The sequence below is a fragment of the Streptomyces colonosanans genome, from assembly GCF_001866645.1.
In the GTDB taxonomy this organism is placed as follows: Bacteria; Actinomycetota; Actinomycetes; order Streptomycetales; family Streptomycetaceae; genus Streptomyces; species Streptomyces colonosanans.
Window position 1 is genome coordinate 1 of record NZ_MLYP01000102.1, and the last position, 45386, is coordinate 45386.

Genomic DNA, 45386 nt, shown 5'->3' on the forward strand with positions numbered 1-45386 from the left:
ACGGCATCCTGCGCGAGTACATGACGGACGCCTTCGGCCAGACGACGGCGACGGAGTTGACCCGCCCGGACTACGCGGCCCTGGCGGAGTCCTTCGGCGTGCCGGGCATCCGTACGACCCCCGAGACGCTGGAGAGCGACCTGGCGAAGGCGTTGGCCGAGCCCGGACCTTCGGTGGTCGTCCTCCCGGCGCTCCTGCGGATGTTCGCGCCGACGCACCTGGGCTGACGCGACGGCCCGTCCTTCCCCCCGAGGACGGGCCGCCGCACCGGCCGACGACGGCGCGCGGCACGGACGGCGGAGGCGAGTCCTCGCCGTCGCGTCGGCGGCCGCCGTGACCGTTGTGGCCCTGGTCGCGTTGGTATGGGCAGCGCATGGGGACGGCGGCGGGGCACGGGACGGCCGAGGCGTCCCGGCACAGGCTTCCGCAACGAAGCCGAAGAAGGGGGCGTTCGTGGCGAAAGCCGGCGAGGACCACGCCTGCCAGGTGCACCGCGACACGGACGGCCTGCCGTACGCGGGATACAGGTATGTACCCATGGTCGCCGCCGGCCGCGGCGACCTGGACGGCGTGCGCGCCTGCCTCGTACGGGGCGGCGAGCGGCGCTGCTTCGGTGCGGGCGGGTAGGGCCGCGGCCCTCGGCCCGAGTGGTCGGGAGCCGCGACACACCAGGGGACTGTCGGCCGGGGGCCGGCGCCTGGCGAGACTCATCGCCCGGTGGGGGCTGCCGGTCCGCCTGGGGTGGGCCGGCCGTGGGTGATCCGCTCTCGGGCGTGTGTCCTGGCGCGCCGTACAACTTTCGGTCATCCCCGCGAGTCAACAGAGCACGAGCGTGCCTGGGGCGCGCTTCTGTTCGACCCAAGGGGGAATCTCCATGACTGACCGAATGGCCGGAATGTCCCGGACGTCCCGGCGTGCCCGTGTGCTCGCGGCCGGGCTCGGCGCCGGGATGCTCATACCGCTCGTCGCCGCCGCCACGCCCGCCGCTGCCGCCACGACACCGACCGTCAGCTGTACGTCGGGCAAGGCGGGCCTGGCCGCCAAACTGAAGAAGGACATCACCGCGGCCCTCGCCACCCGCAAGGGGACCATCGCGGTCGGCCTCTACGACCGCAGCACCAACACCACCTGCTCGCTGCGCAGCACCAGCGCCTTCGACTCGGCGAGCGTGGTCAAGGTCACCGTGCTCGCCACCCTGCTGTGGGACGCCAAGAAGCACAACCGCTATCTGACGAGCCGTGAGGACAGCCTGGCCACGGCCATGATCACCAAGTCGGACAACGACCCCACCAGTGCGCTGTGGAAGCAGTTGGGCCTGACGAAGATCAAGGGCTTCCTCGCGGCCGCGGGCATGACCCAGACCAGGCCGGGCGCGAACGGCTACTGGGGGCTGACCCAGATCACCGTGCAGGACGAGCAGAAGCTACTCAAGCTCATCACGGCCAAGAACTCCGTGCTGAGCGACAACTCCCGCGCGTACATCCAGAAGCTGATGGGGAAGGTCATCTCCTCGCAGCGCTGGGGAACTCCGGCCGGTGCGCCCGCCGGCGTTTCCGTGCACGTCAAGAACGGCTGGCTGCCCCGCACCACGCACGGCTGGCGCGTGCACAGTGTCGGCACGTTCAAGGGCGCCGGGCACGACTACATGATCACCGTGCTCACCCACGGCAACAGCACCATGAACTACGGCGTCACCACCATCCAGAACGTGGCCAAGGTCATCCACAAGGACCTGGTGGCGACGACCTCCGCCGCGACCGCGTACGTGCCCACGAGCACGCCGCAGGAGGTGGTGCCGGCGGTGCCCGCCGGCTGACGCGGCCGGGCTCCCCGTGATCCGCGGGGAGCCCACCCGCGGCCCCTTCCGCCCCGCCCCGCCGGAGAACGTCACCGAGGGATGAAATCCGCTCCCGTCCGTGTTGGTGAAGTGGTGACGGGAAGATCGGTACGGCAGGAAGGGACCGGCGTGGCAGCGCACGAGGAGGAGCGGCCCGGCTGGGCGCGCAGGCTCACGGGGTACGCGTGGCGGTACCCGAAGGACGTCGTCCTCGCGCTCGGATCCTCCCTCGGCGGCATGGCCGTCATGGCGCTCGTCCCGCTGATCACCAAGGTGATCATCGACGATGTCATCGGGAACCACAGCCGTTCCATGGCGCCCTGGGCCGGCGCCCTCGTCGGCGCGGCCGTCCTCGTCTACGTCCTCACCTACATCCGGCGCTACTACGGAGGCCGGCTCGCCCTCGACGTCCAGCACGACCTGCGTACGGAGATGTACGGGACGATCACGCGGCTCGACGGGCGACGTCAGGACCAGTTGTCCACCGGGCAGGTCGTCGGCCGGGCCACCAGCGACCTCCAGCTGATCCAGGGCCTGCTCTTCATGCTCCCGATGACCATCGGGAACGTCCTGCTGTTCCTGGTCTCCCTGGTCGTCATGGCGTGGCTGTCGCTACCGCTGACGCTGGTCACGCTGGCCGTCGCGCCCGCCCTGTGGTTCATCGCCAAACGCAGCCGCTCCCGGCTGCACCCGGCCACCTGGTACGCCCAGGCCCAGGCCGCCGCCGTGGCGGGCGTGGTCGACGGAGCCGTCAGCGGCGTCCGCGTGGTGAAGGGCTTCGGGCAGGAGGAACAGGAGACCGGGAAGCTCCGCGAGGTCGGGCGCCGGCTCTTCGCCGGACGGCTGCGCACCATCCGGATGAACGCCCGCTTCACCCCCGCCCTCCAGGCCGTGCCCGCCCTCGGCCAGGTCGCCATGCTCGCGGTCGGCGGCTGGCTGGCGGTGCGTGGGCACATCACGCTCGGCACGTTCGTCGCCTTCTCCTCCTACCTCGCCCAGCTCGTCGGACCGGTGCGCATGCTCGCCGTGGTCCTCACCGTCGGCCAGCAGGCCCGCGCGGGCGCCGAGCGCGTCCTGGAGCTGATCGACACCGAGCCGTCGCTCCAGGGCGGCACCAAGGACCTGCCCGCCGACGCTCCCGCGACCGTCGAGTTCGACGACGTCTCCTTCGCCTACGAGGGCACCTCGAAGAAGAGGACCCCGGTCCTCGACGGACTCTCCTTCGAGATCCGCCCCGGCGAGACCCTGGCCGTCGTCGGCTCCTCCGGCTCCGGGAAGTCGACGGTTTCGCTCCTGCTGCCCCGCTTCTACGACGTCACGCACGGCGCCGTCCTCGTCGGCGGCCACGACGTGCGCGAGCTGACCCTCCCGTCGCTGCGCGCCGCGATCGGACTGGTCCCCGAGGACTCCTTCCTCTTCTCCGACACGGTCCGCGAGAACATCGCCTACGGCCGCCCCGACGCGAGTGACGAGCAGATCGAACGGGCCGCCCGCGCCGCGCAGGCCGACCGCTTCATCGCGGAACTGCCCGACGGGTACGCCACCAAGGTCGGCGAGCACGGCCTCACCCTCTCCGGCGGCCAGCGCCAGCGCATCGCCCTCGCCCGCGCGATCCTCACCGACCCGCGGCTGCTGGTCCTCGACGACGCCACCTCGGCGGTGGACGCCCAGGTCGAGCACGAGATCCACGAGGCGCTGAAGCAGGTCATGGAGGGCCGCACGACACTGCTGATAGCCCACCGGCGCTCGACGCTCAACCTCGCCGACCGCATCGCCGTCCTCGACGCCGGCCGCCTCGCCGACATCGGCACCCACGAGGAACTCCAGGAGCGGTCCCCTCTCTACCGGCGCCTGCTCACCGACCCCGACGAACTCGGCGGTGTCTCCCCCGGCCACGCCCAGCCTTCCGCCCCCCAGGAGGACACGACCGTCCGGGAGGAACTGGACGCCGAGTTCGACGCCGAGCGCGGGGTGACCCCGCACCTGTGGACCGGCGACCGCGAGCCCAAGGACCACGCGCTGACCGGGACCCCGGCGACCCCCGAGCTGCTCGCCCAGGTCGAGCAGCTGCCCCCCGCCACCGACACCCCCGACATCGACGAGGCGCGCGCGGTCCGGCCGGAGGAGTCCTACGGCCTCGCCCGGCTGCTGCGCGGCTTCGGCCTGCCCCTGCTGGCCAGCCTCGCCCTCGTCGCCGTCGACGCGGGCATGGGCCTGCTGCTGCCGATCCTGGTGCGGCACGGCATCGACCAGGGCGTCTCCCGGATGGCCCTCGGCGCGGTCTGGGCCGCGTCCCTGCTCGCGCTGCTCACCGTCCTCGTCCAGTGGGCGGCACAGTTCGGCGAGACACGGATGACGGGACGGACCGGCGAACGCGTCCTCTACTCCCTGAGGCTGAAGATCTTCGCCCAGCTCCAGCGGCTCGGACTCGACTACTACGAGCGGGAACTGACCGGCCGGATCATGACGCGGATGACGACCGACGTCGACGCGCTGTCGACGTTCCTGCAGACCGGTCTCGTCACCGCCTTCGTCTCCGTCGTCACCTTCTTCGGCATCATGGCCGTCCTGCTGGTGATCGACGTACAGCTCGCGCTCGTCGTCTTCTGCACGCTGCCACCGCTGATCGTGGCGACCTTCTTCTTCCGCAGGGCGAGCGTGAAGGCGTACGAACTCGCCCGTGAGCGGGTCTCGGGGGTCAACGCGGACCTCCAGGAGTCGGTGGCCGGGCTGCGGATCCTGCAGGCCTTCCGGCGCGAGCGGGACGGCGGGCGCAAGTTCGCGGCGGGCAGTGACGGCTATCGCCAGGCGCGGATCCGCGGACAGCGGCTGATCTCCGTGTACTTCCCCTTCGTCCAGCTGCTGTCCTCGGTGGCCGCGGCCGCCGTCCTGGTCGTGGGCGCGCACCGGGTGGAGGCCGGGACGCTGACGACCGGCGCGCTGGTCGCCTACCTGCTGTACATCGACCTGTTCTTCGCGCCGGTGCAGCAGCTCTCGCAGGTCTTCGACGGGTACCAGCAGGCCACGGTGTCGCTGGGCCGCATTCAGGAACTGCTCCGGGAGCCGACCACCACGAAGGCGGCCGACGAGCCGGTCGAGGTGCCGTCGCTGCGCGGTGAGATCACCTTCGAGGGCGTCGGCTTCGCGTACGGCGACGACGAGGAGGCCATCGGCGGAGTCGACCTGAAGATCCCCGCCGGGCAGACCGTCGCCTTCGTCGGCGAGACGGGGGCGGGCAAGTCGACGCTGGTGAAGCTGGTCGCCCGGTTCTACGACCCCACGCGCGGCCGGGTGCTGGTCGACGGCGCCGATCTGCGGTCCCTCGACCTCACCTCGTACCGGCACCGGCTCGGTGTCGTCCCGCAGGAGGCGTATCTGTTCCCGGGTACCGTCCGGGACGCCATCGCCTACGGGCGCCCGGACGCGACGGATGCCGAGGTGGAGAGGGCGGCGCGGGCGGTCGGCGCGCACGAGATGATCGCCGGGTTGGAGGGCGGCTATCTGCACGAGGTCGCCGAGCGCGGACGCAATCTGTCCGCCGGGCAGCGGCAGCTGATCGCCCTGGCCCGCGCGGAACTGGTCGACCCCGACGTCCTGCTGCTCGACGAGGCGACCGCCGCGCTGGACCTGGCCACCGAGGCGCAGGTCAACCAGGCGACGGACCGCCTCGCCGGCCGCCGTACCTCGCTCGTCGTCGCCCACCGCCTGACGACGGCCGCCCGTGCGGACCGGGTCGTGGTCATGGACCACGGCCGGGTCGCGGAGGACGGTACGCACGAGGAACTGCTGGCACGGGGCGGCAGGTACGCGCGGCTGTGGCGGACCTTCGTGGGCGCGCCGGAGCCGGAGGAACCCGTCGGCTCTTCGGTGTGAGGGCGCGGATCCTCCTCGTCGCCCCCGGGGCTTCGCCGGGGTTCGTCATGCAACCGTCCGCCGTACGCCAGGCGTCCGTACATCAGTACGGTTGGGGTCTGCGGTCTGGGAGGGGTGACAGTGGACAGCCGTGGGATATGCCGGCGCCTGGCGACGGGCCTGGCCGTGCTGACGGTGTCCGGGCTGCTCGCGGTGGCGAGCCCGGGGCACGCCGAGGCGGCCGGCTCCTGCCCCGGACGGAAGGTCCGTACGCTCTCGTTCTCCACCGGCTCCGTGTGGGTCTACAAGCGCAACGGCTATGTGTGCGCGATGACTGTGGCGAAGAGGGCGTCCGCCCCGAAGCCGATGACGGTCAGCGTGCAGGCGCGCGGCAGCCGCGCCGTGGCCGACAGGGGGCGCTACGGGCATCACGCCGGACCGGTGACCGCGCACGTCGGCCATCGCTGCGTACGGGTCCGAGGATCGGTGGGGCCGGCGTCGGTCGACTCGGGCTGGATTTTGTGCTGATGGGGCACCGGAAGCGGGCGCCCGTGACTCCTACGTCTTCACGGCGCCGGGGATGAACCACGGTGCGAACGTCGCGGGCCTGGTGCCCCGGGAGAAGGCCCTGGCCACGGCCCGCATCCTGGACTGGGCGGGCGTGGCGTCCCCGACCGTCCAGTCGAACCCGTCGGCGGCGAAGCCGCTGGCGGCGTACGACGCGAAGCTGGACCGCCGGGACGTGGAACGCGAGCCCGCGCTGCGTCCGTGACCTACGGGCTGTGCCCGGCCGGTGAGCGCACCGGCCGGGCACAGCCCGTAGGTTTCCCGTCCAGCGTGGACCGCGGTCACGATCCACGCCAGACATACGGGGTGCTTTGCCGTATTTGGGTGCGGTGTGTCCGACTCCGTTCGTACCGCTAGTACGACAGCCCGTACCCGAGGGGATACAGCGTCTGCTCCGGGTCGTCCGCCCGTTGCACCGGCACCGGCAGCTTGCCGCGCGGCTTCACCTGCCCCGCGATCACCCGTGCCGCCGCGCGCAGTTCGACGTCCGTCCAGGAGTAGGCCGCCAAGTACCCCGATACGTCCGGGAGATGAGCGACGTCGTACGGGTTCCGGATGGCGACCGCGATCACCGGTTTCCCGGTGGCGGCCAGTTGGGCCACCAGGGTCCGCTGGGAGCTGGTCGCGCTCACGTTGTACGTGCCCACGACGACCGCGTCCGCGTTCTGCGCCGCCGCCACCGCGCCCGCGATCGCCGCCGGTGACGGCGCCGTGCCCGTGGACCGCGCGGTCGCCGTGAAGCCCAGACCGGTGAGGGCGTTCGCCAGCACTGTAGTGGGCGGTCCGTCGGTGCCGGACGGCGACGCCGGGTCCGCCCCGACGACCAGCAGCCTGGGATGCGTACGGCGGGACAGCGGCAGCAGGCCCTGCTTGTTGACCAGCAGGGTGGTCGTACCGTCCGCGACGCGGTCCGCGGCGCGCAGGTGCTCGGGGACGCCGACGGCCTTGTCGACGCCCTCGGCGGTGACGTAGGGCTGATCGAGCAGTCCCAGCTTCGCCTTCAGCCTGAGGACGCGCAGGATCGACTCGTCGAGCCGGGCCTCGGCCAGCTCGCCGTTCCGCACGGCCTGCAGCACCGCGTTCCACGCGATGTCCAGGGAGGGCGGGTTGAGCAGCTGGTCGACGCCGGCCTTGAGCGCGAGCACGGGCACGCGGTCGTCGCCGTACTTCTGGCGTACGCCGTCCATGCCCAGCGAGTCCGTCACCACGACCCCGTCGTAGCCCAGTTCCTCGCGCAGGATGCCGGTGAGGATCGGGTGCGACAGCGTCGCCGGGTCGCCGGAGTCGTCGAGCGCGGGGACCATGATGTGCGCGGTCATGATCGAGTCGATTCCGGCGCGGATCGCCGCCCGGAAGGGCACCGCGTCGAGCTTGTCCCACACCTCGCGGCTGTGCGTGATGACCGGGAAGCCGAAGTGGCTGTCGACGGCCGTGTCGCCGTGGCCCGGGAAGTGCTTGGCGGTCGCCGCGACGCCGGAGTTCTGGTAGCCGGAGACCTCCGCCGCCACCAGGTCGGCCACCGCGTCCGGGTCGGCGCCGAAGGACCGCACGCCGATCACCGGGTTGGCCGGGTTGACGTTCACATCGGCGTCCGTGCCGTAGTCCTGGAGGATGCCGAGGGCGCGCAGTTCCGCGCCGGAGATCCGGCCGAGCGTACGGGCGCCGGCGCGGGAGCCGGACGCGCCGATCGCCATCGCGCCCGGGAAGAGGCTGGCGGGCTTGCCCACGCGTGCGACTATCCCGTGTTCCTGGTCCGTGGCGATGAGTACGGGCAGTCCGTGGGACTGGCTGAGGGAGGCCCGCTGGATGCCGTTCGACAGGTCCGCGATCTGATGCGGGTTGCGGGTGTTGTGCGCCCAGGCGAAGTAGATGATGCCGCCGACGCGGTACTTGGCGATGAGCTCGGCGGCCGTCCGTACGCCGATCTCCTTCAAGTTGGCGTCGATGTCGGCCTGGTCGGGATCGGTGGCCGAATGGCCGTAGACCCGCATCACGAAGAGTTGGCCGACCTTCTCTTCGAGCGTCATGCGGGAGATGAGGGCCTCGAGCCGCTTGTCGTCGTTCCCGGCGGCCAGGGCGGTGTTCGGGGCGAGGGCGAGGGTCGCGGCCACGCCTGCGGTGGCGGCGAGGACCGTACGTCTGGAGGGGTGTCTGCTGCTTCCCGTGCCGGAGTCGTGCACATGCGCTCCTTCCGGAGGAGATCGCTGAAGGAAACTTCCAAGGGGCAACCAATATCCAGAAAGTTTCTGCCGGTCAAGGCACTGCGCAGTAATGGGCGGGGGACCGCCATCGGCGCTGTGGAGGGGGGCGCGCCGATGGCGGTGGGCTGCCGGCCGCGTGCGGCGGAGAGGGTGGTCAGCGATCGCAGCCGGCAGCGAGGCCGACACCGCACCGCGGAGACTCATCCGGCAGCTTGGCGATGGGACGGCGGGGGACCCGGCCGGGTTCCCCGGAACCGGCCGGTTGCCGGAAGTCGGGACGCGTGGGATCAGCGGGACTCGTGCGCCGCCGCCTCGGGCCAGAACTCCTGCAGGGAGCGTACGGTCTCCGCGATCGTCGGCCGCCGGGCCGCACCCGTGCGCCACAGGGCATACAGCCGGCGTACGGGCATCGGGTCGAGCGGGACCTCGACGACGCCCTCGGACAGCGGGCCCCGGCCGAGGCGGGGGATGAGGGCGATGCCGAGCCCGGCGGCGACGAGCGCGACCAGGGTCGGGTTCTCCTCGGCCTGGTGGACGAGGTCCGGCTTGTGGCCGGCGGCGCGCAGGGTCCGTACGAGCCACTCGTGGCAGACCCGGCCCGGCGGCTGGCAGACCCACCGCTCGCCGCCCAGCTCCTCGCGCCGCACGCAGGAGCGGCCCGCGAAGGGATGCCCCACGGGGACGAGCAGATCGCACAGGTCGTCACCGATGACCGCCTGCTCGATCCCCGGCGGGACGGGCAGTGGCGCGATGTCCCAGTCGTGCACGACCGCGAGGTCGACCATGCCCTTGGTGACGAGGTCGACGGACAGATGCGGGTCGACCTCGGACAACCGGGCGTCCAGGGCGGGGTGGCGTGCGGCGAGGGCGGCGAGGACGGAAGGCAGCAGCCCGCGTGCGGCCGAGGCGAACGCGGCCACGGTCAGCCGGCCGGCGGGCAGCCCGCGCCGCTCTTCCAGCTCGGTCTCGGCCCGCTCCACGATCGCCAGCAACTCCTGTGCGGTGGCGGCGAGTTGATGGGCCTCCGGGGTGAGTCGCACCCCGCGCCCCTCCCGTTCAAGCAGTACGGTCCTGGTCTCCCGCTCCAGTTTGGCGATCTGCTGGGAGACGGCGGACGGGGTATATCCGAGCGCGGTGGCGGCGGCGCCGACCGTGCCGTGGACGGAGACGGCGTGCAGGGCGCGCAGACGCTGGAGATCGAGCATGCGGGGCTCCCATGATTAGCAATGCTTCATCCAACCATGCAGCAATCATCGCTGGTGCTTCACAGTCATGAGGCGTGATCCTCGACGCATGCGACCCGCACACCTCACTCTCGCCGTTCTCGTCGCTGCTGTCTGGGGCGTGAACTTCACGGTCATCGAGGTCGGCCTCGGCCACTTCCCGCCGCTGCTGTTCTCGGCCCTGCGCTTCCTGGCCGCGGCCGTCCCCGCCGTGTTCTTCGTCGGCCGCCCGAAGGTGGCGTGGAAGTGGATCGTGGGCGTGGGGCTCGTCCTCGGCGTCGCCAAGTTCGGGCTGCTGTTCATCGGCATGGACGCGGGCATGCCCGCCGGACTGTCCTCCCTGGTGCTGCAGATCCAGGCCGTCTTCACGGCCCTCATCGCCTTCGTGGCCCTCGGCGAGCGCCCCACGCGCCTGCGCGTGCTGGGCATGGCGGTGGCCCTCGGCGGTGTCGCGCTCGCGGCCGTCGACGAGGGCACGGCCGGCCCGCTCGGCGCGTTCGCCCTGGTGATCGCGGCGGCGGCCTGCTGGGGCGTGTCCAACGTGCTCACCCGCAAGGCGTCCCCGCCGGACTCCCTGAACTTCATGGTGTGGGTGAGCACAGTTCCGGTCCTGCCCCTGCTCGGCCTCTCCCTCCTCACGGAGGGCCCCTCCCGCGACCTGGCCGCGCTGCGCGCCCTCGACTGGCAGGGCGCAGGCATCATCCTCTACGTCGCCTGGATCACCACGGTCTTCGGCTTCGGCGCCTGGGGCTGGCTGCTGCGCCGCCATCCGGCGTCCACGGTCGCCCCGTTCTCGCTCCTCGTCCCGGTCTTCGGCATGTCGTCCGCGGCGCTGTTCCTCGGCGAGTCGGTGAGCCTTCTGCGCTGGGGTGCGGCGGCGCTGCTGGTGGGCGGGGTGGCGCTGACGTCCCTGGCACCGGCGAAGGCCCGGGCGGACACGAGCGTTCCGGTGGCGCCCGGCGGCGGTGAGCACGGCGAAGCGCCGGCTGACGCGCCACGCGGCGATCGTCGGCAGCAGGCCGTTCGGTAACCGCGCGGAGACCAGGCCGGCTGGGAAATCCGTTCGACGCCGTCGGAGGGGTGCGGGAGACTCCGGCCGTGACGTTCATCCTGGAGGGGCCCGTAATGGAGGGCGCGCTCGTGCGCCTGGAACCGCTGGAGCACCGGCATGCGGCCGACCTGGCGGTGGCGGCGGAGGAGGACCGGGGCACGTACGCGTTCACGAGCGTGCCCCGGGTCCATGAGGTCGGCGACTATATCGAGGCACACCTCACCCGTGCCGCCGCGGGACGGCTCGCGCCGTATGCCCAGATCTCCGTCGCCACCGGGCGGGTGGTCGGCACCACCTCGTACTGTGAGCCGCGATGCTGGCTGTCGGAGGACCAACTCGACGCGATCGAGGTGGGGTTCACCTGGCTCGCCCGGTCGGCCCAGGGCACGGGCATCAACGCGGAGTCCAAACTGCTGCTGTTCCGGCACGCGTTCGAGGAGTGGGGCGTCTCCCGCGTCGACCTGCTGAGCGACGCCCGCAACGGCCGCTCCCGCGCGGCCATCGAGAGCGTCGGCGCCCGCCTCGAGGGCGTACTGCGCAACTGGTCCCGCTCCCGGACGCCGGGGGACGAGAACCGCCTCCGGGACACCGCGATCTACTCGATCACGGCGGAGGAGTGGCCGGAGTGCCGCGGCCGACTGGAGGCCAGGGTGAGGAAGTCGGTTCTGGCGGAGAGGGAGACGGTGCGGTAGGTACGGTCATGCCGACTCGTTGAGCAGCCGTGCCAGGTGCCGCCGGCCCGGCCCCAGCAACTCCGGCAGTGGCGCCGCCCTCTCGTACCACCGCTTCTCGTACTCCCAGCACAGCCAGCCGTCCCAGCCGTGCCGGGAGAGGATGTCCACGCACTCGGTGAGCGGAAGGACGCCCGCGCCGAGCGGCAGCGGGGTGGTGTCGTCGGCGGACGCGATGTCCTTGACCTGTACATAGCCGAGATACGGGGCCAGGGCCGTATACGACTCCTGCGGCTGCTCGCGGCCCAGCCAGGTGTGCATCACGTCCCACAGGGCGCCCACGTGCCGGTCGCCGACCGCACCCAGCACGCGGGCCGCGTCGGCGCCGGTGCGGTGCGAGTCGTGGGTCTCCAGCAGGATCCGTACGCCCAGCTCGGCGGCGTACTCGGCGGCGGCGCCCAGGCGCCGTACGGCGTTGGCGTCGGCCGCCTCGGGGCGCTGTTCGGTCCCACCGCCGGGGAAGACGCGGATGTAGGGGGCGCCGACGTCGTGGGCGAGGTCGAGGAGTGCGCGGACCTGGGCGAGCACGGGTCCGTCGTCACCGGGCGCGGCCACCCGCGCGTAGCCCGCAACCGCCAGGATCTCGATCCCGGCACCCCTGAACTCATCAGCCACCTCGGCCCGTTGGGCGGCTCCGATGCCCGGGTGCACCGGCTCCTCCGGGTGCGCGCGCAGTTCGACACCGTGGTAGCCGTGCGTGGCCGCGAGCCGGACCACATCCTGGATGGGCAGGCCGGGGACGCCGAGGGTGGAGAACGCCAGCTTCATGCGCACGGACCCTACGCGCCACCCGTGACTTCCGCCTCTCGGGCACGCCGTGCGGTTCAGCCGCCGATGCGTCCCTCCTTGACGGCGGTCACGAACGACGTCCAGCCATCCGCCGAGAAGATCACAGCCGGGCCCGTGACGGCCTTGCTGTCGCGGACGGGCACGCGGGCGTGACCACGGGCTACCTCGAGGCATTCGCCCTGATCGCCGCCGCTATGGATTGACTTGTACCACCCGGTGAGTGTGGACGAGTCGGAGACGGTGTGCTCACTGCTGACCATGTGCGTGTTCCTCCGCTGCCGCTCTGACGAGGGCCAGTGACTCCTGTTGCGACAACGCGTCGCTCAGGGCCAGAGCGTAGGCCGTGTGACAGGCGCTCACCAGAGCCGGATCGTCCATCAGGTTCCCGGTCAGGAAGCCCTCGACGTAGGCCGCCGGGGCAGAGTCCTCGAAGTTCATAAGCGTGAGCAGACTCTGCATGAGCGCGTGTGCCCCTACGCCGTACGGCAGTACGTGAAGACGCAGTCGTCCCGCCTCGGCCATGCCCGCGATCCGGCGCAACTGCTCCGCCATGACCTGGGGTCCGCCGACGCGGCGCCGGAGAACGGCCTCATCGAGCAGCGTCCAGACGACAGGCTGCGCGGGTCCGTCGAGAATGCGGCGGCGCTTTGTTCGGATGACAACGGCCTCGTCAAGTTCGTCAGCGGTGTGGTTCGGCCGGTAGGCACGGAAAAGGGCACGCGCGTAGTCGTCGGTCTGGAGCACACCGGGAACGAGTGTCAGCGCGAACTGCTGGATGAGCGTCGCATGTTGCTCCAGCTCGGCAACTGCAGCGAAATGGTCGGTGTACTTCGACTCGAGATCCTCAAGCCACCGCGCGAAAAACCCGTCCGTCTCCAGCGCCCGGTCGATCCGTTGTGCGTCGTCGGGCTTCGGAAGCCGCCTGCCCGCCTCGAAGTGACTGATCAACGTGGGCGAGCACACGACCTGATTGCCCAGCTCCTCCTGGGTGAGATGGGCCGCTGTCCGCCGCAGCCTCAGTTCCTCCCCGTACTTCTGACGCGGCGTCCGAGACGTACGGCGTTCCTCCATGCGGCCAACTCCCTGTTCTGACGGGCGCGATGTCAACCCTCGGGTACTGGAAGCGTAGCCACTGTCGACGTCAGTCTGTGAGTGATTCGCTACAGAGCGCAGTGCCACGTCCGTGGAGGCGGTGCACGGTGGCTGTCCGTCGGTAGGGGTATCCACGGATATGACACATTTTCCGGATGTGTCACATCTCGGCCGGTATCCCACCCTGCGCGGACGCGGCCGATGTGATCAACCCGGAGGCGTGGCCAACTTGGAGAAAGCAGGCTGACGTTGGCAGACCGTACGGAGATGGGCGCGTGAGCGACGGACCTTTCGAGCACTTGGCGGCCGGACGCCTGTTGCCCTGGACGAGCGCGGAGGGCAAGCCCTGTTACCTCGTGGGCGGCGGCGCAGGCTACGTATCGCGTGTCGCGGACCAGATCGAGAGTGTGCAGCTCGGCATGGCGGGCGAACTACTCGGCCATGCCGACGCACTCCTGACGGAGCACGGCGTGACCGCGGTGGAGCTGCACTACCTGGCCCGGCGGCTCAGCGAGTCGCTGCGGGACGTCAAGAGAGTCGCGGACAGTCGCGGAGCACGGCTGGCGCGGCTGGTCGTGGCGTCGAACGACGACGCGTGAGTGACGCGCGCTGCGTCCGCGGGGGTGGGGTACCCGCAGGGTGTGACACATTCGGAAGAAGTGTCACACCCTGCGGGTACCCCTACCGGCGAACAGCCGTCGCGGACCACATCCGTGGACGTGGCCCACCCGCGGTGTCCGCACAGCCCGACCGTGGCTTGGCTCCGCAGGGCACGATCCACTCACGTTGCCTGCAGGAGGTCGCCCGTCCCGAGGACGCCGTCGACGCCGACCCGCATTGATGCCCAGCGGGTAATGGCCGAGGGGCGCGGTCCACGGACCGAGCCCCTCGAAGTACGTCAATGAACGCCGCGTCAGAAGAAGACCCCGCAGCGCAGCAGCACGTTCGCGTACGGGCGGGCCTCGCCCGTGCGGACGACCAGACGCGCGCCCGCCGTCATCGCCTTCAGCTCCTCGTGCGCGACCAGCTCCAGGCCCGGGAAGCGGCCGTCCAGCAACGCGGAGGCTTCCGGGTTCGCGTCCCGGACCTCGTGCGCCGCCGTCGCGCCCTCGACCACCAGTTCGTCCAGCAGTCCGTCCAGGACCTCGGCGAACGACGGCACCCCGGCGCGGAACGCCAGGTCCACCACCCGCGGGCCCGCCGGGATCGGCATGCCCGCGTCGCACACCAGCACCCCGTCGCCGTGCCCCAACTCCGCGAGCGCGCCCGCGAGGTGACGGTTCAGAATTCCGGTCTTCCTCACAGCGCCGCGACCTCCTCCGCGGTCGGGTAGGACTCCTGCGCGCCGGGCCGTGTGACCGCCGCCGCGCCCACCCGCGCCGCGTACGCCGCCGCCTCCGGCAGCGAGGCGCCCGCGCCCAGCCGATACGCCAGCGCCGCCGTGAACGCGTCGCCCGCACCCGTGGTGTCCACCGCATCCACCTTCACGGACGGCACCCGGGTCATGGTCTCGCCGGACGCCACCAGGGCGCCCTCCGCGCCCAGGGTCACCACGACGGAGCGGGGGCCGAGGGCCAGCAGCGCCCGCGCCCAGTCCTCGGGCGAACCGCCCAGCTCACCGCCCGCGATGACCTGCGCCTCGTGCTCGTTCACGATCAGCGGGTCGCATGCCGCCAGCACCTCGGAGGGCAGCGGCCTCGGCGGCGACGGGTTCAGTACGAAGCGGGTGCCGGACGGCAGGTTCCGTACGACCTGCAGGACCGTCTCCAGCGGGATCTCCAACTGCGCCGAGACCACGCGCGAGGCGCGTAGCAGCCCGGCCGCGGCCCGGACGTCCTCCGGAGCGAGGCGCCCGTTGGCTCCCGGCGACACCACGATGCTGTTGTCCCCCGACGGATCCACGGTGATCAGAGCCACCCCGGTGGGCGCCCCACCGACCAGGACCCCCACGCTGTCGACGCCGGCCTCGCGCTGCGCGTCCAGCAGCAGCCGGCCGTGCGCGTCGTCGCCGACCCGGGCCAGCAGCGCCGTACGGGCACCGAGGCGCGCGGCGGCCACCGCCTGGTTCGCGCCCTTGCCGCCCGGGTGGACGACCAGGTCGGAGCCGAGCACGGTCTCCCCGGCCGCGGGCCGCCGCTCGACCCCGATCACCAGGTCGGCGTTGGCCGATCCCACGACCAGAAGGTCGAAGTCGTACATGAAGTGTCTCCCTACGGATCCCAACGGACCCCATGGATCAACGGACCCCGAGGATCCCTACAGCGGTCGGAACCGGGGCCATCGCCGCGGGCCGCACGTCGCGCGCGATCCGCGGCCATGGCGACCGGACGGGCGCGGGATCAGCCGGCGAACCCGGCGACGTTGTCCTTGGTGACGACCTTGACCGGGACCTTGACCGTGGCGTCGATCTTCTCGCCCTTGGCGGCCTTGACGGCGTTCTGCACGGCCAGCTCGCCCAGCAGCTTCGGCTGCTGCGCCACCGAGGCCAACAGCGTGCCGTCCTTGACCGCCGTCAGACCGTCCGGGGTGCCGTCGAAGCCGACGACCTTGACCGACTTGCCGGCCTTGCTGCCCAGGGCCTTGATCGCGCCGAGCGCCATCTCGTCGTTCTGCGCGAAGACGCCGTTCACGCCGGGGTGCGCCTGCAGCAGGTTGGTGGTGACGTCCAGGCCCTTGGTGCGGTCGAAGTCGGCCGGCTGCGAGGCGACGACCTTGATGCCCGGGTAGGCCTTCAGACCCTCGGTGAAGCCCTTGCCGCGCTCGTTGGCGGCCGAGGTGCCGGTGGTGCCCTGCAGGACCAGGATGGTGCCCTTGCCGCCGATCGCTTCGGCGATCGTCTTGGCGGCGAGCTTGCCGCCCTCGACGTTGTCCGAGGCGACGGTGGTGGCGACGTCGGCCTTGTTGACGGTGCGGTCGGCGGCGACGACCGGGATGTTCGCGTTGTTGGCGGCCTTGACGGCCGGGCCCGCGGCGTCGGAGTCCACCGGGTTGATGATCATCGACTTCACGTTCTGGCTGGTGAAGTTCTGGATCTGGTTGCTCTGCTGAGAGGCGTCGTTCTGGGCGTCGGTGACGGTGAGGGAGACGCCCTCCTTCTTGGCCTCCGCCTGGGCGCCCGCCTTCAGCTGCACGAAGAAGGGATTGTTAAGGGTGGAGACCGACAGACCCACCTTCATGTCGGAGGAGCCGGACGACCCGGAGTTGCAGGCGGTGGCGGTGAGGGCGAGCGTGGCGACGGCGGCCACGGCGACCGAGAGCTGCTTGGTGCGCATGGTTCTCTTCCTTGCAGGTGGGGGTTGATTCCGTGGGGATGGGGAGCGAGAGACGAGGGGCCGGTTACGCGCGGCGGCGCAGCGTGTCCACGAGGACGGCGAGCGCGATGACGACGCCGATGACGACCTGCTGCCAGAATGCGGAGACCGAGAGCAGGTTGAGGCCGTTGCGGAGCACCGCGAGGATCAGTGCACCGATGAGGGTGCCGGATGCCTTGCCGACGCCGCCGGAGAGGCTGGCGCCGCCGATCACCACGGCGGCGATGGCGTCGAGTTCGTATCCGTACGCCGCCTGCGGCTGCGCCGAGGCCAGCCGGGAGGCGAGGACGATGCCCGCCACGGCCGCGAAGCCGCCGGCCAGGGCGTAGATGACCAGCTTCTGGCGCTTGACGCGGATGCCGGAGAGCCGGGCGGCTTCCTCGTTGCCGCCGATCGCGTACATGGTGCGGCCGGCGTACGTGCGGTTCAGCACCACGGCCGTGATCAGGCCCATCGCGATCATCACCAGGACCGGCACCGGCAGCCAGCCGCCGATGGTGGTGCCCAGCTTGGACACCGAGTCGGGGAACGCGATCGGACTGCCCTGCGAGATCACCAGGGCGAGGCCGCGGCCCACCGACAGCATGGCGAGGGTCGCGATGAAGGGCGGCAGCTTGCCGAAGGAGATGAGCGCGCCGCTGACCAGGCCGCAGGCGATGCCGGTACCGAGGGCGAGCAGGACCGCGACCCAGACCGGGAGGCCCTGGTTGGTGGCGCTCCAGGCCAGAACGGTGGCGGAGAGCGCGGCGACCGAGCCGACCGACAGGTCGATGCCGGCCGAGACGATCACGAAGGTGACACCGAAGGCCAGAATCGCGGTGACGGCCGCCTGGACGCCGACGTTGAGGAGGTTCTGGGTGGCCAGGAAGTCACCGGACAGGAACGACATCGCCACGGCCAGGACGACCAGGGCGGTGAGGGCACCGTTGTCGAGGAGCATGCGGCGCAGTGCGGGGGCCCTGCCCGTGTCCGTACTGCTCTTGAGCGTGTCAGTGGCCACGGGAGACCTCCACATCCTTTGCTGCTGTGTTCGTTGTTGCGGTTGCGCTGACGGCCAGCGCCATGACGGCGTCCTGTGTCGCTTCCTGCGCGGCGAGTTCGCCCGCGATCCGGCCCTGGGACATGACCAGGACGCGGTCGCTCATGCCCAGTACCTCGGGGAGGTCGCTGGAGATCATCAGGACGGCGTGACCGGAGGCGGTCAGTTCGTTGATCAGCTGGTAGATCTCGACCTTGGCGCCCACGTCGATGCCGCGGGTCGGCTCGTCGAGGATCAGCACCTTGGTGTCGGCCAGGAGCCACTTGCCGATGACGACCTTCTGCTGGTTGCCGCCGGACAGTGTCCGTACGTGCTGGTGCAGTCCGGCCATACGGACCTTGAGCTGCCCGGAGATCCGGTCGGCGGCCCGCCGCTGCCCGGCCCGGTCGACGAAACCGGCGCGGCTGGAGCGGCCCAGCGTGACCAGGCCGAGGTTCTCCTGCACGGTGGCGTCGAGCACCAGACCCTGGCCCTTGCGGTCCTCGGGGACCAGGCCGATCCCGGCGTCCATGGCCGCGTTGACGTCATACGGGCGAAGCGGGCGGCCCTGCACCTCGACGGTGCCGGAGTCGTACGGATCGGCGCCGAAGACGGCGCGTACGACCTCGGTACGGCCGGCGCCGACCAGGCCCGCCAGGCCGACGACCTCGCCGGCCCGTACCTCGAAGTCGACGTCGTGGAAGGTGCCGGCCCTGGTGAGTCCGCGGACCTTGAGCAACGGCGCCCCCGCGTCCGCGCGTTCGCGCGGGTACTGCTGCTCGATGCTCCGGCCGACCATGAGCCGTACGAGTTCGTCCTCGGGGGTGCTCGCCGGGACCTGGTCGACGCTGCGGCCGTCGCGCAGGACGGTGACGCGGTCGCCGAGGGCGGCGATCTCCTCCAGGTGGTGGGTGATGAAGACGATGCCGACGCCGTCGTCGCGCAGCTTCCGTACGATCCGGAAGAGCTTGTCGACCTCTTCGGTGGTCAGGACGGCGGTGGGCTCGTCCATGATCAGGACGCGGGCGTCGAGGCTCAGCGCCTTGGCGATCTCGACCATCTGAAGCCGGGCGATGCCCAGTTCACGAACCGGGGTGCGCGGGTCGACATCGACACCGACGCGGGCGAGGAGCTCGGCCGCGTCGGCGTTCATCCGCTTGCGGTCGATGAGGCCGAAGCGGCGCGGCTGGCGGCCCAGGAAGATGTTCTCGGCGACGGTCAGATCGGGAACGAGGTTGAACTCCTGGTAGATCGTGGCGATCCCGAGGCGCTCGGAGTCCTGCGCACCGTGGATGCGCACCTCCTCGCCGCCGACCGTGATCCGCCCGGAGTCGGGGCGGTAGGCGCCGGAGAGCATCTTGATGAGCGTGCTCTTGCCCGCGCCGTTCTCACCGAGCAGCACATGCACCTCGCCCCGGCGCAGGTCGAAGTCGACGCTGTCGAGCGCCACCACGCCGGGAAAGGTCTTGCGTATGCCTTCGATGCGCAGCAACTCGTCCGGGTTGCTCACGACTTGCTCCTTTGCAGGGGGGAGGGCTGCGCAGTGGGGGCCTGCGCGACAGGCGGCTCGCCGCACGAGCGGCGTACGACGAGACGGGCGGGGAGGGTGACGGACTCGGGGGGCCGCCCTTCGACACGGTCGACGAGCGCGTGGACGGCGGCCCGCCCCAACTCGGCCGTCGGCTGGGCGATCGCGGTGATCGGCGGGTCGGTGTGCACGAACCACGGGATGTCGTCGAACGCGGCGAGCGCGATGTCGTCCGGAATCCTGAGACCGCGCGCCCGGATGGCGTCCAGTGCGCCGAGTGCCATCAGGTTGTCGGCGGCGAACACCACCTCGGGCGGCTCGGCCAGGTCGAGGAACCGCTCGGTGGCCCGGCGCCCGCTCTCCGCCTGGAAGTCGCCCTGCCCTATGTAGGCGTCCGGGAGCGGAAGCCCGTACTCGCCCATGGCCACGCGGAACGCCTCCACGCGTTCGCTGCCGGTCGTGGTCGCCGCCGGCCCCGCGATGATCGCGAGCCGTCGGTGACCGAGCGCGTACAGGTGGGCGACGAGATCGTGGACGGCGGCCCGTCCGTCGGCGCGTACGACGGGGACGTCGACGCCCGCGATCCACCGGTCGACGAACACCATGGGGGTGCCGGCCCGTGCGGCGTCCAGCATGAGCGGCGACCCGCCGTCGGTGGGGGAGACGAGCAGCCCGTCGATCCGCCGGTCCAGCAGGGTCCGCACATGGTGGTCCTGCAGGTCGGGCCGCTCGTCGGCGTTGCCGATGATCACGCTGTAGCCGAGCGCGCGGGCCTCCTCCTCGACGGAGCGGGCCAGATGTGCGAAGTACGGGTTCAGCACGTCGCTGATGACCAGACCGAGGGTGCGGGTCTCGTGGGTGCGCAGGGAACGGGCGACGGCGTTCGGGCGGTAGCCCAGCGCCTCGACGGCGGCCCGCACGCGGGTGCGCGCGTCGGCGCTGACCGACGGGTGGTCGTTCAGGACACGCGACACCGTGGCGACGGATACGCCTGCCGCGGCGGCAACGTCCTTGATGCTTGCCATCGTCGGAACCACCTCCTTGTGAGTCCGCGTTGATGTGCAGGCCGTGGAATCGATTACACGGCCGACATGAAGGATTGGAATCGATTACACGAGGGTGAAGCAAGGGTGAATCCGGGGTCGAGACCTGATTGTGACCTGATGTGATTGCCTGTGCTCAGATGAGCGGCGGCGAGGCGCCGGTCTCCGAACCACGCGGACCCGCAGGCGCGTTCACCTACCGGTCCCCGGCTTGTCGGACCCTGGCGGTAGCGTCAGATCATGAACAAGGAGGCGGGGCGGCAGGGCGGCGAGCGGCAGTGGGCCGTCCTGGAGGGTGTGCTGGAGCGGATCACCTACGCCAACGAGGAGAACGGATACACGGTCGCCCGCGTCGACACCGGCCGCGGCGCCGGTGACCTGCTCACCGTCGTCGGCGCGCTCCTCGGTGCGCAGGTGGGGGAGTCGCTGCGGATGGAGGGGCGCTGGGGCTCCCATCCCCAGTACGGCAAGCAGTTCACCGTGGAGAACTACACGACCGTCCTCCCCGCCACCGTCCAGGGCATTCGCCGCTACCTCGGCTCCGGTCTCGTCAAGGGCATCGGTCCCGTCTTCGCCGACCGCATCACCCAGCACTTCGGGCTCGACACCCTGGCGATCATCGAGGAGGAGCCCAAGCGGCTCATCGAGGTCCCGGGCCTCGGCCCGAAGCGGACCAAGAAGATCGCCGAGGCATGGGAGGAGCAGAAGGCGATCAAGGAGGTCATGCTCTTCCTGCAGACCGTCCAGGTCTCCACGTCCACCGCCGTGCGCATCTACAAGAAGTACGGCGACGCCTCCATCTCCGTCGTCAAGAACCAGCCCTACCGCCTCGCCGCCGACGTCTGGGGCATCGGCTTCCTCACCGCCGACCGGATCGCCCAGTCCGTCGGCATCCCGCACGACAGCCCCGAGCGCGTCAAGGCCGGCCTCCAGTACGCCCTGTCGCAGTCCGCCGACCAGGGCCACTGCTACCTCCCCGAGGAGCGGCTCATCGCGGACGCGGTCAAGCTCCTCCAGGTGGACACCGGGCTCGTCATCGAGTGCCTGGCCGAGCTGGCCGCGCCCCCGGAGGACGGCTTTGACCCCGGTGTCGTCCGGGAGAAGGTGCCCGCCGTCGACGGCGCGGACCCCGTCACGGCCGTCTACCTCGTCCCCTTCCACCGCGCCGAACTCTCCCTCTCCGCCCAGGTGCTGCGCCTCCTGCGTACGGACAAGGACCGGATGCCCGCCTTCCGGGACGTGGCCTGGGACAAGGCGCTCGGCTGGCTCAAGGCGCGTACGGGCGCCGACCTTGCACCCGAGCAGGAGGAGGCCGTACGGCTGGCGCTGACCGAGAAGGTGGCCGTGCTGACCGGAGGGCCCGGCTGCGGCAAGTCCTTCACCGTGCGCTCCGTGGTCGAGCTGGCCCGGGCCAAACGGGCCAAGGTCGTGCTCGCCGCGCCCACCGGACGGGCGGCCAAGCGGCTGTCCGAGCTGACGGGCGCCGAGGCGTCCACCGTGCACCGGCTGCTGGAGCTGAAACCGGGCGGCGACGCGGCCTACGACCGGGACCGTCCGCTCGACGCCGACCTGGTCGTCGTCGACGAGGCGTCGATGCTCGACCTGCTGCTCGCCAACAAGCTGGTGAAAGCCGTGCCGCCGGGTGCCCACCTCCTCTTCGTCGGCGACGTCGACCAGCTGCCCAGCGTCGGCGCCGGGGAGGTCCTCAGGGACCTCCTCGCCGACGGGAGCCCCGTCCCCGCCGTCCGTCTCACCCGCGTCTTCCGCCAGGCCCAGCAGTCCGGCGTGGTCACCAACGCGCACCGCATCAACGCCGGACAGCACCCGCTCACCGACGGCCTGAAGGACTTCTTCCTCTTCGTCGAGGACGACACCGAGGCGGCCGGCCGGCTCACGGTGGACGTGGCGGCGCGGCGGATCCCGGCCCGGTTCGGCCTCGACCCGCGCCGGGACGTGCAGGTGCTCGCGCCCATGCACCGGGGGCCCGCCGGTGCGGGCACCCTCAACGGCCTGCTCCAGCAGATGATCACCCCCGCCCGCCCCGACCTGCCCGAGAAGCGGTTCGGCGGCCGCGTCTTCCGCGTCGGCGACAAGGTCACCCAGATCCGCAACAACTACGACAAGGGTGAGAACGGCGTCTTCAACGGCACCGTCGGAGTGGTCACCTCGCTCAACCCGGACGACCAGCGCCTGACGGTGCTGACGGACGAGGACGAGGAGGTCGCGTACGACTTCGACGAACTGGACGAGCTGGCGCACGCCTACGCGGTGACCATCCACCGCTCGCAGGGCAGTGAATATCCGGCCGTGGTGATCCCGGTCACCACGGGTGCGTGGATGATGCTCCAGCGCAATCTGCTCTACACGGCGGTCACCCGGGCCAAGAAGCTGGTCGTCCTTGTCGGCTCACGCAGAGCGATCGGTCAGGCGGTGCGCTCCGTGTCGGCGGGACGGCGCTGCACGGCCCTGGACTTCAGGCTCTCGCCCCGGCCCCTCGAAGGCTGAGAGCGCCCCTCCCGCACCCGCTCGGCAGGGCATCCAAAAAAATGATCGATCAAATGAGTCGGAAAGGTCACACAGCACTTCCGGAACCGGGCGCAGGGGGGCAGGATGAGCAGGTTGGCGGCACTCAGTGCCGCCAATGAGCCCAATGGTCGACCCCGAGTGCACTCTTCTGCGCCAAATGGGGGATGGTAGAGACAGTCAGGGCACCTCGAAGATGAGGCACTACGTCGGTGAGGGAAGACGTGAGCGACAACTCTGTAGTACTGCGGTACGACGACGGCGAGTACACCTACCCGGTGGTCGACAGCACCGTCGGTGACAAGGGCTTCGACATCGGGAAGCTGCGCGCCCAGACCGGTCTGGTGACCCTGGACAGCGGCTACGGGAACACGGCCGCCTATAAATCCGCCATCACCTACCTCGACGGTGAGCAGGGCATCCTCCGGTACCGCGGCTACCCGATCGAGCAGCTGGCAGAGCGCTCCACCTTCCTGGAGGTCGCCTACCTGCTGATCAACGGCGAGCTGCCGACTGTCGACGAGCTCTCCACGTTCAAGAACGACGTCACGCAGCACACCCTGCTGCACGAGGACGTCAAGAACTTCTACAAGGGCTTCCCGCGCGACGCGCACCCGATGGCGATGCTGTCCTCGGTGGTCTCCGCGCTGTCCACCTTCTACCAGGACAGCCACAACCCCTTCGACGAGAAGCAGCGCAACCTCTCCACCATCCGCCTGCTCGCGAAGCTGCCGACGATCGCCGCATACGCCTACAAGAAGTCGATCGGCCACCCCTTCGTCTACCCGCGTAACGACCTCGGGTACGTCGAGAACTTCCTGCGCATGACCTTCTCGGTCCCCGCTCAGGAGTTCGAGCCGGACCCGGTCGTCGTCGCCGCGCTCGACAAGCTGCTGATCCTGCACGCCGACCACGAGCAGAACTGCTCGACCTCCACGGTCCGCCTGGTCGGCTCGTCCCAGGCCAACATGTTCGCGTCGATCTCGGCCGGTATCAACGCGCTGTGGGGCCCGCTGCACGGCGGCGCCAACCAGTCCGTGCTGGAGATGCTGGAGGGCATCCGCGACTCCGGCGGCGACGTCGACACCTTCATCCGCAAGGTGAAGAACAAGGAGGACGGCGTCCGCCTGATGGGCTTCGGCCACCGGGTCTACAAGAACTTCGACCCGCGCGCCAGGATCATCAAGGCCGCCGCGCACGATGTGCTCTCGGCCCTGGGCAAGGATGACGAACTCCTCGACATCGCCCTCAAGCTGGAGGAGCACGCGCTGTCCGACGACTACTTCGTCGAGCGCAAGCTCTACCCGAACGTGGACTTCTACACCGGCCTGATCTACCGGGCGATGGGCTTCCCGACCGAGATGTTCACGGTCCTGTTCGCCCTCGGCCGCCTGCCGGGCTGGATCGCCCAGTGGCACGAGATGATCAAGGAGCCGGGTTCCCGCATCGGCCGTCCGCGCCAGATCTACACCGGTGTGGTGGAGCGCGACTTCGTCCCGGTCGAGGAGCGCTGAGCCCGGTCGAGGTGGGCTGAGCGCCGCACCCACCCGAGGCGTACGCCATCACCGCACAGTGGCGTACGCCGGGTTGCTCCACGGTGACAGACGAAAAAAGGAAGGCGCCCTGAGACGCCGGTCCCCCCACGGGCCGACGACCAGGGCGCCTTCCCGTGTCCCGGTGCGGATTCCCCCCACGGGATCCGGCCGGGCGTTTGCGGGACAGCGCCTGAATCGCTGCGAGCAAAACGAGCAGAACTCGGAGTACCACTGCGGCGCGGTCTGCCGGGACGCGTACGGACGGGAGGGCCGCTCAAAGCTCCCCGGTGTACGTGCCCCGGCAACGCCGTTTCCCGGGAACGTCCCCCAAGACATCCCCAGATGTCAGTCACGCCCCCCAAGACGCTTCTGACATCGTCAACTTAGACTCACGAACCCTTCCGTTGGTTACGTTCGCATCACTGTGATCTGCGTCTCTTGCATATGTCCCGAAGATGCGCAAGAGGCCGGATATGACCACCGAGCCCCGGCGTAAGGGAGATGCGCGAGCCTTGTGAAGAGCTTATGTGAGGCCTGCGTTGGACTCCAGAGGGGCTCCTCACTTCTGCCTCACGTGAAGGTCCGCAGCCGCAGACTGTTCGTGACCACGAACACCGACGAGAAGGCCATCGCCGCGCCAGCGATCATCGGGTTGAGAAGCCCGGTAGCGGCCAGCGGCAGCGCGGCCACGTTGTAGCCGAAGGCCCACACCAGGTTCCCCTTGATCGTGGCGAGCGTCCGGCGTGACAGCCGGATCGCGTCCGCGGCCACGCGCAGGTCGCCGCGTACGAGTGTCAGGTCGCTCGCCTCGATGGCCGCGTCCGTCCCCGTACCCATGGCCAGGCCCAGATCGGCGGTGGCGAGCGCGGCCGCGTCGTTGACGCCGTCGCCGACCATGGCGACGGTGCGGCCCTCGGCCTGGAGCCGCCTGATGACATCGACCTTGTCCTCCGGCAGCACCTCGGCGATCACATCACCGGCGTCGATACCGACGGCCCGGGCCACCGCCTCGGCCACCGCCCGGTTGTCCCCGGTCAGCAGGACGGGCGTCAGCCCCAGCGCGCGCAGCTCCCGTACGGCCGTCGCGCTGGTCTCCTTGACCGCGTCGGCGACGGTCAGGACACCGAGTGCCACGCCGTCCCGGGTGACCACGACGGCCGTGCGCCCCTCCGCCTCGGCCTGGGCCTTCGCCCGGGCCGGCTCCTGGGGGAGCGCACCCGGGAATCGGCCCACCGTGATCTCGTGCCCTTCCACGCGCCCACGCACTCCGAGCCCAGGGGCGTTCTCGAAGTGCTCCGGCACCGGAAGGTCACCCGCGCTCCCCCACTCTCGACTTCGCTCGAGCGGGGGGACCCCCATCTGGGCGCCTGCCGCGATCGCGCGGGCGATCGGGTGCTCCGAGGCGTGTTCCAGGGCACCTGCGAGCCGCAGGACCTCCTTCTCGTCGGCGTCCTCGGCGACGTACACCCCCTGGAGGGTCATCCGGCCGGTGGTCACCGTGCCGGTCTTGTCCAGGACCACCGTGTCGACCCGCCGTGTGGACTCCAGCACCTCCGGGCCCTTGATGAGGATGCCGAGCTGGGCGCCGCGGCCCGTACCGACCATCAGTGCCGTCGGGGTGGCCAGGCCCAGTGCGCAGGGGCAGGCGATGATCAGCACCGCGACGGCCGCGGTGAAGGCGGCGACCGTGTCGCCGGTGACGCCGAGCCACATCCCGAAGGTGCCGAGCGCGATCAGCAGCACGACGGGTACGAAGACGCCGGAGATGCGGTCGGCCAGGCGCTGTACCTCGGCCTTGCCGTTCTGGGCGTCCTCGACGAGCCGCGCCATCCGTGCGAGCTGGGTGTCCGCGCCCACTCGGGTGGCCTCCACCACCAGCCGGCCCCCGGCGTTCACGGTCGCGCCGGTCACGGGGTCCCCGACGGTCACGTCGACCGGCATCGACTCGCCGGTGAGCATGGACGCGTCGACTGCCGAGGCGCCCTCGACGACGGTCCCGTCGGTGGCGATCTTCTCGCCGGGCCGGACGACGAACCGGTCGCCCACGGCCAGCCGCGCAACCGGAACGCGTACCTCACGGTCTTCCCGAAGGACCGCGACGTCCTTCGCGCCCAGTTCCAGCAGTGCCTTCAGAGCGGCGCCGGCGCGCCGCTTGGAGCGGGCCTCCAGATAGCGGCCGAGCAGGATGAACGCGACGACGCCCGCGGCCACTTCGAGGTAGATGGCCGACGATCCGTCCGTGCGCGAGACGGTGAGGTCGAAGCCGTGGCGCATGCCCGGCATCCCGGCGTGCCCGAAGAACAGTGCCCACAGGGACCAGCCGAAGGCGGCGAGGGTGCCGACCGAGACGAGCGTGTCCATGGTGGCCGCGCCATGCCGGGCATTGGTGAACGCCGCCTTGTGGAAGGGCAGTCCGCCCCAGACGACGACGGGCGCCGCGAGCGTGAGCGAAAGCCACTGCCAGTTGTCGAACTGCAGGGCCGGCGCCATCGAGAGCAGGACGACGGGCAGGGCGAGCAGGGCGGAGACGGTCAGCCGCTGACGGAGGGCGGCCGATTCCGGGTCCTCTTCGGGCGTACCCCCGGGCTCGTCGGGCTGGGGCGGCGGGGGTTCCTCGGCCGTGTAGCCGGTCTTCACCACCGTGGCGATCAGGTCGGCGACCTCGACCCCGTCGGCGTACGAGATCCTGGCCTTCTCCGTCGCGAAGTTCACGGTGGCGGTGACGCCGTCCATGCGGTTGAGCTTCTTCTCGACGCGGGCCGCGCAGGAGGCGCAGGTCATCCCGCCGATCGTCAGTTCGACCTCGGAGTGCGCGGCCCGGTTCGTCGGAGCTGGTGCTGTCGTGCTGGTCATGTTCGGTCTCCGGGCGACGCACCGGGCCGTGCCGAGCCGGCAGCGGCTGGTCGGCACCGCCCGGTGCGAAGAGTGATGCTGGTGGTTCAGGCCTTGCCGACGAGCTCGTAACCCGCCTCGTCGACGGCGGCGCGGACGGCCTCGTCGTCGAGGGGCGCGGCGGAGACCACCGTGACCTCGCCGGTCGAGGCGACGGCCGTGACCGCGCTGACGCCGGCGATCTCGGAGATCTCGCCGGAGATGGCGCCTTCACAGTGTCCGCAGCTCATCCCGCTCACCTTGTAGACGGTCGTCACGGAACCCGGGGTTTCGGTCTGCGCGGTCATGTCGTTACTCCTCGGGGAGGTGTGTGGCTTACGTCCGTCACCATATACCCCTAGGGGGTATCTGTCCACGAGGGTTCCCGGTGAGTCAGGGACCGAGCCCAGGCGAGGCCGAGCAGACACACGGTGATCAGTTCGCCCGTGGAGAAGAACACGAAGAACTGCCGCTGCTCCGCGGTGGGGGCGGGGATGTGCCCCTGTGCGAAGAACGAGTGGTCGAGCTGCGCGCCCGTCATCAGGGTGGCCAGCCAGATCGCAAGGCCATGTGCCGAGTTCCACAGTGTGTGCAGTAACGAGACACCGAGATAGGTGCCGATCACTGGTCCGGTGCACGGAAAGCGCCCGTTCGGGCGTCGGCGGGAGAGCAGGGCGGCGCCCGCGATCGCCGTCCACAGGCCGTGCCCGAAGGGGGTGAGTACGCCGCGCAGGATCTCGGTCTGGAGCAGTGCGTGCAGATCGATGCCCTCCATGGAGACGGCGGCGTTGAACGCGTACCCCGCACTCTCCAGGGCTGCGAAGCCGAAGCCGACGGTCGCGCCGAGCACCAGCCCGGTGCGCAATCCGCGCAGCCGGGCGTGCCGGCGCAGTACGAACATCAGCGCGGCCAGCTTCGCCGCCTCCTCGATCAGGCCGACGCCCGCGAACATCCACAGGGACGGGTGCAGCAGGTAGTACTCCATCATCGACGCGCCCAGCACACCCAGGGTCCCGCCGGTCAGGAAGCAGCCGAGGATCACGTTCACGCCCAGGTCGCGGCCGTGCCGCTCGTAGGCCCACAGGACGAATGTGACGGGGGTCAGAAAGCTGCCGAGCAGGATCACGGTCGGCAGCAGGGTGGTGTTCTTCGTCGCGTAAGTGACGATCGCGGTCAGTGCCCAGAGGGTCAGGCCGCCCCACAGTGCGCGTTTCCACAGGCCCGCGCGGATCCGCGGGTACGGCGGCGGGGGTTTTGGGGGCGCGGGTACGTGCACGGTCGGGGTGCCGGGTGGCGGAGGCTGGGTCACTGCGGCTCCCTCGGTTCGGGCGGCTTTGTCCGAACTTTAGGTTGGGGGCGAGCGCGTCGCAGTCCGGGATGGTTTCTTCGGGTGGGGGGCTCGGTCGGTCGGCGTGTCCTCTGGCGACAGGGGCGACAGGGGTGGCAGGTGGGGGACTGGCGGCCGTCGAGCCGTGGAGCGGGCGGGGCCGGAGGACCTCCCGGCCCGTCACGACGGGCGAATGGCCCGCCCCGGACGGGACGGGCCACTCGAAGGGAGAGCGGTGGTCAGGTCGTTCCGCGGTTGCGGGGGCGGGAGGCGACCCAGGCGCGGACCGTGTCCGCGTACCAGTACGGTCTTCCGCCCTCCACATGATCGGGCGGCGGTAGCAGTCCGTGTTTGCGGTACGACCTCACGGTGTCGGGCTGCACCCGGATGTGCGCGGCGATCTCCTTGTACGACCAGAGTCGACGGTCGGTCATCAGTAGCACCTCCCCGCGCGCGCCACGGCGTGACCGGGGGTGGTCGTCGGGGGAGCCGGGCGCTGCGCTGGCGATCACGAAGCCTGTGATCGGTCAACGACAGAGAGTGCGCGGGGGGAAGGGCCTGTGAACCGGGTGTGACGGAAGCACTGTGGACACGCGACATCTGTGACACGGGCGAGTTCTTTGTGACACGGATGATGAATTCGGGTGGGCGGGGCTGCCGCTTCTTGCGGCGTGCACAGCCCACGGCGCCGTCCGCAAGTTGCGCGGACGGCGCCGTGGAAGGCCGGACGGGCGCGGCCCAGGGGCGGCGCGCCTCCTGGGCCGCAAGTGGGGGCTCACCGGTGTGCGTGAGCGGCGAGGGTGCCGGGCGCGAGATGTCCGGCACCCGCGGCACTACCAGCGGGATACGGCCCGGGCTCGCCGGTACAGGATGAGCCCGCCGGCCAGCATGGCGACGCTGACGGCCGACGCCGCGAGCATGTCCTCACTGCCGGTCTGGGCCAGCGTGGCCGACTTGTGGGAGGACGGGACGGACGAAGAGCCGATGGGCGTCGTGACCGGCCTGTGGGGCGGCTGGTTCGTGGTTCCGCGCGGTGTGACGTTGTTGTCGGCCGGCACCTGCGGCGGCGTGCTGGAGCCGCCGTGGTCCACGGTGTCGTCGTCCCGGGGCGTGTCGGCCGGGGTGTCCGAGGTAGCCGGCACAGCGGGAGTGTCCGGGGTGTCCGAGGTAGCCGGCACAGCGGGAGTGTCCGGGATCTCCCGGGGTGTGTCGGCCGGGGTGTCCGGGGTGGCCGGAGTGAGCGGAACGGTGGCGGGCCCGGGACTGTCGGACCGGTTGGCGCAGGCGTTGCCGAACGCCGGGTTCAGGGCGCCGACCACGTCAACCGAGTTGCCGCAGAGGTTGATCGGGATGTGCACCGGGATCTGGAGCGTGTTGCCGGACGCGATGCCGGGTGATCCGGTCGTGGCGCCGTCGGCCTGCGAGTCCGCGTACACCGGGTTTCCGCAGAGGGAAAGAATTCCCGTCGCGGCGGCAGCCGCGACCATTCCCCTGCTCAGGGTCTGTCGCAATCTCGTTGTCTTCCTACTAATAGAAGCGGAAAAGCGGGAAAGCCGGCCCTGGAGCCGAAGAGGGCAGTCCAAGGCCGACCGTGACTCAGTCGGGCGGCTGGTGCGAGGACATCAGCCGCTTACGGCCGCAACGTCAGGTGTTCGCGCAGGTGTTACGGCCTGTCGCGTTCAACAGCGAGACGATGCCGATGGAGTTGCCGCACACGTTGACCGGAATGTGTACGGGCACCTGGACGACGTTGCCGGACAGGATGCCCGGGGAACCGGCCGCGGCGCCGTTGGCACCCGCGTCGGCCATCGCCGGGGCAGCCATTCCGAGAGTCATGATGGCGCCGGCGGCAATGGCGGCGCTCTTCTTGTGCTTCACGAACTTTCCCTTCTCTGCAGTCGTGCCCCTGTGGCGGCGGAAACCGAGCGAACACAGCTAGAACTGCTCGCTGCACGACCTGCAGCCTGTGAAACGAGGAAAAGGCGTCTGAAGCAACTCCGGAACGCAAGGAACCGCGTAATTCACTCGAACGCAACGCATCGGCAACAGCTGAGTCAGGCCCACGAGGAGCCGCCAGCCGGGCAGTTCGGCGGGCGGCTCCTCGTGGGTCCCGGAGGTCTGGTGCCGCGGCGGGCGACCCGTCGCGACGCCCGGCACACTCCCCCAAGCTCTTCGAGCAGGGGGTACCCCCACTCGCCGCGCCAGACGAAAGCCCAAGTACGTCCAGTACAAGGGCTTCCGGCCGGCACTCCCCCAAGCTCTTCGAGCAGGGGGACCCCCACTCTCGGCTTCTCTCCCACTCTCGGCTCCGCTCGAGCGGGGGGACCCCCAGAGCGGGAGGTGCCCCCACGACGCCGCTCCTTAACGGGCAAACGTTGCCTGCCGCGGCACTAGGAAACGACGTCCTTGCGTGCGAAACCACGGAAGGCCAGGGCGAACAGCACGATCGCGTAGGTGAGGGACACGGCCGTGCCCTGGATCATGCCGGCCCACTCCGGGTGGGGCTGGACGGCGTCGGCCCAGGCGAACTGCCAGTGCGCGGGAAGGAAGTCGCGCCAGTGGCCGAGGGCCGTGACCGCGTCCAGCACGTTCCCCACGATCGTGAGGCCGACCGCGCCGCCGACCGCGCCCAGCGGTGCGTCCGTTCGGGTCGACAGCCAGAACGCGAGCCCGGCGGTGACCAGTTGGGAAACGAAGATGTAGGCCACCACGACGACGAGCCGCTGGGCGGCCGTGCCCGGGGGAAGGGCGCCGCCGGTGGGGATCTCCAACTGCCCCCAGCCGTAGGCCGCCGTGCCCACCGCGAGGGCGACGACCGGCAGCAGCACCATGGCCGCGAGGCTCAGGCCGAGTCCGACCGCGAGCTTGGACCACAGCAGACGGGCGCGTGGCACCGGTGCCGCGAGCAGATAGCGCAGCGACGACCAGCTCGCTTCGGAGGCGACCGTGTCCCCGCAGAACAGGGCGACCGGGATGACGAGCAGGAACCCGGCAGAGACGAAGAGGTTCACCGCGGCGAAGTTGGCGCCCGACGCGGTGGCCGTGTCCATCAGTGTGACCCGGCCGTTGCGGGAGCTCGGGTCGCCTCCGATGGCGAAGGCGACGACCAGCACGAACGGCAGGAGGGCGAGAACCGAGCCCATGACGAGCGTACGGCGCCGTTTCAACTGCCGGACGAGTTCGACGCGTAGGGGCAGCGTCCGCCGCGCCCGGTATCCGTCGGCCGTCCCCGCCCGTTCGGCGAGCGCGCTCATGCGGAACCTCCGATCAGGGTGAGGAAGGCGTCTTCCAGACGGCGGTGGGGGCCGAGCGAAGCCACCGGGACTCCCAGACGGACGAGTTCGACGAGTAGTCGCGCGGCAGCCGTGGAGCCGGAGGTGACCGCCCCGGCGGGGAGCGCGGATGAACCGGTGCTCGCCCCCGCGGCCGTGCCGATGCCTGCCGCGGCGGTCTCCACCGTGCCGGACGCACCCTGAGGGAGCGGGCCGGCGCCCACGGGCTGCAGGGCGTCCGTGGTCCCGGCCGCCGTGTCCGGTGCCAGGCGTACGAGCAGTCCGCCCTCCGTCCGTGTCACCGACGACACCTCGGGCAGCGCCGCCACCTTCTCCACCATCGGGTCGGCGATGTCGGCCGCCAGCCCGACGAGCACGGTGTCGCCGGAGCCCACGATCTCGTCCACCGGGCCCGCCTGCACCAGCCGGCCGCGGTCCATGACCACCAGGTGGGTGCAGGACTGTTCGACCTCCGCCAGCAGGTGGCTGGAGACGATGACCGTACGGCCCGCCGCCGCGTAGCGGATCATGACCTCGCGCATCTCGCGGATCTGCGGCGGGTCCAGGCCGTTGGTCGGCTCGTCGAGGATGAGCAGGTCCGGCAGGCCGAGCATCGCCTGAGCGATGGCGAGGCGCTGGCGCATGCCCTGGGAGTACGTACGCACCGCACGGGCCAGCGCCTCGCCCAGCCCCGCGATCTCCAGCGCCTCGTCCAGATGCGCGTCCTCGGGCGGGCGGCCCGTCGCCTGCCAGTACAGCTCAAGGTTCTCCCGGCCGGTCAGGTGCGGCAGGAAGCCCGCGCCCTCCACGAAGGCCCCGACCCGCGACAGCACCGGGGCGCCCGGCCGGATGGCGTGGCCGAAGACGCGGATGTCACCGTCGTCCGGGTTGATGAGGCCCATCAACATGCGCAGCGTCGTCGTCTTGCCGGCGCCGTTCGGCCCCAGCAGGCCCAGCACCTGCCCCTTCTCCACACGGAAGGAGAGGTCCCGTACCGCGTACCGGTCCGCCGACTTGGCGTACCGCTTGCTCAGGTCCGTTATCTGCAGGGGGATATCGGCCAGCGCGGGGGCGGGCGCCGGTGTCGTCGTACGGCGCCGGCCCGTCAGCAGCAGGGCCAGGGCGACCACCGCCCCGGCCGGGGGGAGCCACCAGACCCAGGAAGGCAGCGGGGCCGCCGCGGTCCGCACACCCGGTGCGGTCGGCACCTTCAGACCGCTCTTGAGGGAGACGGTGTACGTGGCCGGCGCGGCCGGGGACGCATAGCCGAGGTCCGTCGAGGCGAGGACCAGCCGCAGCCGGTGCCCCTTCTGCACCTCGTGGTCGACGGCCGGCAGAGTCAGGGTGACGTCTGTGCCGTCCTTCGCCCCTGTCACCCGGACGGGGGCGACCAGCTGCGAGGGCAGCACCTGCTGGGTGCCGCCCGGGCCGACGTCGTACACCTTTCCGAAGAGCACGGCGTCGTCGCGCGTCGACGTCACATGGACCGTCACGGTGGGCGAGCCGGTGATCCACAGGTCGTCGCGCACGGGCCGCGAGTCGAAGTGGGCGTACTGCCCGGGGAAGTCGAGCGACACCCCGATGCCGAGCGACGACAGCTGGGACAGGCCGCCCGGACCGCCGAGGCCGGGGAGCGCGGAGACCGCGGGCGGGCTCGCGCCCGCCGGGTTGGCGAAGCTCTGCGCGCGACCGCTGAGCGCGACCGTCCGCTGCCCGTTCTCCAGACCGGGATACGTGTCCCCGCTCGCCCCCCGCAACCGGGCCGCGCCGTCGGTGGAGTCGATGCCCCCGGTGCGGGTGATCCGGAAGGCGGGCCCGGTGTCGACGCTCTTGTCGTTCTTCAGATAGCGGTCGAACCATGCCCGGACGCGCGACTGGACACGGCTCGTCTCCCTGTCCCCGCCGTCGTGCCCGCCCGCGATCCAGTCGACGTCCACGGGCGCGCCGTTGGCCCGGATCGCCCTGGCCGCGGCGTCCGCCTGGCCGAGCGGGAACAGTGAGTCGGACTGGCCCTGCACGAGGAGCGTGGGCACCTTGATGCTCTTGCCGACGGCGGTCGGCGAGCGCGCCTCGAGCAGGGCGCGTGCCTGGGTGTCGGGCGTCCCCGTCTCCGCGACCCGTTCGTACAACCGGCACAAGTCGGCGGTGAAATTCCGGCAGCCGCCGCCCGAGTTCATGAAGACGCCGGCCCACAGCTTCTTGAACACGCCGTTCGGGAACAGGGCGTCCGCCAGGTTCCAGTACGTGATCGCCGGGGCGATCGCATCCACCCGGTGGTCGTACCCCGCGGCCAGCAGAGAGATCGCCCCGCCGTACGAGGCGCCGGTGACGCCCACGCGCGGGTCGCCCGGCCTGTCCAGTTCGACCTCCGGCCGCTCGGCCAGCCAGTCGATGAGCCGGGAGACATCGGCGACCTCGCCCTTGGGGTCGTTCAGCCCGACCTTGCCCGTCGACCGGCCGAAGCCGCGCGCCGACCAGGTCAGCACCGCATACCCGTCGCGGGCGAGCTTCTCCGCCTGTTCCCTGACATCGTCCTTGCTGCCGCCGAAGCCGTGCGCGAGCAGGACCGCCGGGCGGCGGCCGCCGGATGCCGAGACGAAGTACGCCGTGTCGATCCGCACGCCGGCGCCCATGTCCATGACCCTGTCGGTGCGGTGCACGGCAGGGGTGTCGTCCGAGGCCACGGCCGTCCACGTACCGACACAGGCCAGCACCAGGACGACCGCGGCGAGGGCGGCCACGGCGCCTCGGCGCAGCCCTCGGACTGCGGGCAGTCGAAGATCCATGCGTCAACGGTACGGGCCGCCACCGACAACCGGGGCAGTCGTCGGGCTGAACTCGGGCCCCTCCCACGGACGTACGGGCCTGTTGCCGCCTACCGCGTCCGTGGTACGAAACCGCATGGAGATCCGCCGGGCCACCACCGTCGCCGAAGTGGCCGCTGCCGAACACCTCTTCGACCACCCTGTCCGCCCCGAGTGGGCCGAGCGCTTCCTGACCGCGGTCGGGCACCATCTCTTCCAGGCCTACGAGGACGGCGGATCGACGCCCGTCGGCTTCGTCAGCGGTGTCGAGGCGATCCACCCCGACAAGGGCACCGAGATGTTCCTGTACGAGCTGGCCGTCGCGGAGCCGTACCGGCGCAGGGGGATCGGGCGGGCCCTGGTGCAGCGGCTCGCCGCGCTCGGGCGTGAACTCGGCTGCTACGACATGTGGGTGCTCGTCGACACCGGGAACGACGTCGCCCTTGCCGCCTATCGCAGTGCGGGCGGCAAGGACGACGGTACGTGCACGGTGGTGACGTGGGACTTCGGCTGAGCCGGCGCGGATTACTCCTGCGTGTCCTCCGGGATCGACACCAGCCAGCGGGTGTCGCGGCGCGGGCGCAGGTAGAGGACCCAGTACAGGGTGGCCACCGCGGTGATGCCGCCCGTCCACAGCAGGTAGCTCACCTCCTGCAGGGTGAGCACGTACACCAGGACCGCGATCAGCAGGACCGGCATCGCGGGCCACAACGGCATCCGCCACGCGGACTGGTGCCGGTGCGAGCCGCGCCGGGCCAGCAGGGCGGCGATCGCGACGAGCAGGTACATGCCGGTCACCGAGACGCCCGTGACGCCGTAGAGGGTGTCCAGGTTCACGAAGCACAGGAGCGCGCCGGGGACGCCGACGAGGAGGGTGGCGACCCACGGAGAGCCGAACCGGCCGAGCTTGGAGAGGGCGTTGTTGACGGGCTCGGGCCAGGCCTTGTCACGGGCCGAGGCGAACAGCACGCGGGAGTTCTGGATGACCATGACGATGCCCGCGTTGATGATCGCGAGGGCAACGCACAGGCTCACGAAGGTGCCGACGGCGGAGTTGGACCAGGCGGTGACCATGCCGCTGAGGTCGCCGTCGGTCAGGGCCTTGACGTCGGAGGCGCCCATGGTGATCGCGACGACCGGGACCAGGATGATGACCGAGGAGATGGCGAGGGTGGCGAGGACCGTGCGGGCGACGTTGCGGCGCGGGTTCTCCAGTTCCTCGGAGAGGTAGACGGCGGTCGAGAAGCCCTGGGTGGCGAAGAGGGCGATGGCGAGCCCGGAGATCACCAGCATGGCCGTCACGGTGTCCGTGTGGCCGCCGGAGCCGGCCACCTGCATCGTGACCAGACTGTCGACGCCGCGCTCGCTGTGCGCGAAGCCCAGGAGCGCGACGACTCCCGCGGCCACGACCTCCAGGACCAGGAAGATGCCGGTGATCCAGGCGTTGGCGCGCAGGTCCAGCAGGCCGGCGAGCGTGGCCATCAGCATGACGCCGGCGCCGGTCATGGCCGGGTCGAGGTGCACGATCGGCGTGAGGTAGTCCGCCGTGCCCATCGCGATCACCGGCGGCACGACCATGACGACCAGCAGGGACAGTACGAAGACCAGCCAGCCCGCCAGGCGTCCGGCCAGCGTCGAGACCATGGCGTACTCGCCGCCCGCGCTGGGGATGAGGGTGCCCAGCTCCGAGTAGCAGAACGCCACGGCGATGCACAGGAGGCAGCCGATGGCGATCGTGAGGGCGGTGGCGGTGCCGAGCGAGCCGAACAGGTCGGGGACGACCACGAAGAGTGTGGAGGCGGGCGTCACGCAGGACAGCGTGAGCAGAGTGCCGCCGACGACGCCGATGGAACGCTTGAGCTTCTGAGGACGGTCAGATACCTCGATGACGGCGTCCTCGACAGGACGGAGCGTGTCGGTCATGCAGTTGTTCCGATCGACTTGTACGGCAGTGTTAGCGGTCGGGAGCGCTATCGCCTCCGGCGGCTCGTCGTACGTCACTTCGTCCGCTCCCGCGCAGATGGAACCCCGACGAAAACCTTTGCGTCAATGGCCGTTTACCTTCGGAATCCGTACACATGGAGCGACCTGCTCCGCATCGCATTCCCAGGGCCTGACGCCTCGATAGCTCATTCATCAAACCCTTTTGGGAAGTGACCTTGCTTTCAAAGGCAATGGGCGCACTCCACCTCTGGTACCCGTTTCATCCGCGCGCACGAGAACCGCAGGTCGGGCGTCAAAAAAATGTCAGGCCGTCCGATATCCGGACGGCCTGACGGTGGAGTTCGGTCACGCTCAGTGGTTACGCGGGAACCCCAGGTCGACACCCGCCGGAGCGTCGGCCGGGTCGGGCCAGCGGGTGGTGACCACCTTGCCGCGGGTGTAGAAGTGCGTGCCGTCGTTGCCGTAGATGTGGTGGTCGCCGAAGAGCGAGTCCTTCCAGCCACCGAAGGAGTGGTAGCCCACCGGCACCGGGATCGGCACGTTCACGCCGACCATGCCCGCCTCGATCTCCAGCTGGAAGCGGCGGGCGGCGCCGCCGTCCCGGGTGAAGATCGCGGTGCCGTTGCCGAACGGCGAGGCGTTGATGAGGGCGACGCCCTCCTCGTAGGTCTCGGCGCGCAGCACGCACAGCACCGGGCCGAAGATCTCGTCCTGGTACGCCTTCGCCGTGGTCGGCACCTTGTCGAGGAGCGAGATGCCGATCCAGTGGCCGTCCTCGTACCCGTCGACCGTGTAGCCCGTGCCGTCGAGGACGACCTCGGAGCCTTCCGCCGCCGCGCCCGCCACATAGGAGGCCACCTTGTCCCGGTGCACCTTGGTGATCAGCGGGCCCATCTCCGAGGCAGGGTCGTTGCCCGGACCGATCTTGATCTTCTCGGCGCGCTCGCGGATCTTCTCCACCAGCTCGTCGCCGATGGAGCCGACGGCCACGACTGCGGAGATGGCCATGCAGCGTTCGCCCGCGGAGCCGTACGCCGCCGAGACCGCGGCGTCCGCCGCCGCGTCCAGGTCCGCGTCCGGGAGCACCAGCATGTGGTTCTTGGCGCCGCCCAGAGCCTGGACGCGCTTGCCGTTCGCGGAGGCCGTGGTGTGGATGTAGCGCGCGATCGGGGTCGAGCCGACGAAGGAGACCGCCTTGACGTCCGGGTGCTCGAGGAGCCGGTCCACGGCCACCTTGTCGCCGTGGACGACGTTGAAGACACCGTCCGGCAGGCCCGCCTCGGCCAGCAGCTCGGCGAGGCGCATGGCGGCCGACGGGTCCTTCTCGGAGGGCTTCAGCACGAACGTGTTGCCGCACGCGATGGCGATCGGGAACATCCACATCGGGACCATCGCCGGGAAGTTGAACGGCGTGATGCCCGCGACGACGCCCAGCGGCTGCCGGATCGCCGCCACGTCCACGCGGGTCGCCACCTGCGTGGACAGCTCGCCCTTGAGCTGCACGCTGATACCGCAGGCCAGGTCGACGATCTCCAGGCCGCGGGCCACCTCGCCGAGCGCGTCGCTGTGCACCTTGCCGTGCTCGGCGGTGATCAGCTCGGCGATCTCGTCGCGGTGGGCGTCCAGCAGCGCACGGAACTTGAAGAGGATGGACGTGCGCTGCGCGAGCGAGGAATGGCCCCAGGTCCGGTACGCGTCCTTGGCCGTCGCGACGGCCGCGTCCACCTCTTCCACGGACGCGAAGGCGACCTTCGTGGTGACCGCGCCGGTCGCAGGGTCGGTCACCGGCCCGTACGCGCCCGACGCGCCTTCGACGGTCTTGCCGCCGATCCAGTGGTTGACGATCTTCGTCATGCCCAAGAACTCCTTCACAGATGGCGGCGTCGGGTCGAGACGTGCCGGTCGTACTCTTCGCGCGCCTTGACCGCCGACGCTCGGGTCGCGGTCTCGGCCACAGGTACATCCCACCAGGCCTGCGCCGGAGGCGCTCCCGACACTGTGTCTGCGGATTCGGTCTCGACGTAGACACATGTGGGAGTGTCGGCGTCGCGCGCCTCGGCGAGGGCGGCGCGCAGGTCGCGTACGGTCTTCGCGCGCAGCACCCGCATGCCGAGGCTGGCCGCGTTGGCGGCCAGGTCCACGGGCAGCGGCGCCCCTGTGTACGTGCCGTCCGCGGACCGGAAGCGGTAGTCGGTGCCGAACCGCTCGCCGCCCACCGACTCCGACAGGCCGCCGATGGACGCATAGCCGTGGTTCTGCACGAGCAGGATCTTGATCGCGATCCCCTCCTGCACCGCGGTGACGATCTCCGTCGGCATCATCAGATAGGTGCCGTCACCGACCAGCGCCCACACGGGACGGTCGGGCGCGGCCATCTTCACCCCGATCGCGGCCGGGATCTCGTAGCCCATGCACGAGTAGCCGTATTCGAGGTGGTACTGGTCGCGGGAGCGGGTCCGCCACAGCTTGTGCAGATCGCCGGGGAGCGAACCGGCCGCGTTGACGACGATGTCGGATTCGTCCACCACCGCGTCCAGGGCGCCGATGACCTGCGGCTGCGTCGGCCGTACGGCCGGCTCACCGGCCGCGAAGCAGGCGTCGACGCGCTGCTCCCAGCGCTCCTTGCCCTGCGTGTACTCCGTGACGTACGAGGGATCGACGCGGTGTCCGTGCACCGTCAGCGCCTCGGTGAGCGCCCTCAGGCCGCCCCGCGCGTCGGCGACCAGCGGCAGCCCGGAGAGCTTGTGGCCGTCGTAGGAGGCGATGTTGAGGTTGAGGAAGCGGACGCCGGCGCCGGTGAAGAGGGTGCCGGAGGCCGTGGTGAAGTCGGTGTAGCGGGTGCCGACGCCGATCACCAGGTCGGCGGTGCGGGCCAGTTCGTCGGCGGTCGCCGTGCCGGTGTGGCCGATACCGCCGACGTCCTGGGGGTGGTCCCAGCGCAGCGAGCCCTTGCCGGCCTGGGTGGAGGCGACCGGGATGCCGGTGGTTTCGGCGAACCGGGCGAGGGCTTCTTCGGCGCGGCTGTGGTGGACGCCGCCGCCGGCCACGATGAGCGGACGCCGGGCGGCACGGATCGCCCGAACGGCCGCGGCGAGTTCCACCGGGTCGGCGCCCGGACGACGTACGGTCCAGGTCCGCTCGGTGAAGAACTCCTCCGGCCAGTCGAAGCCCTCCGCCTGTACGTCCTGCGGCAGCGCGAGCGTGACCGCGCCCGTGTCGACCGGGTCCGTGAGCACGCGCATCGCCTGCAGGGCGGCCGGGATCAGCGCCTCGGGGCGGGTGATCCGGTCGAAGTACGCCGACACCGGGCGCAGGCAGTCGTTGACGGACAGGTCGCCGGCGCGGGGGACCTCCAGCTGCTGGAGCACCGGGTCCGCCGGGCGGGTGGCGAAGGCGTCGCCGGGCAGCAGCAGGACCGGGAGGTGGTTGACGGTGGCAAGGGCGGCACCGGTGACCAGGTTGGTCGCGCCGGGGCCGATGGACGTCGTCACGGCGTGGGTGGACAGCCGGTTCGACTGCCGGGCGTAGCCGACCGCCGCGTGCACCATCGACTGCTCGTTGCGGCCCTGGTGATACGGCATCACATGGCCGTACTCGACCAGCGCCTGTCCGAGGCCCGCGACGTTGCCGTGGCCGAAGATGCCCCAGGTCGCCGCGATCAGCCGTCGGCGCACACCGTCCCGCTCGGTGTACTGGGCGGCCAGGAAGCGTACGAGCGCCTGAGCGACCGTGAGTCTCGTCGTCGAGGTCATCGGTATCCCCCTGCGCTGTCCAGATGGGCCGGGTGGAAGCAGATCCGCCACTGACGTTCCTCGCCCGGCCCGGCCATGACGTTCAGGTAGTACATGGTGTGCCCGGGCTGCGCGACGGACGGGCCGTGCCAGCCGTCGGGGACGAGGACGGCGTCGCCGGTGCGGACCTCGGCGAGGACGTCGGATCCGCCTTCACGCGAGGGGAAGACGCGCTGGTACCCGAAACCGTTCGGGCCCTCGATCTCGAAGTAGTAGATCTCCTCCAGTTCCGTCTCCTCGCCCGGCCGCGTCTCGTCGTGCTTGTGCGGCGGGTACGAGGACCAGTTGCCGCCGGGGGTGATGACCTCGACGGCGATGAGCTTGTCGCATACGAAGGCGTCGGCCGAGGCGAAGTTGCGCACTTGGCGGGCGCAGGTGCCGCTGCCGCGCTCTTCGACGGGGACCTCCGGCGCGGGGCCGTAGCGGGCGGGGAGTCGGCGCTCGCACTTCGCTCCTGCCAGGGCGAAGCGGCCTCCCGCGCCGGAGGCGATCTGGACCCGGGCGTCGCGGGGCACGTACGCGAAGTCGGAAACCTCCGCGAACACGCCGTCCCTGCCCAGGAGTTGGATTGTCGCGCCTTCAATATGCACGGTGCAGGCACCTTGGAGAGGAAGCACGATCCATTCACTGTCACCGGTGGTGAAGGTGTGCGTGCCGGCCGGAGGGAGCTGCACGATCCGCAGGCTGCTGTGGCGCCAGCCTGCCCGCTCGGGGTCGATGTCGAGGGCGTAGTGCGCGTTCGCGGTGGCACCCCTGGGGACGTACAGCTCCGTGCTCATGCGGCCCTCACTGAAGTTCTACGAGGGTGTCCGCGACCGCGGTGATGCCGCCGTCCGCCGGGTACGGCAGTGAACGGTCGGTCACCAGGCTCCGGACGGCGGGCAGTTGCCCGGGTCGCCCATCGAGGTCGAAGACCGTTGTACGCGCCCGGGCCCGGGGCGCCGGTGCGGTGAGCGTGCCTGTGCGGCCGGGCTCCCCGCTCAGGCCTGCGCCCGTCGATGGGCATCGCCTGCGGCAGGGGCGCGACTGTTCGCGGCGGATACAGGTCCACGCCGACCCGGCCGATCGTGATCAGGTCGAACGGGTCACCGGGACCGTACGGCCCGGGCTCCTTGAACTCCCTCATCGAGTTCCCCTCACATCGGCTGCCCTCAGGTCTAGCCGCGGCGCGGGAGCCCTGTCAATGCTTTGTCCGGACATTCGGACCAGGACTTTGGTATGTCTTCTCCGGTGACCGGGGTCGGCGTCACCTTGTCGACGGGCAGAGTGAGCCGTAACGGTGAAGCCCGGCAATTTAGTAGATCACCCCATTGGGGGCGCAACCAGGGCGTGAGCCGCGCGTTGACTCAACGTCGGGCATTCCGTCCGACTGTTGTGACGAACACCAAGGAGCACCTCTCCATGTTGCGTATCGCCAAGGGCCTGGCCCTGACCACCGTTGCCGCCGCGGTCGTGGCGGGTACCGCCGGCATCGCTGCCGCCGACAGCGGCGCCTCGGGCGCCGCCAGCAACTCTCCGGGCATCCTGTCGGGCAACGTTACGCAGATCCCGATCGACGTCCAGGCCAACGTGTGCGGGAACACGATCGACATCATCGGCCTGCTGAACCCCGCGTTCGGCAACACGTGCGGCAACGCCTGACGTCCGAGCGAAGCCCTGTGCCGGCCGCTCTCCCGCTCGGGAGGCGGCCGGCTGGCGTTGTGCCACCGATCGGGTTCTGCCTCGGTCGGCCCGGGCGGGGCGGGGTACGGCGCCCTCGCGGGATGCCTCACCAGAGACGACGAGCGCGGCAGGGAGGGAACGCGGCCCGCCGCGCGTTCGGTGGCTGCGGGCATCTTTGCCGCCCGCTGGGTTTCCGCGGGCCCGGGGACTCGTTGACCAGGGCGCAGTACTCATTCCTCTGGTGACATGAGTCGCCGAAGAAAGGAACACGATGAAGTCCCTCAAAGCCGCCGCCGTTGTTGCCGGATCCCTGGTCGTCGCCGGTGCCGCGGCTCCTGCCTTCGCCTCGAACGCCTCCGACCTCGCGCCCACCGGCGTCAACGGCGCGCTGCAGACCCTCACCAGCCAGCGGACCCTCGACGTACGCCCCGTTCAGCACCAGTCCGACGCCCTTGACTCCGAGAACAAGAGCTCCGTGCTCAGCACCGTGAAGAGCGCGACGACCCGACTCAACCAGTACGGCGGCACGGGCCGGCTGCTCGGCGGACTGCCCCTCCAGAGCCGATGACCTCACGTCCCCGGGCGGTCGGCCGTACCGGGGCCGGCGGCAGCCCACGGCAGTAGGGGCCCTCCCCGGCAGCCCGCTGTGGCGCCCGGGTCAGCCCCCGAGGCGGCGCACCGGCTCCCCCGCGAGGTACGCGTGGATGTCCTCGACCGCCTGGCCGCCTGCGTCACCCGACTGCCGATCTTCCCGAGCCCGAGCAGCCCGGGCCGTCTCCCGTGCAGATCCGCGCCCACGGTGCTCTGCCAGGGCCCGCCCTCGCGCAGGGCGTTGTTCTCCTCCACGATGCCGCGCGCGAGCCCGAGCAGCAGCGCCCAGGTCAGCTCGACGGGCGGCGTGGAGGAACTCGCGGTGCCGCACACGGTCACACCGTGCGCCTCGGCGGCGGCGTAGTCGATGACGCTGTTCCGCATCCCGGAGGCGATGAGCAGTTTCAGCCGGGGCAGCCGGGCCCGGCAGGATTCGAGCCTGCGGCCAAGCCCTTCAGACGTCGTCTCAAGGCTGTTCCAGTTCGCCCAGACCCATCACCCGCAGCGCATGGTTGGCCATCTCAAGATGACCGGTCGCGTTGGGATGCGCCGCATCGTCCAGCCACGGGATCGGGTCCGCCGTGCCATGGTGCGCGAGCCAGTGCGCTTCGTGGTCGACGAGCAGCGCGCCGGTCTCCGCGGCGAGCTCCCGTACCGCCTGGCAGTACGCAGGCATGGCCGCACGTCGTTCGCGGCCCGAGAAACTGACCAGAACCGGGGTGTGCAGCACGATCTGCGTGCCTTCACCGACGTTGTCGATGATTTTGCGCATCGCGTCGTGGAAGGCGGGCAGCCCGGCCTCGCCGGCGAGGCAGTCGTTCGTGCCGAGCGAGACGGACAGCACATCGGGCTGAAAGCGGCCGATCAGCCAGTCATGTGCTCCGAGCACGTCACCCGCGCTCCACCCGGAGACACCAGAGTTGATCAGGACATCTGTGAGCCTGCCCAGCTGCCACCCCACCCGCTCGTGCACATGCTCGGCCCAGCCACGCGCACCGTGGGTGTGCAGCACGCCCTGGGTGATGCTGTCTCCAGTCGCCACCCAGGTCATGGGCGTGTCGGCCAACCGAATCATGATGCGTTCCCTCCCGTTTCCGCCGCCGCGCGTCCTGCTGGGCGCGGCGTCCCGTCCGTGGGCCATGCTGCCTCCCCAAGATCATGTGCGCAACGCCCGTGCGGGGGCGGGAGAGTTGCCGACGAGCGCGAGGCGCCGGCAGTGCTCCAGCAGGGTCACCGAGAAGGCGAGGGCGCGCTGTGCGGTCCAGCGGTCGGCAGGTCCGGAGACGGTCGCCGAGGTCACGGCGCGACGATCTGCGGGCAGAACAGCCGCGTCGGAAGCTGCGCGCCAGCGAGCCCGATCGTTCGAACCTGCGGCCAAGCGCACTGCTGCTGTTGCGGGTTGTCGAACTCTGCTGTCATCCGCCCTCGTTGCCGCCAGAACTGCCGTCACTGCCGTCAGTACGCGGCTGCAGAGGGGCTTGGCGCCTTCAGTGGTTGCCCCGCTGAGCGGCGTGCGTCGACATCTGTATGGCTCGTGGAACTGCAACGGTGTCCTGGATGTCATGTCCTGTCGTGGACAGAGCCATGTCGGAATCCAACACCTGTCTCCCTTGGGCGGGCTCCGCATTGTTCGGAGCTGCCATGGGCTGCGTCGCGTGGGCCCTGGCTGTCTGGGCTCGTGCGTACTGTGACGCGGGATACGAAGCCGGCGGACGGCTGGAACTCAACTTCCTGCTACCTCTGGTCGTGGTGGCCGAAGCCCTCATGGGGCTCGTGGCGCGGGCCATCGGCCGACGCCTGACGCTTCACGCGCCGGCGGCTGTCCGCGTCCTGATGCCGACGCTGCTGGTGGTCGTGGCGACGGTGTGGCCGGCATGGTGGTTCTTCGCGACGCGAGGGACCTTGGACGGCTATCCGGGCGACTCGGGCCTTTGCCCCGTGAGCAACATCCCGCCGCAGTGGCCTGACTGGATTCCCGCTTGACCAGCCACAACTGATCACCGGCGGCCGTGACCTGCGGTGACCTCACCGAGACATGTCTACCGGCGCACTTTCACAGCGACCGGCAGGCCCGCCGGCCATCGCCCTCCCGAGCGGAGAGAGCAAGGACGCCCCAACCTGTCCCGAATGCAGCCGCCCCATGAGATCCCCCGGCGGAAGGCTTGCAGCGGAAGACCAGGGCGACGACGCCACGGGTCATGTTCTTGTAGACGCCGGTGAGTTCGTCCACCTCGATGTGGATGCCTGTCTCCTCCAGGGCCTCGCGGGCGACGCCGGCCTCGGGGGTCTCGTTGAGTTCGAGGACACCGCCGGGGAGTTCCCAGGTGCCGTTGTCGGCCCGGCGGATCGCCAGGAGGCGCCCGTCCTCACGCACCACCACTCCGGCCACGGACACCGAGGGCATGGCACCGCCACATGAAACAGGCCATGGCAGCCCACGCCCGCCTGACCATCCTGCGCACCCGCGCACTCGATACCGGGAAAGCAGAAACGGATCCTCCCAGCTCATCCACCTCAGCCTCGCCGAGATCCGGCGCCTGATCACGCGTCTCACCGACCGCCGCCCGGCAACGATCGACCACGTCCTGCGCTGGTCGTACTGGCGCCGAAGACGACAACGCCAAGCCCGCATCAGTCACTACACACGCCGCGGACACAGCCCCTGAAACTGGCCAGCAATCAGCACAAACACCGTTGCAGTATTAGGGCCTGTTCTGAGTTCCCCGTCTGCGCCCCGACGCCCGGCACGCACTCCCCCAAGCTCTCGGCTTCGCTCGAGCAGGGGAGACCCCCATGCCGCACGGCGCCGCAGGACAGGTGGCT

Annotated in this window: 39 protein-coding genes and 5 pseudogenes; 16 read left to right on the plus strand and 28 right to left on the minus strand. The window is 70.5% G+C overall.

The window, feature by feature from the left end:
• The 6 genes and pseudogenes from BIV24_RS29345 to BIV24_RS29365 all read left to right on the plus strand — a co-directional run.
• A partial coding sequence (locus BIV24_RS29345) for a thiamine pyrophosphate-dependent enzyme (protein ID WP_245766994.1) occupies positions 1 to 227 on the plus strand: 227 nt, incomplete at its 5' end.
• 226 nt (positions 228 to 453) lie between these two features.
• Positions 454 to 627, plus strand: coding sequence for a hypothetical protein (locus BIV24_RS34695; RefSeq protein ID WP_177198863.1), 174 nt, complete (start codon positions 454 to 456; stop codon positions 625 to 627).
• Positions 628 to 949: 322 nt separating this feature from the next.
• On the plus strand, positions 950 to 1816 hold the full coding sequence (locus tag BIV24_RS29350; RefSeq protein WP_177198867.1) for a serine hydrolase: 867 nt from the start codon (positions 950 to 952) through the stop codon (positions 1814 to 1816).
• A gap of 81 nt (positions 1817 to 1897) precedes the next feature.
• The gene (locus BIV24_RS29355) at positions 1898 to 5710 is read left to right on the plus strand and encodes an ABC transporter ATP-binding protein (protein ID WP_079168631.1); all 3813 of its coding nucleotides are present in this window, start codon (positions 1898 to 1900) and stop codon (positions 5708 to 5710) included.
• Positions 5711 to 5830: 120 nt separating this feature from the next.
• On the plus strand, positions 5831 to 6217 hold the full coding sequence (locus tag BIV24_RS29360; RefSeq protein WP_071369505.1) for a hypothetical protein: 387 nt from the start codon (positions 5831 to 5833) through the stop codon (positions 6215 to 6217).
• A pseudogene (locus BIV24_RS29365) lies at positions 6159 to 6461 on the plus strand (aminopeptidase); the annotation flags it as partial. The gene BIV24_RS29360 and the pseudogene BIV24_RS29365, both read left to right, overlap by 59 nt.
• A gap of 148 nt (positions 6462 to 6609) precedes the next feature.
• Here the strand turns inward: BIV24_RS29365 and BIV24_RS29370 are convergent.
• Positions 6610 to 8436: a glycoside hydrolase family 3 protein gene (locus tag BIV24_RS29370; protein WP_071369507.1), complete on the minus strand. Its 1827-nt coding sequence runs from the start codon at positions 8434 to 8436 to the stop codon at positions 6610 to 6612.
• A 308-nt stretch (positions 8437 to 8744) separates the two neighbouring features.
• The gene (locus BIV24_RS29375) at positions 8745 to 9662 is read right to left on the minus strand and encodes a LysR family transcriptional regulator (RefSeq protein ID WP_071369508.1); all 918 of its coding nucleotides are present in this window, start codon (positions 9660 to 9662) and stop codon (positions 8745 to 8747) included.
• A gap of 88 nt (positions 9663 to 9750) precedes the next feature.
• Between BIV24_RS29375 and BIV24_RS29380 the strand changes: the two genes are divergently transcribed.
• On the plus strand, positions 9751 to 10710 hold the full coding sequence (locus BIV24_RS29380) for an EamA family transporter (protein ID WP_079168632.1): 960 nt from the start codon (positions 9751 to 9753) through the stop codon (positions 10708 to 10710).
• A 68-nt stretch (positions 10711 to 10778) separates the two neighbouring features.
• Positions 10779 to 11423: a GNAT family N-acetyltransferase gene (locus BIV24_RS29385; RefSeq protein ID WP_071369509.1), complete on the plus strand. Its 645-nt coding sequence runs from the start codon at positions 10779 to 10781 to the stop codon at positions 11421 to 11423.
• A 6-nt stretch (positions 11424 to 11429) separates the two neighbouring features.
• On the opposite strand, the gene BIV24_RS29390 is transcribed toward BIV24_RS29385, so the two are convergent.
• Genes BIV24_RS29390 through BIV24_RS29400 form a run of 3 tightly spaced genes read right to left on the minus strand, consistent with a single transcriptional unit; the run spans position 11430 to position 13322 of the window.
• Entirely contained in the window at positions 11430 to 12230 is an 801-nt protein-coding gene (locus BIV24_RS29390; RefSeq protein WP_177198864.1) for a sugar phosphate isomerase/epimerase family protein, read from the minus strand.
• Between the two features lie 56 nt (positions 12231 to 12286).
• On the minus strand, positions 12287 to 12511 hold the full coding sequence (locus BIV24_RS29395) for a DUF397 domain-containing protein (RefSeq protein ID WP_071369511.1): 225 nt from the start codon (positions 12509 to 12511) through the stop codon (positions 12287 to 12289).
• Complete coding sequence (locus tag BIV24_RS29400) at positions 12498 to 13322, minus strand: helix-turn-helix domain-containing protein (RefSeq protein ID WP_071369512.1); 825 nt, start codon at positions 13320 to 13322, stop codon at positions 12498 to 12500. The genes BIV24_RS29395 and BIV24_RS29400 overlap by 14 nt, the downstream gene beginning before the upstream one ends.
• Positions 13323 to 13618: 296 nt before the next feature.
• Here BIV24_RS29400 and BIV24_RS29405 point away from each other — a divergent pair, with 296 nt between their 5' ends.
• Positions 13619 to 13942 carry a hypothetical protein gene (locus BIV24_RS29405; RefSeq protein ID WP_245766995.1) on the plus strand — a complete coding sequence of 108 codons (324 nt, stop codon included), beginning with the start codon at positions 13619 to 13621 and terminating at the stop codon, positions 13940 to 13942.
• 314 nt (positions 13943 to 14256) lie between these two features.
• On the opposite strand, the gene rbsD is transcribed toward BIV24_RS29405, so the two are convergent.
• From rbsD to BIV24_RS29430, 6 genes and pseudogenes are all read right to left on the minus strand, one after another.
• The gene (gene rbsD / locus BIV24_RS29410; RefSeq protein ID WP_071369513.1) at positions 14257 to 14646 is read right to left on the minus strand and encodes a D-ribose pyranase; all 390 of its coding nucleotides are present in this window, start codon (positions 14644 to 14646) and stop codon (positions 14257 to 14259) included.
• Positions 14643 to 15542, minus strand: a complete 900-nt coding sequence (locus tag BIV24_RS29415) for a ribokinase (RefSeq protein ID WP_071369514.1) — start codon at positions 15540 to 15542, stop codon at positions 14643 to 14645. Before BIV24_RS29415 ends, rbsD begins: the two co-directional genes overlap by 4 nt.
• Before the next feature lie 140 nt (positions 15543 to 15682).
• Positions 15683 to 16549 (minus strand): annotated as a pseudogene (locus BIV24_RS36615) (D-ribose ABC transporter substrate-binding protein); the annotation flags it as partial.
• A 133-nt stretch (positions 16550 to 16682) separates the two neighbouring features.
• A pseudogene (locus tag BIV24_RS36620) lies at positions 16683 to 17654 on the minus strand (ABC transporter permease); the annotation flags it as partial.
• Positions 17644 to 19182, minus strand: a complete 1539-nt coding sequence (locus tag BIV24_RS29425; protein ID WP_071369515.1) for a sugar ABC transporter ATP-binding protein — start codon at positions 19180 to 19182, stop codon at positions 17644 to 17646. The gene BIV24_RS29425 and the pseudogene BIV24_RS36620, both read right to left, overlap by 11 nt.
• Entirely contained in the window at positions 19179 to 20225 is a 1047-nt protein-coding gene (locus BIV24_RS29430; protein ID WP_071369516.1) for a LacI family DNA-binding transcriptional regulator, read from the minus strand. The genes BIV24_RS29425 and BIV24_RS29430 overlap by 4 nt, the downstream gene beginning before the upstream one ends.
• A 258-nt stretch (positions 20226 to 20483) precedes the next feature.
• On the opposite strand from BIV24_RS29430, the gene recD2 reads away from it, so the two are divergent.
• Positions 20484 to 22748, plus strand: coding sequence for an SF1B family DNA helicase RecD2 (recD2, locus tag BIV24_RS29435; RefSeq protein ID WP_071369517.1), 2265 nt, complete (start codon positions 20484 to 20486; stop codon positions 22746 to 22748).
• Positions 22749 to 22990: 242 nt separating this feature from the next.
• The gene (locus tag BIV24_RS29440; protein WP_071369518.1) at positions 22991 to 24280 is read left to right on the plus strand and encodes a citrate synthase; all 1290 of its coding nucleotides are present in this window, start codon (positions 22991 to 22993) and stop codon (positions 24278 to 24280) included.
• A 591-nt stretch (positions 24281 to 24871) separates the two neighbouring features.
• On the opposite strand, the gene BIV24_RS29445 is transcribed toward BIV24_RS29440, so the two are convergent.
• From BIV24_RS29445 to BIV24_RS29480, 8 genes are all read right to left on the minus strand, one after another.
• A complete protein-coding gene (locus tag BIV24_RS29445) occupies positions 24872 to 27154 on the minus strand; it encodes a heavy metal translocating P-type ATPase (protein WP_071369519.1) in 2283 nt (760 codons plus the stop codon).
• 86 nt (positions 27155 to 27240) lie between these two features.
• A complete protein-coding gene (locus BIV24_RS29450; protein WP_071369520.1) occupies positions 27241 to 27480 on the minus strand; it encodes a heavy-metal-associated domain-containing protein in 240 nt (79 codons plus the stop codon).
• 50 nt (positions 27481 to 27530) lie between these two features.
• A complete protein-coding gene (locus BIV24_RS29455; RefSeq protein WP_071369521.1) occupies positions 27531 to 28481 on the minus strand; it encodes a PrsW family intramembrane metalloprotease in 951 nt (316 codons plus the stop codon).
• A gap of 257 nt (positions 28482 to 28738) precedes the next feature.
• Entirely contained in the window at positions 28739 to 28933 is a 195-nt protein-coding gene (locus tag BIV24_RS29460; RefSeq protein ID WP_071369522.1) for a helix-turn-helix transcriptional regulator, read from the minus strand.
• Positions 28934 to 29332: 399 nt separating this feature from the next.
• Entirely contained in the window at positions 29333 to 30010 is a 678-nt protein-coding gene (locus BIV24_RS29465) for a chaplin (RefSeq protein ID WP_143064698.1), read from the minus strand.
• Between the two features lie 133 nt (positions 30011 to 30143).
• Positions 30144 to 30335 (minus strand): chaplin, encoded by a 192-nt coding sequence (locus tag BIV24_RS29470; RefSeq protein ID WP_071369535.1) that lies wholly within the window; start codon positions 30333 to 30335, stop codon positions 30144 to 30146.
• Between the two features lie 554 nt (positions 30336 to 30889).
• Entirely contained in the window at positions 30890 to 31753 is an 864-nt protein-coding gene (locus BIV24_RS29475) for an ABC transporter permease (RefSeq protein WP_071369524.1), read from the minus strand.
• The gene (locus BIV24_RS29480; protein ID WP_071369525.1) at positions 31750 to 34557 is read right to left on the minus strand and encodes an alpha/beta fold hydrolase; all 2808 of its coding nucleotides are present in this window, start codon (positions 34555 to 34557) and stop codon (positions 31750 to 31752) included. The genes BIV24_RS29475 and BIV24_RS29480 overlap by 4 nt, the downstream gene beginning before the upstream one ends.
• A gap of 115 nt (positions 34558 to 34672) precedes the next feature.
• Between BIV24_RS29480 and BIV24_RS29485 the strand changes: the two genes are divergently transcribed.
• Positions 34673 to 35089, plus strand: coding sequence for a GNAT family N-acetyltransferase (locus BIV24_RS29485; protein ID WP_071369526.1), 417 nt, complete (start codon positions 34673 to 34675; stop codon positions 35087 to 35089).
• Between the two features lie 11 nt (positions 35090 to 35100).
• Here the strand turns inward: BIV24_RS29485 and BIV24_RS29490 are convergent, their stop codons facing one another.
• From BIV24_RS29490 to iolB, 4 genes are all read right to left on the minus strand, one after another.
• Positions 35101 to 36498 (minus strand): APC family permease, encoded by a 1398-nt coding sequence (locus tag BIV24_RS29490; protein WP_071369527.1) that lies wholly within the window; start codon positions 36496 to 36498, stop codon positions 35101 to 35103.
• Between the two features lie 372 nt (positions 36499 to 36870).
• A complete protein-coding gene (mmsA, locus tag BIV24_RS29495; RefSeq protein WP_071369528.1) occupies positions 36871 to 38373 on the minus strand; it encodes a CoA-acylating methylmalonate-semialdehyde dehydrogenase in 1503 nt (500 codons plus the stop codon).
• 14 nt (positions 38374 to 38387) lie between these two features.
• The gene (gene iolD, locus BIV24_RS29500; protein ID WP_071369529.1) at positions 38388 to 40271 is read right to left on the minus strand and encodes a 3D-(3,5/4)-trihydroxycyclohexane-1,2-dione acylhydrolase (decyclizing); all 1884 of its coding nucleotides are present in this window, start codon (positions 40269 to 40271) and stop codon (positions 38388 to 38390) included.
• Positions 40268 to 41089 (minus strand): 5-deoxy-glucuronate isomerase, encoded by an 822-nt coding sequence (iolB, locus tag BIV24_RS29505; RefSeq protein WP_071369530.1) that lies wholly within the window; start codon positions 41087 to 41089, stop codon positions 40268 to 40270. The genes iolD and iolB overlap by 4 nt, the downstream gene beginning before the upstream one ends.
• Positions 41090 to 41711: 622 nt before the next feature.
• Here iolB and BIV24_RS29510 point away from each other — a divergent pair.
• Both BIV24_RS29510 and BIV24_RS29515 read left to right on the plus strand, forming a co-directional pair.
• On the plus strand, positions 41712 to 41951 hold the full coding sequence (locus BIV24_RS29510) for a chaplin (RefSeq protein ID WP_071369536.1): 240 nt from the start codon (positions 41712 to 41714) through the stop codon (positions 41949 to 41951).
• Between the two features lie 292 nt (positions 41952 to 42243).
• Positions 42244 to 42540 (plus strand): hypothetical protein, encoded by a 297-nt coding sequence (locus BIV24_RS29515; protein ID WP_071369531.1) that lies wholly within the window; start codon positions 42244 to 42246, stop codon positions 42538 to 42540.
• A gap of 158 nt (positions 42541 to 42698) precedes the next feature.
• Here BIV24_RS29515 and BIV24_RS32765 read toward each other — a convergent pair.
• The 4 genes and pseudogenes from BIV24_RS32765 to BIV24_RS36150 form a co-directional block, all read right to left on the minus strand.
• A pseudogene (locus tag BIV24_RS32765) lies at positions 42699 to 42986 on the minus strand (NAD(P)-dependent oxidoreductase); the annotation flags it as partial.
• 43 nt (positions 42987 to 43029) lie between these two features.
• The gene (locus tag BIV24_RS29525; RefSeq protein WP_177198865.1) at positions 43030 to 43629 is read right to left on the minus strand and encodes an SGNH/GDSL hydrolase family protein; all 600 of its coding nucleotides are present in this window, start codon (positions 43627 to 43629) and stop codon (positions 43030 to 43032) included.
• 90 nt (positions 43630 to 43719) lie between these two features.
• Positions 43720 to 43863 (minus strand): hypothetical protein, encoded by a 144-nt coding sequence (locus BIV24_RS34700; RefSeq protein ID WP_177198866.1) that lies wholly within the window; start codon positions 43861 to 43863, stop codon positions 43720 to 43722.
• Positions 43860 to 43982, minus strand: coding sequence for a hypothetical protein (locus BIV24_RS36150; RefSeq protein ID WP_281247783.1), 123 nt, complete (start codon positions 43980 to 43982; stop codon positions 43860 to 43862). The genes BIV24_RS34700 and BIV24_RS36150 overlap by 4 nt, the downstream gene beginning before the upstream one ends.
• Positions 43983 to 44147: 165 nt before the next feature.
• Here BIV24_RS36150 and BIV24_RS35850 point away from each other — a divergent pair, with 165 nt between their 5' ends.
• Positions 44148 to 44546, plus strand: coding sequence for a hypothetical protein (locus BIV24_RS35850; protein WP_245766996.1), 399 nt, complete (start codon positions 44148 to 44150; stop codon positions 44544 to 44546).
• Between the two features lie 70 nt (positions 44547 to 44616).
• Here the strand turns inward: BIV24_RS35850 and BIV24_RS29535 are convergent, their stop codons facing one another.
• Positions 44617 to 44967: an NUDIX hydrolase gene (locus tag BIV24_RS29535; RefSeq protein ID WP_245766997.1), complete on the minus strand. Its 351-nt coding sequence runs from the start codon at positions 44965 to 44967 to the stop codon at positions 44617 to 44619.
• On the opposite strand from BIV24_RS29535, the pseudogene BIV24_RS33735 reads away from it, so the two are divergent.
• Positions 44967 to 45104: pseudogene (locus BIV24_RS33735) on the plus strand (IS701 family transposase); the annotation flags it as partial. The gene BIV24_RS29535 and the pseudogene BIV24_RS33735 overlap by 1 nt on opposite strands.
• Positions 45105 to 45386 lie beyond the last annotated feature (282 nt).

Coding starts and splice junctions, on each gene's coding strand:
- BIV24_RS29450 (WP_071369520.1), bottom strand. CDS start 27,480: ATGACCGCGCAGACCGAAACCCCGGGTTCCGTGACGACCGTCTACAAG.
- BIV24_RS29400 (WP_071369512.1), bottom strand. CDS start 13,322: ATGGAGGAACGCCGTACGTCTCGGACGCCGCGTCAGAAGTACGGGGAG.
- BIV24_RS29415 (WP_071369514.1), bottom strand. CDS start 15,542: ATGTACGACTTCGACCTTCTGGTCGTGGGATCGGCCAACGCCGACCTG.
- BIV24_RS29460 (WP_071369522.1), bottom strand. CDS start 28,933: ATGACCGACCGTCGACTCTGGTCGTACAAGGAGATCGCCGCGCACATC.
- BIV24_RS29515 (WP_071369531.1), top strand. CDS start 42,244: ATGAAGTCCCTCAAAGCCGCCGCCGTTGTTGCCGGATCCCTGGTCGTC.
- BIV24_RS29445 (WP_071369519.1), bottom strand. CDS start 27,154: ATGACCAGCACGACAGCACCAGCTCCGACGAACCGGGCCGCGCACTCC.
- BIV24_RS29350 (WP_177198867.1), top strand. CDS start 950: ATGCTCATACCGCTCGTCGCCGCCGCCACGCCCGCCGCTGCCGCCACG.
- BIV24_RS29510 (WP_071369536.1), top strand. CDS start 41,712: ATGTTGCGTATCGCCAAGGGCCTGGCCCTGACCACCGTTGCCGCCGCG.
- BIV24_RS29380 (WP_079168632.1), top strand. CDS start 9,751: ATGCGACCCGCACACCTCACTCTCGCCGTTCTCGTCGCTGCTGTCTGG.
- BIV24_RS29475 (WP_071369524.1), bottom strand. CDS start 31,753: ATGAGCGCGCTCGCCGAACGGGCGGGGACGGCCGACGGATACCGGGCG.
- BIV24_RS29375 (WP_071369508.1), bottom strand. CDS start 9,662: ATGCTCGATCTCCAGCGTCTGCGCGCCCTGCACGCCGTCTCCGTCCAC.
- BIV24_RS29355 (WP_079168631.1), top strand. CDS start 1,898: ATGAAATCCGCTCCCGTCCGTGTTGGTGAAGTGGTGACGGGAAGATCG.
- mmsA (WP_071369528.1), bottom strand. CDS start 38,373: ATGACGAAGATCGTCAACCACTGGATCGGCGGCAAGACCGTCGAAGGC.
- BIV24_RS29480 (WP_071369525.1), bottom strand. CDS start 34,557: ATGGATCTTCGACTGCCCGCAGTCCGAGGGCTGCGCCGAGGCGCCGTG.
- iolB (WP_071369530.1), bottom strand. CDS start 41,089: ATGAGCACGGAGCTGTACGTCCCCAGGGGTGCCACCGCGAACGCGCAC.
- BIV24_RS29470 (WP_071369535.1), bottom strand. CDS start 30,335: ATGACTCTCGGAATGGCTGCCCCGGCGATGGCCGACGCGGGTGCCAAC.
- BIV24_RS35850 (WP_245766996.1), top strand. CDS start 44,148: ATGTCGGAATCCAACACCTGTCTCCCTTGGGCGGGCTCCGCATTGTTC.
- recD2 (WP_071369517.1), top strand. CDS start 20,484: ATGAACAAGGAGGCGGGGCGGCAGGGCGGCGAGCGGCAGTGGGCCGTC.
- BIV24_RS29430 (WP_071369516.1), bottom strand. CDS start 20,225: ATGGCAAGCATCAAGGACGTTGCCGCCGCGGCAGGCGTATCCGTCGCC.
- BIV24_RS29535 (WP_245766997.1), bottom strand. CDS start 44,967: ATGCCCTCGGTGTCCGTGGCCGGAGTGGTGGTGCGTGAGGACGGGCGC.
- BIV24_RS36150 (WP_281247783.1), bottom strand. CDS start 43,982: ATGACAGCAGAGTTCGACAACCCGCAACAGCAGCAGTGCGCTTGGCCG.
- BIV24_RS29390 (WP_177198864.1), bottom strand. CDS start 12,230: ATGAAGCTGGCGTTCTCCACCCTCGGCGTCCCCGGCCTGCCCATCCAG.
- BIV24_RS29490 (WP_071369527.1), bottom strand. CDS start 36,498: ATGACCGACACGCTCCGTCCTGTCGAGGACGCCGTCATCGAGGTATCT.
- BIV24_RS29395 (WP_071369511.1), bottom strand. CDS start 12,511: ATGGTCAGCAGTGAGCACACCGTCTCCGACTCGTCCACACTCACCGGG.
- iolD (WP_071369529.1), bottom strand. CDS start 40,271: ATGACCTCGACGACGAGACTCACGGTCGCTCAGGCGCTCGTACGCTTC.
- BIV24_RS29485 (WP_071369526.1), top strand. CDS start 34,673: ATGGAGATCCGCCGGGCCACCACCGTCGCCGAAGTGGCCGCTGCCGAA.